We start from the raw sequence: 41,783 nt of genomic DNA on the forward strand, positions 1-41,783 counted from the left end.
ACTATCGTAGAGTAATAATTAGCCTAGCTAATTAATACGAAAAAACCCGAGCTTAGCCTCGGGTTTTTTAATGTCTGCAATTTACTTCATGTGAAGGTGGCGCTCTTACCTTAGGCATCGGTGCTTTGTAGCAACTATCGTAGAGTAATCATTAGTTGTAATGCATTAAGCATTAATAAAACCCGAGCTCAGTCTCGGTTTTTTTATGCCTGAGGTAAAGTGTAATTATTAATGTTATTGCTGTAACAAAGTAGGAGTATGGACTTAATTAGTTAGTAACCAGCATTCTTACGTAATTCATCAAGCATATCTTGGTTACCCATCATTTCGTCAAGCGTTGCCCTGACTGTATTGTCAGAGCTGTTGTCATAAACTGAAAGTAGATGTTGCGCCATTTGCTTCGTATAACCACCTTGTTTATTTTGAGCTTGGTAGTATTGCGCCATCAACCCTTGTGCAGCTAAGCGACGGATATAATCATTCGAGTCTTGCTCTAACAAGTTTGTAAATTGCTCTGCAAGGCGGTAATCAAGTACCGGTGTTTGAGTTGATAACTCAACAGCTTGAATTTTAAATTTTTCGTCACTACTGTTGTTCGCTAAATTTAAAATGTTACCCACTACTTCATAGTCATACTCAGGCATAGTAGATTTATTTAGAATATACATATTCATTTGCAGTTGGCTCAGTGCAGCTAACCTATTTAAATCAGAGATGCTTGGATCTAAAGTTTGCTCTCTTAATTGAGAGTTTATTTGTTTAGCATAATCAGGTTCTGATTTGATCCTTAAATCATAGTCTTCTGGTAAATCTGCATAAAAGCTATAAAGAGGATTTTACTCACGTCGTTTTTCATCTTCTTGCTGCTGTTTTTCCTCTAGTACGTCAAGAACAAGCTCCTTAAATTCGTCGGTATCTTGTTCTTGATAAGAGTCATTAGCGTGCAGTTTTAAGTTTGCTATTTTGCGTTGTAGCGAACTTACTTTCTTGCTTAGTTCGTCAATTAGGGCTTCATTTGATTGCTGGTATTCTGCAGGAGTACTAATAGAAACTGTGGAGCTTAGCTGTTGCTGGTTGGGTTTATTAAGCGAACTGGCCTGATCTTTAAAAAATGTTCCGTAGCATGAAATTACCAAGGCAAGTGTTGCTATAGCAATCGCAATAGTTCCTTTGTTTATAGTCATAAAATAATCTGCCTCTAAAATGGGTAATTTATCTGTTTTCGAAATATAAGTCTGTTAAAAAGTGTGTTAAATGAGGGTTAAATATACAGGTTAATTAAGAATGCGGGGCGTGAGTGGCGAAATACGGTGTTTAAAGTGGCTATAAGCGCTAGACCTAAGCCTAGCGCGTAAAGCTTAATGAGATTTTGCGTATTGCTCAGCTTGCTTCCACACTCTTAGCGTATTGCCGCTTAAAATCTTTTTAATATCGCTATCGCTGTAGCCTCTATCCACTAAGCCTTGTACAAGGTTTGGGTAGCTAGACACATCTTTTAAGCCGATAGGCAGTGAGTCACCTACACCGTCGTAATCAGAGCCAATACCAACATGCTCTATACCAATTAACTTCACAACGTGATCAATATGATCAAGCACTTGCTCTAAGCTTGCAAATGGGTAAGGGTTTTTAGCGCGGTACATCGCATCAAAATCTTTACTTAACTTAGTACCATCTTTTTTTACCGCTTCTTTTTTACTTTTTAACTGTTTGCCCCACGTACCTGCTTTAGCAGTAACAAAGCTTGAACCAAAGTTAATTTGAATAACACCACCGTTCTTTTTAAGAGCTAATAACATGTCGTCATTCATATTACGCTCAAAACCTGGTGTGTATTTACGTAGTGATGAGTGTGATGCAATCACAGGGGTGTTAGACAGTTCCATCACTTGATAAAACGCATCGTCCGAGATATGAGACACATCAATCAGCATGCCGATGTTATTCATCTCTTTTACTAGTTCTTTACCAAATGGGCTTAGGCCTTTCCACTTGCGACGAATATCGTATGATGAGTCAGAAATATGGTTGCTTTGCGAGTGAGCAAGGGTGATATAGCGCACACCACGGTCAAAAAAATGCTGTAGGTTGTTTAAATCGCCTTCAATGGGTGAGCCGTTTTCCATGCCCATAGCAATCGACATTTTACCTTGCTTAAATTGTGCTTCGATATCGCTTGTTGAGCTGGCAATGGCAAACTTGTCAGGTGCACGTTGTGCAATTGCTTCCATACCATCAATAAGTTGATTCGCTAATTGAAGGCTTTTGCCTTTGCCTTCAAACTCTAAATGAGCAGGAATATAAATCGACATAAATGGCGCGTTTAAACCGCCTTTTACTGCACGAGGGTAATCAAAATCGCCGCCATCAGTAGCTTTAGTTACATCAGCCCATTTTGCGTGAATACGGTAAGGTACATCAATGTGGGTATCGATTAAAATGGTATCGTGTGCAAGCTTAATTACTTTATCTGAGGGAGTAATTTCTGCGTGTACTGCACCTGTTAATGCAATCGACATTGCAATAACTATTGAGCTTAGTTTTATCATTTATAATGGCTCTTTAAGTTAAAAAAGCCATTGTCTATTTTTACGCCGTGTCTGACAAGTTTACTCGTCGAATTGCGCTTCACTTTGTAGTGCTTTGAATTCACTTTTAGAAATTATGGTGACCGACTCATGTAGCTCAGAGAAAAACACCATAGCTTCGCCGCTTTTTAATTGCTGATTTACTTGCGCTACTTTACTTTCAATACTGAACTCTTGTTCGCCATAGTCAGTGCCTTCGCGCAAAACGTAGCTTTCAATTAGGTTGTACAGTGTGTCTTTATCAAGTTGTTCAAAAGGAATAATCATAGCCACTCTTTATCGGTGTTATTAAATACACATTGCTTAAAATAATCAGGCACCACTTGCTCTAACCAAAACACGGGTTTAAATGGGTTGTTACCGCTAATAAAACCTACGTGGCCGCCCCTCTCTGAGATGCGCAGCGTAACATGCTCACTTACATCCTGACTACTTGGAACTGCTTTAATCGACAGCATAGGGTCGTCTTTGGCATGAATAATTAGTGTGGGTGTCGCAATATCTTTTAAATACGGCATGGCACTGGCTTTTTTGTAGTAGTCGTGCGCATTTTCAAAGCCATGTAGCGGTGCTGTAAGCTGGTTATCGAACTCTAATAAATCATCAATTTCCATTAACTGATCAGTGGTGATCGGTATCTGCTGTTTAATTTGTGGGAGTTTGCGTTGCATCGACTTTTTCATCCGATCGAGCAAATATTTTTGATAAATTTTACCTAAGCTTTTACGAATAACATCACTAGATGATGACAAATCATAGGGCGCAGATATCACGGCGGCTGCACTAAGCGGGCAGTGAATGTGTTCTTCCCCTAAATATTTAGCCAGCACATTACCACCCAATGAAAAGCCAACCGCCACAATCGGGCGCTTTGGAAATTGCTGTTTTAAATGGTTTATAAAAAAAGCTAAATCGGCAGTGTCGCCACTATGGTAGGCTCTTGGCAGGCGATTAACTTCGGTTGAGCAGTTTCTAAAGTGCATTAGCACCACTGCAAACCCTTGCTTTTTTAATGCTTTCATCATGCCTTTGGCATAAAAACTATTTATGTTGCCTTCAAGTCCATGAAGTACTACTGCGAGCGGCGCCGTTTCGTTATGCGGGAGTGACCAAGCAAGCTCAATAAAGTCACCATCGGGTGTATCAAGTTGCGCAAGTTCGTAGCGAGTATGGTGAAAAGGACGAAAAAAACGCGGCATTATGGTTTGAACGTGTCGGTTGGTCATCCACCATGCGGGTTTGAACTTAGGGATCATGTCTGTACTACGCACTTTGCAATAAACGAAGCGCTAGTGTAGCAAATTTTTTATATTTAAAAATAAAAAGCGCCTAATCAGTAAACTAATAAGGCGCTTTGTGCGTCGTGCTTAATGCTGTTCTTTAATATCTGCATCGTGTACTTTTTTCATGAAAAAATACACAAAGAAGAGGCATAAACTAATAACGACGCCTAAAAATCCAAATGATAAAAATAGTACTGGGTCGCTAAAAAAATCTCTAAAGAATACGTCCATAATGGCCTCCTGATGTCTATGGGTTAATCATAGGCTGGCTTGGCAGGGCTTGATATGATCCAGATCAAGCTATTTAACAGATTATAAAATGGGCAATGCAGATGTTGATTTTGATCAATAAAGTTAAGTCGATTTTGCACTTTTTAGTAAATTATCTGCGATTTTTTAATCACTTTTTATAATAAAGATGGTCAGCAAAGTTCAGCTTTGAATAACCGTTGCTTTGTTTTAGGTTAAATAAAATAAACCTAGTGTTAAATATATTTGACATGGCTAAAGAGTGAACTTATAGTTTTAAAGTCAAAAATATTTTACTTGGGGTTAGCTTTATATGACTCGTTCAGAGCACTTTAAAGAATTTTTACAAAGCATAAGTTTTAGAGAACTGACACTGAGTATCGATTTACTAGTAAGCGTGTATATATCTTACTTTTATGTAAACAGCCTAATGAATGCGAGTACGCAGCAGCTTAGTTCTGTTTCTTGGTTATCTGGTTTATTGCTACAGGTGTTAATTTATTCTGTGATACTTATAGTATTGAGCTATTTATTACTTTCATTTATCAGTGATAATGAATTAAATCAGCCACCTGATGTGAGAGAAAAGCAAATAAATTTAGTGGGTTATAAATACAAGGCCATAATATTACAGACGGGAATTTGTGTTGCTATTGTTCAATATCAAATTGAAGCTAATAACTGGGGCCCAGCTATCGAATATAATATTCCATACTTACCAATGCACGTCATGGTAGGTGCTTTTTTGATTGCCGAAATAGTCAACTATATAGCGCAGCTTTATAAAGGTAGAACGGGTGATATTTATGAGTGAGTATGTAATAACTAACTCTATTCGAACATTACGCTTTTTACGCGATGAAATGACGCAAAAGCAATTAGCAGATGCTATTGGTGTAACTCGGCAAACGGTAATGGCAATTGAGGCAAATAAATATTCACCCTCTCTAGAAGTGGCTTTTAAAATTTCTATAGTTTTTAACTTGCCATTAGAAGAGGTGTTTCAATACAAAGCCAAAGATATGCAGCTTGGTTTATAAAACAAACTAAAGTAACCACGTATATAACGAGCTAATATTCATAATATAAGTGATCTGATGAAAATAATGGTGAAAAATTATGCCAAATATTTATCGCTGTTATTGGGCGTTGAACAGGCTGTTAAATCCATACTATTAACTACATCAATCAATATTATTTGTTGCTGCTTTTCTAACTTCAACTCGGCGCCGAGAAGTGCTTTTCGAATTGCGGCGTAATCGGTAATCTCGGTTTGATTTGTTTTTAAATAGGCGCGGGTAGTACGTAGAGGCTTTAATGCTTGCTGATCAAACTCACTAATTGATTGTTCAAGCTTGCTCAGCTGTGTTTGGTTAATAGCTAGATTGAGAGAATCTAAGTAATACAGCAACAAGCATAGGTTGACGTTTTTACCTTGCAGGTTTTGGTAATCTAACAGGCGCGCTTGCATGCCATCTTCGCTATAAAGCTGACATGCAAACTGCCAAAAATCGTTGCTGTTAAGCAAGTTCATCGGCGAATGCCTGTTCTTTTTGTTCCATCTCTTCAAGGGCCATTAATAACTCTTCTTCAACATTATTAAGCTTAGGCGTAAGTGTGGCTTGTTTAGTAATTAACTCTTTAAGCTTGCCTTTATTTTCATCGTTATAAAGTGTGTTATCGCCGAGCGCCTCTTCAACGTCAGCTAATTCTGCAGCAAACTTATCTAATTGCTTTTCAAGTTTTTCAATTTGCTTTTTCAGCGGCTGAATCGCTTTTCTAAACTCGGCTTCTAAGCGCTTTTGCTCTTTACGGTTAACTTGTGAATGGGCTTTTGGCTCTTCGTCGGTGTCGTTTTTAGCGGCTCCTTTATTAGCATTAAGCAGCCACTGATAATATGCATCTAGGTCGTAGCCAAATTGGGTGACCTCGCCATTATCAACTAAATAAAATTCATCGGCGGTATTTTTAAGCATATGACGGTCATGCGATACCGTGACCATAGCGCCTTCAAAGCCTTGTAATGCCATAACTAAAGCGTGGCGCATTTCTAAATCAAGGTGGTTGGTTGGCTCATCGAGTAGTAGTAAATTTGGTTTTTGATAAACCAACATAGCCAGTACTAAACGGGCTTTTTCACCGCCTGAAAACGGTGCTACAGGGTCGAGTGCTTTATCGCCTACAAAGGCAAAACCGCCTAAAAAGTCACGCAGTGATTGTTCGCTGGCTTTAGGGTTTAAGCGTTGCAGATGAGTGACGGCACTGGCTTTTAAATCAAGTGATTCCAATTGATGCTGCGCAAAGTAGCCAATGTTTAACCCCTGATGCTGAAACACTTCACCTGCTTGAGGTTGTAAGTCACCAGAGAGCAGCTTAATCAGTGTTGATTTACCTGCGCCATTTCTACCCAGTAGTGCAATACGGCTGCCTGGTACTAAGTTCAGCTTAATACTGTTTAAAATGGTGACATCGCCATAACCGGCTTTGGCTTTGTCGAGTGTCATTAGCGGGTTAGGCAGAGCGGTTGGCTCAGCAAATTCAAAATCAAATGGCGAGTCAACATGTGCTGGGGCAAGTTTTTCCATGCGCTCTAGCGCTTTAACACGGCTTTGTGCCTGTTTGGCTTTACTGGCTTTGGCTTTAAAGCGGGTAATGAACTGCTCTAAGTGGGCAATTTGTTCTTGTTGTTTTTCAAACATGGCTTGCTGCTGTAATAAACGCTCAGCTTTTTGGCGTTCAAACTGCGAGTAGTTACCTTTGTACACATTAATAAGTTGTTTATCTATATGCCAAATTTGATCGACCACAGCGTCTAAAAACTCTCGGTCATGAGATATCAGTACCAATGTACCAGTGTAGGCACGTAAAAAACGCTCAAGCCAATACACAGCATCTAAATCAAGGTGGTTTGTAGGCTCATCCAGTAACAGCAAGTCGGCATCGCGAATAAGCGCTTGGGCTAAGTTTAAACGCATACGCCAACCACCCGAAAATGCACTTACTGGGTTTTCTATTTGGTTATTAGCAAAGCCTAAGCCATGTAATAGCTCTCCTGCCTTGGCTTCTATGCTATAGCCTTTAATATTTTCAAGCTGAATATGCACTTTAGCTTGAGTGTCGCCATCATTGGTTTGCTCAGCCTCACGTAAAGCAATTCGTAGCGCATAATATTCAGGGTGGCCTTGCAGTACGTAATCTATAGCGCTTATTTCAAGGGCGGGGGTTTCTTGTTTTACTGAGGCCAGTGACCAATCTTTAGGAATACTGCAATTACCGCCATCTAACGAAAGCTCAGACTTTAATAAACTAAATAGCGTTGACTTACCACAGCCATTAGCACCAACAAGGCCTACTTTGTGCTCTGGAAATAATGTAGCCGATGCATTTTTTAATAAAGCTTTGCCACCGCGAAGCAGTTCTATTTCTGAGATTTGGATCATAAATACGTTACTTTACTGTGCCTTGATTGAATTGCGGCCATTATAACACGGATCTTATTAGCTATATCAATCGTATCAAGTAGGCAAATATTGCGATAAAATAACGTCAGTCAAAATGGTAGGAAAAACGAAGTGAAACATAAAAAACGATTTATTGCTGGAGCAACGTGTCCTGAGTGTAAAACCATGGATATGTTAATGCTCTACAAAGAGCATGACGTAGAAAAAGTTGAATGTATGCAGTGTGGTCATAAAATGGCTCAACCAGAGCAGGCTGTGCAGGCATCAACACGCCAATTTGAACAGATCATTGGCGTGTTTAACCCAGGCGACTAAACCTAAACAGTTTAGTAATGCGGTGGCGGAGGCTCCGGCATATTCGACATCATAGGTTGCGATGCTTGCGACTCTTTAAGTTTTTCAGCCAGCAACTCGGTTTGGCGCTTTATTTTTGCCAACTGTTGCTGGTGAACTTTTATTTCATCATTCAAAATTTCAATTGTTTCGTCTTGAAAAGCCACTTTAGCCTCAAGTTCCATTAGCCGATGTTCAATTGTGTTCATTTGGTTCTCGTATAATAAAGCGCTCAGCGATTCCGCTTGAGCTTTCAGTTAACAATGATTTACCGTTATCTGTAAATGCCACATCAAGTACCACTGCCGATTTGGGCTTACTGCCTTCTCGCGGAGTGACTTGCCATGTTTGAATTTTTTCACCGCTGGTTAGCTGCCATAAATCAACCCGTTTATTGGGTGAACCGGTTGCTAATAAAGTGCCTTGATCGTTAAAGCGCACTGCGGTAAAAATTTTCTGACGCGCAATATACTTTAGTTTACTAACAAGGTCACCTGTAGTCAGCTTCCATACATTTGCTTGTGCCATACTGTCGGCGGTAAAAGCATAGCGCCCTTGAGGATCTAAAGCGACCTGCGTTACTCGGGTTGGGTGATTAAAGCGATGAACTACTTGCCCACTTTGAGTATCCCATAAGTAGGCAACATAATCGTTAGAGCCGCTCAATGCATAGCGCCCATTAGGTGATAGGTCTACGGTGTTTACTTTTTCTTGATGGCCTAAAAATTCAATGCGTCTGCCAGTGTTAAGGTTTATAAATACCACAACGCCATCGCTGCGCCCGTAAACAACACTTTGGCCTTGGTTGCTAATGGCAATATCGCGAATGCTGGCTTTTTGTATTTTATAAAAACCTTTATTTTTGCCAGTGGCAATATCCCAGACCGCAAAGGTGGTTTTTTCGGCGGTAACAGCCACGCTATTATCAAAAGCAATGGCTACGGCATAAACTAAGCTATCTTCAGCCTGCTGTTGAAACCATTGGTATTTAAGCGCTTGCTGTTGATTATCCCAAAGGGCGACCCCATGATGGATAGAAGACACTAAGCTGTATTGACCATCGTGCGATAACGCAGATGAAAAGGCGCCCTGTGCAGTGTGCTCAAAACTGGCCACTGCTTGTTGTTTTTCATCACTACATGCAATTGTTAATAAACAGCAAGTGGCGACTAAAAAAGTACGAAATAACGACATATTACAGGTATTTCCTCTTAACTCTTAGTGACTGAGAGGTTAGACTAGGTTGCGAAAAACGCCTAGGTTGTTTGTCTAATCACTGGATATGTTTTTAGTTTAGCTATTAAACAAGCAGCCTACCATGTAGGCCGTTAATCTTTAACTAGTAATATTACAATAAATGGCAACTGCAAAGTGTGTCGGAGATTTAAAATGAGAAAGACGATTAAATTGTCATTGATTGCAGCGTCAGTTTTAGCGCTTACAGCTTGTAATCAAGAAGCAAAAAAAGAGCAAGCAGACGTTAAGCTAGATACTGTAGCACAGCAACAAGCGTACGGTATTGGTGCATCTGTGGGTAACTTTTTAAATAAAGACCTAGCGGATAAAAAAGAAATTGGTATTGAATTAGACCAAGCTTTATTAATGCGAGGCTTTGAAGATGCACTTGCGGGTAATGCAAAAATTGACGAAGAGAAAATTCGTGAAGTTTTAACAGCATTAGATGAGTCAGTGCGTACTAAACAAGAAGAAAAAGCAAAAGTAGAGTCTGAAAAAAGCAAAGCTGAAGGTGAAAAATACCTAGCTGATAACGCTAAAAAAGAAGGCGTGATGGTTACTGAGTCTGGTTTACAGTACGAAGTAATGAGCGAAGGCGAAGGCGCAAAACCAGTAGCAACTGATGTGGTTAAAGTACATTATAAAGGCACATTGTTAGACGGTACTGAGTTCGATAGCTCTTACTCACGTAACGAGCCGACAACGTTCCCACTAAACCGTGTAATTCCTGGTTGGACTGAAGGTTTACAACTTATGCCTGTAGGGTCTAAGTACAAATTTACTATTCCTTCAGACCTTGCTTACGGCGATCGTGACTTAGGTAAAATTCCTGCTAATTCAACACTTATTTTTGAAGTTGAATTATTAGAAATTCAAAATGATGCAGAAGCTGCCGCTGCAGAATAAGCGTTATAGATAATAAAAAAGGGACCTTAGGTCCCTTTTTTATTACGTTGAATAACTAATTAGTCAGTGTGATTAGAAAATAAGTTATCAATCAGCTCATCTTCAAGTGCAAAGCGCGCTTCGAGTGCTTCACCCATTACTGAAAGATCATTATCAAAGCCTTCTAGTAAATCTTCAGCGTCTACCTCAGCGTACTTATCGTTGAAATCCAGAGCGATGTCAGTGGTATCTGAAATACGTGGGTATATCGTATTAGCGAGTTGCTGGCTTTCTAGGCCTTTCTTTTCGCAGGCTTTAGCAATATCGTCGTACACTTCAAAGTGGCCGGCCGATAAATAATCCATTAAAATTTGGCAAAATGCCTGAATTTGTGATGGTTCAGGCAAAGACTGATCTTTTTTCTCATAAGGTGAAAAGCCTGCAATTTTACAGTAAAGCACAATCAGCTCTTGGCGTTCGTTTAACCAATTATCGATGACCGTATGGCTACCCCCCCACTTTTGTTGAGCTTTTTCTACACGCTTCAGCATAATTTTTCTCCTAAGCTGGGTTGGATTTTTTAAATTAAAAATAAAACTTATGTTATCCAAGATATATTTAATTGGCGTGTATATCAACAAGTAAAATAGATGTAATACCAGAGGGAATTTTGTTTAAGGGTATAAGTTGTAAGTAATTTATTCCAGGCAAGAAAAAACCACCTATTACGGTGGTTTAATTTCTTTATTAGACTTGTTTAAACAAGCATTCTTATTTTTATTAGAGATTTTTATTATTTTTATATTAACAATTTTTGTTATTGTTTTGTTAACGCGGGAGATACAATATCAAGCTTTTTTAGATGTTGCAAATAGTTTAATGAAAAGTTTTTATTATTAACGTTTGTTTGGTTGTTTTATGTACAAAGCAACATGAAAATTAAAAATTACTTGATCTAGCGCTACTCTGTAGCGATTTAATCGCTTAGCGATAGAGGGGGCGTGAATATGGTGGTACAATCTTGCACAATTTCTAAAAGCCCTAGGACTCTATACGCTATGAGCGAATTAAAAAACGACCGTTATTTACGTGCCCTTGCCAAGCAACCTGTTGATGTCACGCCGGTATGGATGATGCGTCAAGCAGGACGTTATTTACCTGAATACCGTGCTACACGTGCACAAGCGGGCGATTTTATGAGCCTGTGTAGAAATGCTGAGTTAGCCTGTGAAGTAACATTACAGCCTTTGCGCCGTTACCCATTAGATGCAGCTATTTTGTTTAGTGATATTTTAACTATTCCCGATGCAATGGGATTAGGCTTGTACTTCGAAACCGGCGAAGGCCCTAAGTTTGAACGCCCAATTTCGTCACTAGCTGATGTTAAAAAAATTCCTAAACTTGATCCTACCGATGAGCTTGGCTATGTAATGAACGCAGTGAGCACTATTCGTCGTGAACTTAAAGGCGAAGTGCCATTAATTGGTTTTTCTGGTTCGCCTTGGACACTTGCAACTTACATGGTTGAAGGTGGTAGCAGTAAAGTATTTGGTAAAATCAAAAAAATGGCGTTTGCTGAGCCGCAAACACTGCATTTATTACTCGATAAACTAGCTGATTCGGTGATAGATTACTTAAACGCGCAAGTTAAAGCGGGTGCGCAATCGCTAATGGTATTTGACTCATGGGGTGGTGTACTAAGCCCGCGTGATTACAATGAATTTTCATTGCAATACATGCATAAAATTGTTGATGGCTTAATTCGTGAATACGATGGCCGTAAAGTACCGGTTACTTTATTTACCAAAAACGGTGGTCAGTGGATTGAAGCGATTGCCGCAACGGGCTGTGACGCAGTAGGTTTAGATTGGACTATTAACATTGGCGATGCTAAACGCCGTGTCGGCGATAAAGTTGCACTGCAAGGTAATATGGACCCATCAATGCTTCATGGTACGCCAGATCGTATTCGCCAAGAAGTCGGCACTATTTTAGAAGACTTTGGCACTGGCAATGGTCATGTATTTAATTTAGGCCACGGTATTACACCAGATGTTGACCCAGAAAATGCCGGTGTATTCATTAACGCCGTGCATGAATTAAGTGCGCAATATCATAAATAGTTTCTAAATAACGATGAGTTATTAAAAAAGCCCGCTTGATTCAAGCGGGCTTTTTGTTACCTAGTGCTTAATATTACTTAAACAAGCGGTTTAAGCCATTTAATGCCGCAACTCGATAAGCTTCTGCCATTGTTGGGTAGTTAAACGTAGTATTTACAAAGTAGTCGATGGTATTGCCACCATTTTTTTGTTCCATAATAGCTTGGCCAATGTGAACAATCTCAGAAGCACGCTCACCAAAGCAATGCACGCCAAGTACTTCTTTGGTTTCTGTATGGAACAATATTTTTAAACTACCCACATCGGTACCTGCAATTTGCGCACGGGCTAAGTGTTTAAATTGCGCACGCCCCACTTCATACGGTACTTTTGCGGCAGTTAATTGCTGCTCTGTTTTACCAACAGAACTCATTTCAGGAATAGTATAAATACCGGCTGGAATATCAATAATCAGCTTTTCATCGCAGTTACCAGAAGCAATGGCATCTGCGGCAATTCGACCTTGGTCAAATGCAGCACTAGCAAGGCTTGGGTAGCCAATAACATCGCCTACTGCGTATACATTGTCTACTTCTGTTTGGTAGGTTTCGTTTACTTTTATCTGTCCGCGGCTATCTGCTTTTAAGCCAATGGCTTCTAAATTAAGGGTATCAGTGTTACCGGTTCGTCCATTGGCAAATAAAATACAGTCAGCTTTAACACGTTTGCCCGATTTTAAATGCATAACAACGCAGTCATCACGGGTTTCAATGCGATCAAACTCTTCGTTATGACGAATTACAATACCGCTATTCCAAAAGTGATAGCTTAATGCATCAGATATTTCAGCATCCATGAACGCCAATAAGCGATCGCGAGTATTCACTAAGTCGACTTTGGCACCTAGCCCTTTAAAGATAGACGCATATTCACAACCAATTACACCCGCGCCGTATATAAGTACGCGATGCGGGTCGTGTTCAAGGCCTAAAATAGTGTCACTTTCGTAAATTCGTGAGTGGGTGAAATCAACCCCTGGTGGGCGATAAGGTCGTGAGCCGGTAGCAATGACAATCGTTTGTGCAGTAAGGCGCTCAGTAGAACCGTCATTACGTCTAATTTCAATAGTGTGCTTATCAACAAAGCTAGCGTCGCCTTGAAACATATGAATGCGGTTACGATCGTAAAAACTGCTGCGTAAGTTTGACTGCTTTGAAATTACCGAACTGGCATGGCGTAAAATATCAGGAAAGGTAAGTCTTACCGGACGCTCGCCTACGTTAAATAAAGGATTTGCTTTGTATTCAATGTAGCGACTAACAGAATGACGAAGTGCCTTTGAAGGAATGGTACCCCAATGTACACAGCCACCACCCACGGCTGTTTGGCGTTCAATAACTGCTACTTTTTTGTTACTTTTAGAGAGGTTCATAGCGGTCCCTTCACCGCCAGGACCCGTGCCAATAATGATTGCATCATATTGGTAGCTCACGGGTACTTTTTTCTTTTCTGGTTGTTTGGCCACAGCCACTCCTATTTTAACTAAAAGAGGCTTTTAATAACCTCGCATTAAGTGCTAGCCATGCCTGTTTTTGTGTTTCCCAGGCGGCTTCAAGCTCGTGATATTGTGCCATTAATGCCGACTTTTCACACTGCTTTGCCATATTATTTTTTTTAGCTTCCAACACTTGTTTTTGTAATGAGCAATAATTTTGCAGTTTTTTAAGCAACAAATCGTACTCTTGTTGTAATAATGTAAGCTTATCTTGCGCTAAAGGCAATTTTGCGAGTCGACCTTGCGTTTTGCTCATCAAGGTTTCTGCTTTAGCTTTTTCTATGCGCTCAACCGGTGTGCGCTTTAATTTACTCGCTAAACCAAGTGCAGCTAACGAGCGGATCATCCATTTAGTTGGGTCGTAATGAAACCATTTAATGCCATTGCGGTAATCGCTCGCAAAAATATGATGAAAGTTATGATAACCCTCACCGTAGGTAAATAGTGCTAAAAAGCCATTGTCTCTCGCGGTATTTTTTTCAGTGTAAGGGCGTGAACCCCAAATGTGTGCTACTGAGTTAATAAAAAAGGTAAAGTGCTGACTCAATACTAAACGAAGTAATCCCGCTAGTAATAACATGCCCCACACATCACCTAACATTAAACCTAATACCAGTGGTAAACCAACATTCATGGCTACTACCAGCTTTAAATAATGTTTATGTTGCCACATCACAATTTTATTGCGTTGTAGGTCGCGGCAATTGCTGTAATCACCGTAGCTATCGCCTTGGTAGTCGCGCAGCATCCAGCCAATGTGACTATACCAAAAGCCGTTGGTAGCGGCATAAGGGTCTTTTACAGGGTCATCAACTTGACCGTGGTGAATACGATGATCGCTGCTCCAATGCAGTGCACTGTTTTGCAAAGCAAACGCGCCGCCTAAGGCAAAAATAAATTCAACGACCGGGTGTGCATTGTAAGTTTTGTGCGCCCATAAACGATGGTAACCCGCAGTGATCGATAATCCCGCGAAAAACATGCAAGCTACAAAAGCAGCCCATTGTGTGCCTGTAAAGCCATAGTTAAACCCATACCAAGGTACAAGTGTAACAGCAGCCAAAAACGTCAGGCTAAAGAAAAGGACGTTGGTCCATATAAGTGGTGGTTTTTTCATCTTTCTCATTTCTCAGCGTACAACTGTACGCTAAAATAATATTTCAATCTGCTGCCGTCAAGTATTAGACTGTACTATTAGCTATTTTTTAATTAAAAATTTATTACAAATTCATTCAGGGAGCTGTTGATGTCGGGCGTTAGAGCACAACAGAAACAAAAAACACGACAAGCATTAATTGAAGCTGCTTTTAATCAGCTTAGTGCTGATCATAGCTTTTCAAATTTGAGCTTGCGTGAAGTAGCGCGCGAAGCCGGTATTGCGCCCACCTCTTTTTATCGTCACTTTAAAGATATGAACGAGCTAGGTTTAACCATGGTTGATGAAGCGGGTTTAACGCTGCGTCAGCTGATGCGTCAAGCTCGTAGGCGAATAGCCAGTGGCGGCAGTGTAATAAATACGTCTGTGGTTACTTTTATGGAGTTTATTGATAACTCTAGTAATCAATTTAGGTTATTGCTGCGTGAGCGCTCGGGTACCTCAAAAGCATTTAGAGCGGCAGTAGCACGTGAAGTGAAACACTTTATTTTAGAACTTGCTCATTATTTAGAAAGTGAAACGCCCTGTGATGCGATTCATGCGTATATTCAGGCAGAGGCTATGGTTACGTTGGTATTTAATGCTGGCGCCGAAGCGCTAGATATTGAAGGTCAGCAGCGCGATGAATTAATTGAGCGAGTTATTTGGCAGTTACGCTATATTACTCGTGGTGCGTCAAATTACGTACGCGCAGAAAAGAAAGAGTAAATATTAAAAAAAGTTAAAATAAGCACTGTACTTTACGGTGCTTGTTAATTTAAACGCCACGCCCTCTGAGGTTAAATTTTTTATCCATTTTTTATCTATTTGTTGAATTTTAAATCCTTTAAAAGTCTTGTGTAATTATTTTTATGGCATTTTTATGCTTGCGCCTACTGCGCTGCAATGATAAAAATAAGCCTCATTGGACACACACAAGAAAACAAATGCAAACTAATCGTTTAATTACACTAAAACTAAACCTCTTACTGCTGTGGCAAGTGAGCGGGGATTAGTGTGTTTGCATTGAGCTAAACAACAAAACCCCGCAATTGCGGGGTTTTTTTTATCTCGCTGCAGGGATAAATCGAAATTTGGGTAACACAGGAATGAGGGGCAGTTATGCAAGAGCAAGATAAAGTATGGATTTTTGATACCACCTTACGTGATGGCGAACAGGCACTTAAAGCAAGCCTGACTGAAGATGATAAAATTCAACTAGCGCATACCATTAGCCGCTTAAATGTGGATGTCATGGAAGTGGGCTTTCCGGTTTCGAGCCCCGCTGACTTTCGCTCAGTGCAGCGAATTGCCACTGAAGTAAAAGGCCCTATTATTTGTGGCTTAGCACGCTCGGTTGCCAAAGATATTGAGGCCTGTGGCGAGGCGCTTCGCAGTGCACAGCAAAGCCGTATTCATACTTTTATTGCAACCAGCCCGCTTCATCTTGAACACAAGTTGCGAATGAGCCTTGATGATGCCACTGCAATGGCGGTTAAATCAATCAAGCTTGCCCGTAATTACACTGATGATGTGGAATTTTCATGTGAAGACGCAGGACGTACACCACATTGGGATTTATGCAAAATAGTTGAGCAAGCTATTAATGCCGGTGCATCCACGATTAACTTGCCAGATACCGTCGGTTTTGTAACGCCAGATGAATACGCAGCAATGATCCGTCATTTAATGAACAACGTGCCAAATATTGATAAAGCCCGTTTAAGTGTGCATTGCCATAACGACTTAGGCTTAGCCGTTGCTAACTCTGTTGCTGCCGTTCAAGCAGGTGCTCGCCAAATCGAATGTACGATTAATGGTATAGGGGAGCGCGCGGGTAATTGTTCACTTGAAGAGGTGGCGATGATCATGAAAATGCGCAAAGACCATTTAAACGTATATACCGATATAAAAAGCGAAGAAATTTATCGCGCCTCTCGCCAAGTAGCCAAAATTTGTAATATGCCGGTACAGCCAAATAAAGCGATTGTTGGCGAAAATGCGTTTGCCCACAGTTCAGGTATTCACCAAGATGGTGTCTTAAAAGCGCAAAATACCTATGAAATTATGTCACCTGAAAGTGTGGGTGTGCCAAGTAATCAATTAAATATGACCTCGCGTTCAGGGCGTCATGTTATAGAGCATCGCTTAGAAGAGTTAGGTTATCAAAAATCTGATTACGACATGGATAGCTTATACCAAAGTTTCGTTGCGTTAGCTGACCAAAAAGGCACAGTATATGACTACGACCTAGAAGCAATGATTTACTTTAATCAAATCAGCGACAAAGATGAAAAATATCAATTAGAGTTTGTTCACTCTACGTCGAACTCTCAATCGGTAGCCAGCTCAACGATAGGTTTGTTGATTGATGGCGAAGCAAAACAAGAAGCGGCCACAGGTAACGGCCCGGTAGAAGCCTCATTTGCAGCCATTGAGCGCTTAACTGGTATGAGCGTTGAAATGATTGAATACAATTTAGAGGCCACCGGCCAAGGTGCAAGCTCATTAGGACAAGTGAATATTATTGCTAAATATGATGGCCGTCCTTATCACGGTGCCGGTATTGCGGCCGATGTGGTCGAAGCCTCAGTACGCGCTATGGTTCGGGTTTATAACTTAATTTATCGAGCACAAAAAGTGTCTGATTTAAAACAACAAAGGAAAGCAGGATGAGTAAAACACATTACAGCGTTGCCGTATTAGCGGGCGACGGTATTGGCCCAGAAGTTATGGCAGCTGCAGAGCAAGTACTTGACGCAGTCAGTGATAAATTTGGTTTTACTCTGAACCGTGAGCACCACGCGATTGGCGGCGCAGCCATTGATGAGTTTGGCAAAGCCCTTCCTGATACCACTTTAAAAGCTTGTGAAAACGCCGATGCTATTTTATTTGGTTCAGTAGGTGGTCCTAAGTGGGAACATTTACCACCTAATGACCAACCGGAGCGCGCGTCACTGTTACCACTGCGCAAGCACTTTGGTTTGTTTTGTAACTTACGCCCTGCTCAGTTGTTACCCGCATTAAGCGCTGCATCACCACTACGTGCTGATATTAGCGAAAAAGGCTTTGATATTTTATGTGTGCGCGAGCTAACGGGTGGTATTTATTTTGGTGAGAAAGGTCGCAGTGGCGAAGGGGCAGAAGAAACTGCATTTGATACGCAAACTTATTCACGTAAAGAGATAGAGCGTATTGCACGTTTTGCTTTTGAGGCCGCTAAATTGCGCAGCAATCATGTAACCTCGGTCGATAAAGCCAATGTTTTAGCATCAAGCGTTTTATGGCGCGAAGTGGTAACCGAAGTGAGTAAAGACTTTCCAGAAGTGAGCTTAGATTATATTTATGTAGATAATGCAGCGATGCAGCTAGTTAAACAGCCTAGCCAGTTTGATGTATTACTGTGCGATAACTTATTTGGCGACATTTTATCGGACGAGTGCGCGATGATCACCGGTTCAATGGGGTTATTACCCTCCGCTAGCTTAAATCAATCAGGCTTTGGCTTGTATGAACCCGCGGGTGGTTCAGCGCCTGATATCGCCGGAAAAGGGGTGGCAAACCCAATCGCACAAATTTTAAGTGCCGCCTTAATGCTACGTTACTCATTAGGCCAAGACGAAGCGGCTCGTACGATTGAAAAAGCAGTCGCAGAGGCGGTTGAAGCCGGTGTGGGAACGCCGGATATTTATCCGCAGGGCGGCTATACCACCACCGATGTAGCAGCGGCCATCGTTTCACGCATTTAATTATTAAAGCCACAGCACCGTCAGGCTGTGGCTCAATCAGATCAGGGAGTTAGCAAGTGGCCCAAACCTTATACAATAAAATTTGGCAAGCACATACCGTTGCCAGCATTAATGAGCAAACCGATTTACTTTATATTGACCGTCATTTAGTACACGAAGTGACGTCACCACAAGCATTTGCCGGCTTACGTGAAAAAAATCGTAAAGTGCGCTGTCCAGAAAAAACCATTGCGACCATGGATCATAATGTTTCAACTAAAAGTCGTTCACTGGATGCAGCCAGCGAAGTCTCTAAAAATCAACTAATGGCACTGGATGCAAACTGCAAAGAGTTTGGTATTTTGCTGTACGACCTAAATTCAGTAAATCAAGGTATAGTACATGTGATTGGCCCAGAGCAAGGGATCACTTTGCCAGGCACCACCATAGTATGCGGCGATAGTCATACCTCAACCCACGGCGCGTTTGGAGCGCTTGCCCATGGTATTGGAACCTCAGAAGTTGAGCACGTATTAGCTACGCAAACGCTACAGCAAAAAAAGGCGAAGTCGTTAAAAATTCAAATTAACGGTGTGTTACGCCCAACAGTAACTGCTAAAGATTTAATTTTGGCGGTTATAGGTAAACTAGGCACTGCTGGTGGTACGGGTTATGTGGCTGAATTTTGTGGCGAAGGCATAGAGGCGCTTTCGATGGAAGCGCGCATGACGTTGTGTAACATGAGTATTGAAATGGGTGCCAAGGCAGGTTTAATTGCCCCAGATAAAATCACTTACGAGTACTTAAAAGGGCGCCCATTTGCACCCAAAGGTGCTGATTTTGATGCCGCTGTTGCCTACTGGGAAACTTTAAAAACGGATGATGGTGCTCATTTTGATTTAGAAGTAGAGTTAGATGCAGGTAGTATCCAACCGCAAGTTACTTGGGGGACTAACCCAGAGCAAGTGATTGGCGTTGATGAATGTATTCCAGATCCAGACAAAGAAACCGATTTAATTAAAGCCGATGCCATTCGTAGTGCACTTAAATACATGGGTTTAAAAGCGGGCGATAAGTTATCAACTGCCAAAGTAGATACAGTATTTATTGGCTCATGTACCAACAGCCGCATTGAAGATTTACGCGCCGCTGCAAAAATTGTTGAAGGCAAGCAAGTGGTTGCTGGCGTTGAGGCATTAATTGTTCCGGGCTCAGGTTTGGTTAAACAGCAAGCAGAAGATGAAGGCCTTGCCGACATATTTAAAGCTGCAGGGTTTGAATGGCGTGAGCCGGGTTGTTCTATGTGTTTAGCAATGAATGACGATCGCTTAGGCGCAGGTAAACGCTGTGCATCTACATCTAACCGTAATTTTGAAGGTCGCCAAGGGCGAGGTGGGCGTACACACTTAGTGAGCCCTGCAATGGCGGCAGCGGCTGCAATACATGGTCACTTTGTTGATATTAGAGGAGAAGCTTAATGAGCATCTATTTTAGCGGCTTAATGGCCCCACTTGATAAAAACAACGTCGATACCGACCAAATTATTCCTAAGCAGTTTTTAACCTCAACCAGCCGTGATGGTTTTGATGCAGCACTGTTTTACGATTGGCGTTATTTAGATAATGGCGAGCCAAACCCTGAATTTATTTTAAATCGTCCTTGTTACCAAGGTGCGCAAATATTATTAACCCGCGATAATTTTGGCTGTGGCTCATCACGCGAGCACGCACCATGGGCACTAAAGCAATATGGGTTTGAAGTGATTTTAGCTGAAAGCTTTGCTGATATTTTCTTTAATAACTGTGGTAACAATCAAATGCTTGCTATTGCATTGCCAGCGCAAATATTAGAAGACTTATTTGTGTTAAGTGAGCAGCATGACGATATTCACATTGATGTGGATTTAGAAAACCAGCAATTGCGCAGCAATAAATTTGCGCCAATCAGCTTTGATATTCGCAAAGACGTGAAAGAGCGTTTATTAAGTGGCTTAGACTTTATCGGTGTAACCGAGACCCTGAACCCACAAATTGATGCGTTTGAAAAGCAGTTAGCCGCAGAGAGACCGTGGCAGTAACCTTTTACATATGAAACTGGAGCGCAACTTAGGTTGCGCTTTTTTAATCGCTTATATTAAAAAACCACGCAATAAGCTTGCTAATGTAATCATTGCCATTAGTAATAAATTGAGAGTTTTAAATTTCTGGTAGCGGACTACCTTTGGGTCGTTGATAGTCGAAAAAAAACCATCTTTAAATGACTCAGCAAGATTGGCATAGGGTGTCCCATCTAATGAATTTTGTGATAATTTTTTCCATTGTTCTGGGTGCTGCTCAGCAAGGTGTTGATATATGTGCAGAGTGTAGCGATTTTGAATAATTAATAGTAATACGATGATTATTAAGCCGATATATTTTTCCATTTAAATATGTGCTCCGCGCTAAAACTGGCTTTACGTTTATACCAATCCGCAATAATACTCAATCATTTTGCGGGGCTAAACGTGTCGCTATCTGTGTTAAAAAACTCTAATTTCGAACAACTAAATAGCGAATTTTTTGCCTAGCTATCACCCCGTTTTTCCTGCCTCAAAATAGACCGCTTAATTAAGCGAATTGGTATTAGTTATTTCCCCTTTATCAAACAACAATATTTAATTTCTTATTTTCTTTCAAGCGATATTTTTTACTAATTAATTAAAGTAAAACCCTATTGTTCTGTTAATTTTTATTGCTGTTCATCGTGATTATTTTCTTTGTGTTTGCTTAAACGCTAAGCTGATTTTTTACATGTTTAGGGACACATTATGAAATTATTAACAGCTGCAGCGTTTATGCTGGCATCCACTGCTGCATTAGCACGTCCAGCGCCTTTAGTATCAATTCCAAGTCATGATAGCTTTTTCAATAGTATTGCTGCTCACTGCGGTAAAGCTTTCGAGGGTAAAGTAACGGTTGATAATGCAACAGGGCCGAGTTCATTTGCCGATAAAAAGTTAATTATGCATGTGCGTAAGTGTAATGACCGTGAGTTACAGGTGCCGTTTCATGTCGGTGATGATGCTTCACGTACGTGGATCATTACTAAAACAGGTAGTGGTTTGAGCCTAAAGCACGATCATCGCCATAAAGATGGCAGCGATGATGTGTCTACTATGTATGGCGGTCATACTGTGGATGCGGGTTTTGCTAATATGCAGTCATTCCCTGCAGATCAGTATTCAAAAGAGTTATTTGTTAGCCAAGGCATACCGCAATCGGTAGGCAATACATGGCAAATGTATATTTACCCTGAACAGTTCACTTATCGACTTATTCGCCAAGGTCGCGAATTCCGTGTTGATTTTGATTTAACTAAACCTATCACACCACCGGCTGCGCCGTGGGGATATGGCGTTAACTAACTTAGTTCAGGTTAACTACAGTAAAACCACAGGCTATTTTAATACTCAGTGGTTTTACTGAAAATAACGAGGTGTTATTTTTTTGAGGTTTTTTCTGCAGGCATTTCACACTGCACAAATACACTGAGCGGTGGCTGATAAGCACGCGGTTTAGTTGGAAAGCGTTGGTACTCCTGTACGCCCTCAATCACTTTTAACATAAAAGGATTATCGTGACATAAACGATTTGCGTGGCGCAACAAAAACACACTTTGGTTTCTAAAATGTGGGTAGTCGTCAGACTGTATTTCTAAGTGGTAATTGTTAGTGTCTATTTGAGTTTGCTTATAATGCACCTTTTCATCAAAATCATAAAGTCGCTGCATTTCACTTTGCTCTGCCGACACACTCAAACACCCCGTTAATAAACACCAGCTAATAATTCCATGTATGTAATGATTGGCTTTTATACTCATAAACCTTTAACTCCATCTTAATTTTGGGTAGTGTGATCAGCATATCTATTAAACCCGTTATAATATAAGTCTAACACCCAAAAAGGGGAAATGTGATGTTCAAGCAAATTAAACAGCTTTTTTCGAGTATTGATCAGCAAGATTATGATATTGAACAACATGATTTAAAAACAGCGGTTGCCGCATTATTAATTGAGGTAATGCGAGCGGATAACGATTTACAGGCTGATGAGCAACATACGCTAAGTCTAACATTAAAAAAATATTTTGATTTAACGGATGAAGCAGTAGATGAGTTAACCGAGCAAGCAAGTGCAAGCTTAGATGACGCCATTGATTATTTTCAATTTTCTAAGCAAATTAACAATCAATGTAGTGCACAGCAACGCATTGATATAGTTGAATTACTTTGGCGTTTAGCGTACTCCGATGGAGAACTTGATCCACAAGAAGAATACGTTATTCGTCGTGTTGCTAATTTATTGTATGTTACCCATGAAGACTTTATTGCTGCAAAGCTTGCAGCAACAAAGTTATAGTGGCTGCTTATTTAAGCTTACTTGCTACGCTAACTAACTGCTGTGCAAGACCAGCCACTTTTTCAGCGGTAGCGGGGTCGCTAATTCGACCGTTGTCATCTAATAAAGTATGAATAGCCGGTACTGCCAGTTGGTTCGCTAATACTAAGCTGCCAATGCCTGATAATATATCACGCACATGATTTAAGCCCCGTAAACCGCCCAACCCACCTGGTGAGGCTGCATATAAGGCGGTTACTTTATTTGCAAATGCAGGCTCTGCGCCTTGTTCGGTACGCGATGCCCAATCAATAGCATTTTTTAACACGGCGGTAATAGAGCCATTATATTCTGGGCTGGCCAGCAAAATGCCATCGGCTGCGCGAAGTTTGTCTTTAAGTTGTTGTACACCGGCTGGTGTGCCTTGTGCCTCGAGATCTTCATCAAACATAGGAATGGCTAAGTCTGCGAGTTTAATCACTTCTACTTCAGCGCCACTTTCTAAAGCAAAGCGTGCCGCTTCGTTAATGAGTTTTTGATGAAAGCTATCTTTACGTAAGCTACCTGCTAGGGCAATAATTTTTGGTGTTGTCATGAGCTGCTCCTGATAATGAGTTTGTATAATGTGACTTTAACAAATAATCACTTGCAGAAAACCCGAATAAACGCAACACTTATGTGCGTATATGCACAGATTAAAGAGTAGTTATCATGGCAATTCAATTTAATGATTGGCAAGATCTGAAGGTTGCTTACGAGGTAGCGCGCTTAGGTACTTTAACTGCCGCGGCCGAAGTGTTAGATGTTCACCATAGTACGGTGCTCAGGCGAATAAATAACTTAGAAAAAAGCTTAAATGCGCGACTATTTCATCGCCATGCTCGCGGCTACAAAGTCACAGAAATTGGCGCTAAGTTATTTACCACAGCACAAGCGATTAATGGTGAACTAGAGCGCCTACATAATGACATTATTGCTGCAGATAGCACCTTGCAAGGTAGCTTGTTACTCACCACAGTTAGTGGCTTTATTGATGTATTAAGTGAGGTGTGTGAGCAGTTTCAAACCTTGCATCCGCAAGTGCAATTACAAGTGATTATGGATCAAAAACGCTTACGTTTAGATCATGGCCAAGCACATATCGCAGTAAGAGCTGGACCCAGACCGGATGAGGGTGATTATATTGCTCAGCATTTAGCGGCGCTCTCGTCAGGATTTTATGCATCAAAGCATTACATTAGCCGTTATGGGTTGCCACAAACATTAGCGCAACTATCGCTGCATAGCTTTGTGTCAGGTGTAGCAGGGTATAATGCCAAAGTGCCTTACTTTGCATGGGTTGATGAAAATATTCCCCCGTCGCAAGTTAAGCTAAGAGTGTCAGAAACCTCAGAGGCCACTCGCGCCATCGTTAAGGGGCTAGGGATTGGCGGATTACAGCATGATGTTGCAGCGCAATACCCCGATTTAGTCCCTGTACTGCCTAATGAACTGAGTTGGCCAACCGATTTGTGGCTGGTTACGCATCATTTAGTGCATCGAACGGCAAAAGTTCAAGCGTTTAGTCAGCTATTAAAAAATTATTTTAGGCAGCGAAAGTTAAGTTAAAAAGGCTACAACGATTTTTTTATTGAAACACCTAAGCGCTTGGCTAGCCGCGTTAAGTTAGCGCGGTCGACCTGCAAACTACGGGCTGTGCTTGCCCAGTTATAATTATGTTGTTTAAGTTGCTGTATTATAAGTTGCTGAGTATAGGTATCTATGGCTTGCTTTAACGAAATGTTGTTTGCTAAAGGTGGGATTACAAGCTGGTTTGAGTGTTCAAGAGCTAAGGTGTTAACAGCGCTTAAATTTAGCTCACAATGCGCAGGTTCAATAGTAATAATTGGTTGCTGCCACTGATGTTGTTTAGCCTTTAATGCAGCCCGATTAATCACATGCTCAAGCTCCCTCACATTGCCTGGCCAGTCATATTTTTTAAGCAGCAGTTGCGTTTCAATACTGAGTTTTAGCTGTTTAATAGCGAGCTTGCGGGCTGTTTTTTCTGCAAAATAACCGGCTAATAAAATAACATCTTCATCACGGGCTTTCAATGGAGCGACTGTGAGTGGATAAACACTTAATCGATGGTACAAATCGGCGCGAAACCGTCCTTGTGTTACTTCGTGTTTTAGGTCGCGATTGGTTGCTGCAATCACTCTAACATCGACATATTTAAGTTCATCTTCGCCAACGGTTTGTACTTCGCCACTTTGCAGTACGCGCAATAATTTACTTTGCATAGCCAGAGGCAGCTCGCCGATTTCATCTAAAAATAAGGTGCCGCCATCGGCTAACTGAAATTTACCTTGGCGGGCATTTTGGGCGCCGGTAAAAGCGCCTTTTGCATGGCCAAAAAATTCACTTTCTGCGAGGTTTTCAGGCAGTGATGCACAATTTAAATGAATTAATGGCTGATCTTTACGTGCGGAGTGTAAGTGAATATTACGTGCCACCAACTCTTTGCCAACCCCAGTATCACCTAAAACTAATACACTAAAGTTTGATGCCGCAACCAGCTTTATTTCGTTTTTAAGGGTTTGAATTACTGGGCTTTGGCCAATAATTTCACCACCATCACGTTTAAGTGCCTCACGGTTTAACGCTTGTACTAATTCACTTGAGTGCTGGGCATGTTGTTTGTAATGGGCAAGCTCTAGGGCGGTTTTAAAGTGCGCACTGCACAAGGTTTGTAAGGTGTTGAGTGTATCAGCGGTAATGCCGTCAAACGCATCAGCGTTTAGGCTATCAAAGGTCAGAATACCAAGCAGCGAATCTTTATCGTAAAGCGGTAAACCTAAGCAGGCATGCACTGGAATATCACCGGTTTTAGCTAGTAGTAAGCCGTCATATGGGTCTGGAAGCGGGCAGTCATGTGCAAATTGCAGTGCCAAGCGGTGATTACAAATAGCATCAAGACGAGGATGCTCTGCAATATTAAAACGCCTGCCTAAGCTATCAGGCATTAAACCTTTAATCGCTAAAGGCTTTAATTGCTCGCCTTGGCGAATTAACAAGGCGCTAGCATCACTTGGAATAACACGTTCAACCGTGGCTAAAAGTTGCTCGAAACTGTGCGCATGTAAGGTGCTTTGTGCAAGCTCCAAGGCAACTTGAGTCAGGTTGAGTTGTTGGTTCATGTCAAAATGACCTATTAGTGTATTTTATTGGTTTTTATAGTAGGTCATAAAGACTCTTTTTGTAAAGTGAAATTAAATAATGCATTGAATTTAAAGTGTTTATTTAATTGGCATGGTCTGTGTAATGACAAAATAACGAAAGCAGTTATTGGGGTTGTTATGGGCAGTACTTTCTTAGAGCAGGTTAATTATTCAGTGGAGTCTAATTCTCTGTATTACCGTTTGCTATCTCATGCAAATAAGGTGCTATGTATTAGCGTATTTGGGGTGTTGATTACGCTGTTAATAAGTTATCCCTATGCAGGCTATTTTTCGATACCGGTACAAATTTTTGCACACATTAGCACGATTGTCCTCGCGGCTATTGTCAAAGTGAGTTACGTACTGCGCTGTGTGGCGCAGCATGGCATGGGGAAGGAAGTTCGTTAATGCGACCTATTAATTTATCTCAGCCAGTACCGGCTAATATTCGCTTTTACCAAATAACGCAGTGGCCAGTATGGATGCTGCCATTTAGACCCTATTTTTTAGCCGCAGGCTTGTTGGCTTTTAGTTCAATAGGCTACTGGTTATTAATTTTAACGGGTAGTGCAACTTGGCAGTTAACAATCCCCGCTACATTATGGCATGCCCACGAAATGTTATTTGGTTTTGCAGGTGTTGTTGCAGTGGGTTTTTTACTTACCGCCGCGCAAACTTGGACTGGAGTACCTAGCATTAGTAGCAAAAAGTTAATGCTATTAACGCTGTTATGGCTTGGGGCGCGAGGCGCATTTTTTGTGTCTTTGCCTGCTTTTGCACAATTTAATTTATATGCGGTGTTAGTGTTACAGCTTGCATGGTGGCTAGGTGTTATTGCAGCATTAGCTAATATGTTATTAACCGCTAAAAGCAAAAATAACTATCAATTTTTAGTGCTATTAGCGGCGCTGTGTACGTTAAATATTGTTTACTTGGTCCTGCTGATTGAACAAAACATGCAGTTTGCGCTCGCCATTGTTGATACAGCAGTATTACTGATGACCTTATTAATTGGCATAGTAGCAGGGCGTGTATTGCCATTTTTTACCAGTAAAGGCCTTGGTTTAACAGCACAGGTACGTACAGCTAACGTTGACTCAGTATTACTGTATATGAGCGTTTTTAGTATTGCGGTGTTTTTTCTTAGTCAGTTATTTTTTAATCAGCTAAACCCAGGCTGGGCACTTGCTGTTGTTGCTGTGCTGCATTTAATTCGTAGTTTTTATTGGTGGGATAAAAACGTACTTAAAGTTCCTTTGTTATGGTCTTTGCATTTTTCGTACTTGGCACTAGGTGTAGGTTTAATGCTGGTAGCCGTGAGTTTTTACAGCAGTGTTATTTTATTTAAAGATGCACTACACCTCATTACCATAAGTACCATAGGGATGATGATTTTAGCCATGATGACACGCGTATCTCATGGGCATACCGGGCGCTCTTTGACTATTCCACATTATATGGCGGTTGCTTTTGCTTTAGTGTTAGTGGCTGGGATTACTCGTTCTTTACTGCCTTTTGTTATTGGGCCACACCTAGCTTGGCAGCTAAGTGCTGGGCTGTGGCTAATTGCCTTTTTATTATTTTTAATTCACTGCACACCTATTTTAACACAGCGTCGTGTTGATGGGCGTCGTGGTTAACCTATACCTATTTTATTAATTGGGTATTATTCACACGTAGGAAAACCTAGATGTTATCTGATAAAACTATTGAAATTGTTAAAAGTACTGTTCCTTTATTAGCAGAGGCAGGTACGGTTGTTACTGATCATTTTTACAAGCGTTTATTTAGTCATAATCCTGAGCTTAAAAATATTTTTAATATGAGCAACCAAGATACCGGCCGTCAACAATTTGCATTATTTAATGCATTGGCTGCGTACGCGCAAAATATTGATAATTTAGCTGTGTTAAAAGAGGCGCTAGCGCGAATTAATCATAAGCATACCAGCTTAAATATTTTACCCGAGCATTATCCTATTGTGGGCGCACATTTAATCGGTACGTTAAAAGAGCTTATTCCTGAGCAGTTTACTGCCGATGTTGAATATGCGTGGCGCGAAGCCTACGGTGTACTTGCTGATATTTGTATTACCGAAGAAGCGGCATTGTATGCGCACAGTAAAAACAACCATGGTGGCTGGGTAGGCACGCGCCAGTTTGAAATTACTGATAAACATGTTGAATCTGAATTCGTAACTAGTTTTACGCTGACACCTGTGGATGGTAAAGCAGTTATTACCTACAAGCCAGGACAGTACATTGGCATTAAAGTTAAGCCTGAGGGCGCAGAATATGAAGAGATCCGCCAGTATTCTATTTCGCAAAAGAGCAATGCTAAAAACTATCGTATTAGCGTTAAAAAAGAGTGCCAACCAAAGCCTGGCGTGGTGTCTAATTTTTTACACTCACTAGAGCAAGGCGCACGAGTAGAGTTATACCCGCCAGCGGGAGATTTTATTTTAAAAAATGAGGCAACTCCAGTGGTACTTATTTCAGCAGGCGTTGGCCAAACCCCGATGATGGCGATGCTGCAAACGCTACTTAGTGGTGATAAAAGTCAAGCGATTAGTTATTTGCACGCGTGTGAAAATAGCCGCGAATTTTCATTTAAAGGGTATTTAGCGCAGCAAACGGCAATGCATCCACAGCTAAAAACATTTACTTGGTTTAATCAAGGTGGCGAGGAGTGTGATTTCACTGGGCTAATGGATTTAACGGTGCTTGAGGCATCATTACCTATTAGCGAAGGGGCATTTTATTTGTGTGGACCAGCATCATTTATGGCTTACGTAAAAGGCCAGTTACTTGATTTAGGTGTGCAAAGCTCAAACATTCACTACGAAATATTTGGACCACACCAAGCGTTATAGGTTAATTAAAAGCGTGTGTTACACGCTTTTAATTTAAACTTACAGCTTTTTACTATTTGTGTTAGCAGCATAAGCTTGTTGTTGCCAAGCATTAAATAGCTTTTGTTGTTTAGCTGAAATTTTTAAACCATACGTTTTTTGCATGTAAGCGTACGCATCGGCAATGCGTTTACGTGCATGAACAGGCGGTTCAACAACACGTTGTTTAAAATTAACTTTAACCTCACAGCGACCATATTGCGTCGCGTTTTGGGCTAACATACCAAAGCGGTAGTTTGAGCGATCGGCATTAATTTCACCGATTGCAGGGGCTAAATTGTTTATATCGGCTTCCATCAAGCGAAACTTAGCGCTAACTTTGCGGCAATTATTACGCCCACCATCTTGCCAGCATTGTAACTGGTGACCAAATTCCCATGCAGGGACAATATGTTCCCATTCAATTCGCAATGCACGTTGATTTACTTTGCCTGAGCGGGTTAGTGTGTTGCGAGGCACGTAGCCACAATGGGTAGGGTCGGGTACTAACTTTTTGCCTTGTTTTTTTATATCGCAACCACAATAAATACTTTTAGCGTTTTCGGGAAGGGTATTAATTAAGTGCTTTTTGGCACTCGAAAACCGCGTAAATTGTTCGCCAATTGCTGAAAAACAAGCACAGCAAGCCAACAAAGCTAAAATAAACCGAATCATATCCATCACATACGTGAACTACAGGAGCGGCTAGTTTAAGGCCTAGAATAAAAAAGTAAACTGTCGCCGGCATGCTTTAATTTTAATTTGCGTATTTTGTGTAGGGCGTTTTTTAGGAGTAAATAGTGGGTAATATTCAGAGGCTAACGCTAAAAACGCGTTAATGCAGTGATTCTTGCGTTGTTGATTTGGTATAACGGTAAAACTGCGTTAAAGTTTGCAATGAAATTAATAGAGGGTAAAAACGAGATAATGTCGGAAATTCAATTTTTAAATGTAGATCTAGAGCTTGAGTCAAAGCAAGATATTAGCGTATTAGTTGCTGATTTAAAAAAGGTCGCAACTATTTTACATTATGATAAAGACGAATACCGTCAACTTGCTCGCATTGAGGTTGCAGGTGAAATAACCACGCCAGATAAAGCGATTAATCACTTGTGCGAGTTAATCGAGTCGTGTTCACGCAATGCATTAAAGCAATGGTTGAGTTGTTCACGCAGAACATTCGATATGGGTTTTGAGTCTGGCACTTCGCCAAAATGCTTTAACCAAGCTTTACATGCAGATACCTTGTTACGTATATCTGCAATTGGTGCAGGCGTGGAAATTACTATTTACCCTCTCGAAAAGTAATTTAACCTCAACCTTGGTTAACAGATTTACTAGCCTTTTCGCTCTACTACGGCTGCGGTCATACGTGATACGCAGCAAAGCTCATTGCGGCTATTGGTTATTTTAATATCCCAAACCGAGCTGCGTTTGCCGATATGATAAGCTCTCGCTGTGGCCGTTAATGTGCCATTGCGTGATGCCTTTAAATGACTTGCACTGATCTCTTGGCCAACACAATAAAACCGATTGAAATCAACCACAAAATTAGCGGCATAACTTGCTACTGTTTCAGCAAGTACCACATTTGCACCACCATGAACGATACCCATAGGGTTATGATGCTCTGGAATTGCCGGCATAGTTGCCACTAAGTAGTCATCACCAATTTCACTGATCTCTATTCCCATGGTTTTCATGAGTGTCCCTTGGCCTGTAATACCTTGATCTAATTGCTTACAAAACTCTAATGTAATCGGTTGATGCCAAATACTCATGCTAGCTCCTTGGATAAGTAATCGAGAATTAAAATTTATTAATATGATAATGCGTTGCTAATAATTACATTTATTACCCTGCTTTTAAAGTAGGTTATTGTTTGATGATAACGGCATATAAGGCATTAATTTATATTTGCGATTTTTAAATAACTGTATATACTCACAGTTAATTGTACTGTATGGAAAACCAGTTGTATGCGACCATTAACGAAACGCCAAGCGCAAATACTCGAACTCATTAAAGTGTTTATTAAAGACACTGGTATGCCTCCTACACGTGCCGAAATTGCACAAACACTGGGTTTTAAAAGTGCAAATGCTGCAGAAGAACACTTAAAAGCATTGGCCAAAAAAGGTGTTATTAAAATGAAGCCAGGCGCGAGTCGCGGAATTCAGCTTGTTGAAGAAGAGGAGCCAGAGCAGTTAGGCTTACCTTTAATTGGCAGGGTGGCTGCCGGTGAGCCAATATTGGCGCAACAGCATGTAGAAAGCCACTGTAAAATTGACCCTTTAATGTTTAAACCTGCGGCCGATTTTTTATTGCGTGTTAACGGTATGAGTATGAAAGACATTGGTATTATGGATGGTGATTTACTTGCTGTGCATAAAACCCAAGTTGCCGAAAATGGACAAGTTATTGTTGCCCGTGTTGACGACGATGTAACCGTGAAGCGTTTAGAAAAAGCGGGCAGAAAAGTACTCTTACATGCTGAAAATGATGAGTTTTCAGCTATTGAGGTTGATTTAGAAAATGAGTCGTTCAATATTGAAGGCTTAGCGGTAGGTGTTATTCGTAACGCTGACTGGATGTAGTATTAAAGCATAATTTAGCGCTTAATGGTGATTAGGCGCTGGGTTTGTTAGTAGCACAATGTCTAACTTATCAAATGTATGACTATATGATGTTAAGTGCTCCCCCTATCATAAATAAAATCACTAAATACTTTATAAATAAACAAATTTACTCTGCTTTTTTAAGTTAACAATTTTTTTATATTTCTATCCTGTAATTTCAATACACCCCTTACTAAACCTGACTCTTAGATTAATTGCCTGACTGGTTGCTATTTTTTAACTGCGCATTTTAAAAAATTCACCTTGTCTATTTTTCATACTTACCTTGCTTATTGTTTATTTTTTAACTAGTTATTAAAGAGCTGGAATAAAAATAACTCACAGCTTAGTCGTTTTGAGAACACACATTTACTAAATCCAGCACCCTTATAAAAAATAAAAATAACGAATAGGCGTTTAAGCCGTATGCCTCTTCGCTTTGCGTCAGCAATAGCATCAAAGGAGCCGTCACATGGGTAAGCTGAGTTCTTCCTTGTGGCTTATATTGTTTGTTTTTTCGCAGAATGTGCTTGCTAATAGCCAATATAATATGCGTAAAGGCGTAACCGATATAAGTAATAATGTATACCAACTGCACATGACTATTTTTTTAATATGTTGTGTGATTGGGGTGATCGTGTTTGCCATTATGTTTTGGGCACTCATTCATCATCGCAAATCTAAAGGGGCTGTCCCTGCCCAATTCCATGAAAGCACCAAAGTAGAAATACTGTGGACTGCGATCCCTTTTGTCATATTAATTGTTATGGCCATTCCTGCGACTAAAACCTTAATTGCCATGGAGGATGCCAGCAAAGCTGATCTCACCATTAAAATTACAGGCTCACAGTGGAAGTGGCATTACGAGTATATGGGGGAGGACGTTGAGTTTTATTCCATGCTAGCTACCCCTCAAAATGAAATAACCAACCTTGCTGATAAAAACCCGAATTATTTACTCGAGGTCGATAAACCGCTGGTACTACCAATTAATCAAAAAGTACGTTTTTTAATGACTTCAGATGATGTTATTCACTCATGGTGGGTGCCTGACTTTGCCGTTAAAAAAGATGCAAACCCTGGGTTTATTAACGAAACATGGACCAATATTAATGAGGTTGGTACTTACCGTGGGCAGTGTGCAGAGCTTTGCGGTAAAGATCATGGTTTTATGCCTGTTGTGGTAGAAGCTAAAACAGAAGAAGACTTCAAAACGTGGTTAGCAGAGGCTAAACAAGCCAAGCAAAAAGCAGCTGAAGCAGACGCTGCGTTATTAGACCAAGTTGTACCAAAAGAAGAGCTGATGGCGCTTGGTGAGCAGGTTTATATGGCGAGCTGCGCGGCGTGCCATCAGCCAACAGGATTAGGCTTGCCGGGTGTTTTTCCGGCTCTTAAAGGCAGCCCAATAGTCATAGGTGATATCAAAGGGCATATAGATATTTTGCTCCATGGTAAACCAGGTACGGCTATGCAGTCTTTCGCAAAGCAATTATCAATCAAGCAAATAGCAGCTGTTATTACCTATAAACGCAACGCGTGGGGCAATGACACTGGTGATGTAATTCAACCGAGCGAGATACAAGCGGCACTGGATGCTGATGGGGAGGCTAAATAATGAGTAGCATTGCAGAACAACCTAATACCAATGAGGCTCATCATGCCCATCAACCTGCCACAGGCTTTAAGCGCTGGTTATTTACAACCAACCATAAAGATATAGGTAGCTTATATTTAATTTTTTCACTCACCATGTTTTTAATTGGTGGGGCAATGGCGATGGTTATTCGAGCTGAGTTATTTCAGCCGGGTTTACAACTGGTTGATCCTCACTTTTTTAATCAAATGACCACAGTGCATGGTTTAATAATGGTGTTTGGTGCGGTTATGCCAGCCTTTACCGGCTTGGCAAACTGGATGATCCCGCTAATGATTGGTGCGCCAGATATGGCCTTACCGAGAATGAATAACTGGAGCTTTTGGATTTTACCGTTTGCGTTTTTAATCCTATTAGCTTCATTATTTATGCCTGGTGGTGGCCCTGCATTTGGTTGGACCTTTTACGCGCCGCTTTCCACCACTTATAGTAACGACAACACAGCAATGTTTGTATTTGCTGTGCATATTATGGGTATTAGTTCGATTATGGGGGCCATTAATGTGGTGGTCACCATAGTAAATATGCGTGCTCCGGGTATGACGTGGATGAAGCTGCCGTTATTTGTGTGGACATGGTTGATCACGGCGTTTTTACTTATTGCAGTTATGCCGGTACTTGCTGGTGCAGTTACTATGGTGCTCACCGATAAATACTTCGCGACCAGTTTCTTTGATGCCGCTGGTGGTGGCGATCCGGTGATGTTCCAACATATTTTTTGGTTTTTTGGTCACCCTGAAGTTTATATTATGATTTTGCCTGCCTTTGGCATTATTTCTACGATTGTTCCCACCTTTTCACGTAAAAAACTATTTGGTTATGCCTCTATGGTGTATGCCACCTCCTCCATTGCCTTGTTGAGCTTTATTGTGTGGGCGCATCATATGTTTACCACTGGTATGCCCGTGGCGGGTGAGTTGTTTTTTATGTACGCGACTATGCTGATATCGGTACCTACCGGCGTAAAAGTATTTAACTGGGTAGCGACTATGTGGCGCGGGTCTATTAGCTTTGAAGTGCCAATGCTGTTTAGTATCGCATTTATTGTGTTGTTTACTTTAGGTGGTTTTTCGGGATTGATGCTAGCGATTACACCTGCCGATTTCCAATATCATGATACCTATTTTGTGGTTGCACACTTTCATTATGTACTCGTAACGGGCGCGGTGTTTTCTATTATGGCGGGGGCTTATTATTGGCTGCCAAAATGGACCGGAAACATGTTCAATATTACCTTAGCAAAATGGCATTTTTGGTTGTCGTTAATAAGTGTAAATGTGCTGTTTTTCCCAATGCATTTTGTGGGGTTAGCCGGTATGCCACGCCGTATTCCAGATTATGCGCTACAGTTTGCTGATTTTAACGCCATTATTAGTATAGGTGGGTTTGCCTTTGGTTTATCGCAATTATTATTTGTGGTGGTTGTGTATAAATGTGCAAAAGGGGGCGACAAAGTGCCTGCAAAAGTTTGGGATGGAGCTGAGGGGCTTGAATGGGAAGTTGATTCACCTGCGCCTTATCATACGTTCTCAACGCCGCCGGACATTAAATAATGACTCACTTGCCGTTATTAAAAAAGTTGGTGGTGATTTGCATTGCAATGTTTGCATTTGCATTTGCCATGGTCCCTTTGTATGACGTGTTTTGCGATATAACGGGGCTTAATGGTAAGCCCTCGTTAGAGCAGGCACAGCAAAGTACCTTGGTCACTGAAAATAGAGAGGTCAGCGTTAGTTTCACTACGCATGCGCAAAGTGGTGCGCCTTTTGAAGTTAAATCTAAAGAGTACAGTGTAGATGTAAAGCCTGGGGCCATGCGTGAAGTTAAGTTTAGCGCTAAAAATAATAGCAATGAAGATAAAGTAATGCAGGCTATACCGTCGGTAGCACCAGGAAAAGCGGCCAAGTATTTACACAAAATAGCGTGTTTTTGCTTTGATCAGCAACCGTTAAAGGCAGGTGAAGAGCTGGAGTTTACATTATTGTTTTATGTAGATACTGAATTACCCAGTGATGTAGAAGAGTTAACCCTGTCTTATACCGTATTTGATATTAGCGAGCGGCTAGTAGCCAGTAATAACTAGCTTATAAAACTAGTGAAAAACTAGGAGCAAATAAAATGAATCAAAAATATGAACATTATTATGTACCAGAGCAAAGTCCATGGCCCATTATAGGGGCGGTTGCGTTGTTTTTTATCGCGGTAGGCGCAGCCTTAACCGTAATGGATATGGGCAAAGAGGGTGGTAATGGCGTTTACTTGTTATACGTAGGTATAGCTGTACTACTTTACATGCTGTTTAGCTGGTTTAAAAATGTCATACACGAGTCTGATCAAGGGCTTTATTCTGCACAAATGGACCGTTCTTTTAGGCAAGGTATGAGCTGGTTTATTTTTTCAGAAGTGATGTTCTTCATGGCATTTTTTGGGGCGCTTTTTTATGCTCGCATGTTTTCTGTGCCTTGGCTTGGAGGTGCGGATAACAACGCCATGACAAATGAAGTATTGTGGCCGACGTTTGAAGCCATGTGGCCATTGCTAAATACCCCAGGAGGCACCACGACCCAAGCAATGGGCTGGCAAGGGTTGCCGCTTATCAACACCCTTATTTTGCTTGCCTCGTCGGTAACTTTACATTTTGCCCATGTGGCGATGGAAAATAATAAACGTACCCCACTCAAAGTATGCTTGGGAGCGACCATTTTACTCGGAGTGTGCTTTTTAGGGCTGCAGGTAGAAGAGTATATATATGCTTATAACGATCTTAACTTAACCCTTGATGCGGGCATTTATGGCAATACCTTCTTTTTGTTAACCGGCTTTCACGGCATGCACGTCACCTTAGGAACAATTATTTTATTGGTGGTGTTTTTACGCATTATGAAAGGACATTTCACTAAAGATAAGCACTTTGCCTTTCAAGCTGCAGCTTGGTACTGGCATTTTGTTGATGTTGTTTGGCTGTGTTTGTTTGTATTTGTGTATGTGCTTTAGTGATTAAGGGGGACTGATTTGCCGTAATAAAACCAAGTTTTAGTGCGGCAATCACCATCACTAATACCACAACAGAAAATAACACCCGACGCCCTAAAAGGTGAGACATAGGGCGTCCATTGGTTTTCCCTGACACCATAATTAATAAAGCACGAAATAAATTAAATAATATAAATAATAACAGTAGAACAATAATAATTTTAATAATCACTGGATTTTACCCTTATGCAGTTAGTTGTATTTAACAAACAAAAGCTTAGCTCAATAATAACAATTTGCTTGGTTGTTATTGTGGTATTGGTTTGTGTGCGACTAGGGTTTTGGCAATTACAGCGAGCAGAACAAAAGCAACAGCAGCTTAGTGCCATTGAAAATATACAACAACATGGCGTAATGAGCTGGGCAGAGTTACAACAGCTGCCAAAAGAGTGGAACAAAACCGGTGTATTGGTTTCGTTAAATGGTTATTTTGACACTAATAATTATTGGTTGCTTGATAACCAAATCTATAATGGTCAGGTTGGTTACGACTTACTGGCATTATTAAAACTGTCTGATGAATCACGCTTTTTGTTAGTGAACTTAGGCTGGGTAAAAGCAGAACGTTCAAGAGAAATCCTACCAAACGTAACAATACCTAGTGGTAAATTTACGTTAACGGCACAAATTAAAGAAGATAATTTAAGTGGCTTTACCTTAGCCAATAACAATACTCAGTCGGATTTAGCCAAACGAATTCAAATCATTGATTTACAAGCATTGAGTAGCCAATCTAATCGCCCTTTAGTGAATTTTATGGCTTACCGCCAAGGTCAAGCTGATGAAATTGCTGCCCCTCATTATGAAGCCGTTGTTATGAGTCCAGAAAAACATTATGCCTACTCAGTACAGTGGTTTTTAATTGCGGTTGCCTGTGTGGTGGTCGCTATTTTTGCAAGCAGGAAGAGGATAGATAATGAAAAATAAACCCCTGTTACTCTTTGCTGTGTGCTGCGCTATTCCCTTAGTGCTGGCTTACAGCGCGTTAAAACTTGATTGGCTACCTACAGCAATCACTAACCATGGTGAATTTTTAGAGCGTGAAATTAAGCTAGACAATTGGGCGCAGCATAACCCTAAGCAATGGACCATCGCTTTAAATTATTCAGCACAATGCAAAGCGTCTTGCACAGAGCAATTAGCCGCTTTAGACAATTTATATATTGCCCTTGGCAAAAACCAACACAAAGTTGATATGGCTATTATGGGACAGCCTGAGCTAGTTACAACGCGTTGGCATGTTATTGATGAGCAACAGCAGTTAAAGCCTGCTAGTTTGTATTTAATCGATCATATGGGGCTAATTGTACTGGAGTATCCATTTAGTTCTCAACCACAAGAAAACCGTTTGATCCAAAAAGGGTTATTAAAAGATCTAAAAAAATTACTCAATTACTCTCGTTCGAGCTAAGTAGAGGATGCTATGTATAAAAACTATAAAAATTTGGTATTAGCAACGAGTTTATTCGCATTAATTGTGGTGGCTCTGGGCGCATACACGCGTTTAAGTGACGCAGGGCTTGGTTGTCCCGATTGGCCTGGTTGTTATGGCTTTTTAACCGTGCCGAAACACGAAGCAGAGATTGCACAAGCGATTCAAAGTTATCCCGATATGATATTTGAAAAAGCAAAAGCATGGAAAGAAATGATCCATCGCTACTTTGCCGGCACGCTCGGGGTATTAATTTTAGTGTTGTTTTTTTTGGCTTTTGTAAAACGCCAGTATCCAACTACGCCTGTAAAATTACCGATGCTACTGCTTTTGCTTGTTATTTTTCAGGCCGCGCTTGGCATGTGGACGGTGACTATGAACCTGCAGCCGCTTATTGTGATGGGGCATTTACTCGGAGGATTTAGTATTTTAGCGTTATTAACGCTATTGTATTTGCGTCTGACCAGCCAACCTATTACGGGTGGTGATGCGGGCGCAAAACCTCACTTTAAATTAAGCCTCGTGGCATTAACGGTACTGATTTTACAAATCGCCCTTGGTGGTTGGCTAGCTGCTAATTATGCGGCTCCACATTGTAATGGCTTACCGCTGTGTAGTTACGCTCAGCCTTTTTCATTCAGTAGTGTCTTTCAGCTCCCCCTTGAGCACAGTAATTATGAATTTGGTGTGTTGTCGCAACAGGCGCGTATGTCTATTCATTTACTGCATCGAATATGGGCCTTAGTTACTTGCATTGTTTTAGCCTTGGTGATGTGGCGTATATACAGTCATGCCTATTCGCAAAAAATTAAAAGCTGTACGGTGAGTGTGTTAGTGGCGTTATTCTGCCAGATAGCTTTAGGGTTAGCCGTGGTGCATTTTCATTTTCCGTTAGGCGTGGCACTGGCGCATAACTTAATGGCTGCCATACTGTTATTAACTATGGTTAGGTTATGTTATTACCTAAAAGTACGTATTTAGAGGGGAATGATTATGGCACTTACAATTAATAAAAAAGCAATGCAGCCCGTTTACAGCGCATCGTTATTGACTAAAAGTTACCACTTAATCCAAGATTATTTGGCAATAAGTAAATTTAAAGTAGTGGCTATGCTAGTGTTAACAGCATGGGTTGGCTTAGCGCTAGCCCCTGATGTTGGCAGAGGTGTTGGGGTTCAGTTCATCAGTTTATTAGGGATTGGATTACTCTCTGCGGCCGCCGCAGTCATTAATCATGTGGTTGATAGTGAAATTGATAGCAAAATGGCACGCACCCGCCATCGCCCTGTTGCTAAAGGGCGTTTAAGTAAATTACATGCACTGAGCTTTGCCACTGTGATTGGGGTTGCTGGGTTTATTATGCTGATGTTGTGGGCAAATACGCTCACAGCCATACTGACCTTATTTGCACTTGTTGGTTATGCGTTTATTTATACGTCATTTTTAAAACGTGCCACACCACAAAATATAGTTATAGGGGGATTAGCCGGTGCAATGCCTCCATTACTCGGTTGGGTGTCTGAAACAAATCAAATGGCGGCAGCCCCTTGGTTGCTGGTGATGATTATATTTACCTGGACCCCACCTCATTTTTGGGCGCTAGCCATCGCGCGTAAAAGTGATTATGAGCGGGCTAAAATCCCCATGTTACCGGTCACCCATGGTATCGATTTTTGTAAAACATGCGTGCTTGCATATTCGGTATTACTCGCCATTGTATGTGTGTTTCCTTATTTGATTGGCATGTCAGGGCTTATTTATCTAAGCGGGGCATGTCTTCTCAATATTGTATTTATATACAAAGCAATTAACTTAAAGTTTGCCGCCAAAGAAGACACTGCGATGGATTTATTTCGTTTTTCGATTATTCATTTGATGATACTATTTATCATCTTATTTATAGATAAATGGCTAGTTATATGAAGCAGTTATGGTGTGGTTTAGTTGTTTTTTCAGTACTCTTTTTATCAGCCTGTAGTGATAAAAATAATTTACAAGATCTTGATGCGTTAGTTTATGAAACCGCAAAGCCGTTATCTGATTTCTCGTTGAATGATCAACAAGGGAATTCAGTAACCAAACAGCAGTTTTTAGGTCAATGGAATTTAGTCTTTTTAGGTTACACAAGTTGCCCTGATATTTGCCCAATGACGCTAGCTAAGCTCAACAATGTCTATAAAAATTTGCAGGCTGAGCACCCACTACAAGTATGGTTTATATCTGTTGATCCTAAACGTGATATTGCCCAAAAACGTAAAGAGTACATAGATTACTTTAATCCAGATTTTTTAGCTGTGTCAGGTGAGCATAAAGACTTATTTCCATTTGTCCGCGAGCTTGGATTAATTTACGCAATTAGTGATAGTAATGAATCAGACTATGCGGTGGATCATAGTGCATCTGTTGCCCTTGTTGATGGCAGTGGCGCACTAAGAGCTATTTTTAAGCCTGAATTTAAACAAGGTGATGTGCCTTTGGTTAATACTACAAAATTAACCGCAGAATTTATTGAAATAGCCGAACACTACAAAAACTAGCTTTTAAAGGTTTTACGATTTTAAAGGGGCTTTATGCCCCTTTTCGCGTTTTTTATTAACGGTTTTTAATTAATTAGTTGTTTTTTAGTCGTTTTTATGGCGTTTTCATTATCTCGCTCTAAGCTTTTGTTATGGATTGAGTTGATAAGGAAAAGCTTAAAAAATGCTTAAACTACCAAACGAACTTTCAATTGTTCATGTTGAAGTTTTACATCAAGATAAAAAGTCGAATGAAATAACAGCGTTACCAACACTTCTAGAGTTACTTGAGATAAAAGGGTGCTTAGTCACAATTGACGCCATGGGGTGTCAAAAATCAATTGCAGAAAAAATAGTGAGCAAAGAAGCTGATTACCTTCTTGCAGTGAAGGCAAATCATAAAGGACTCTTGTCGCAAATAGAGGGGGCTTTAATACCGGAGATAATACGAAAACGTCTAAAGGGGTTTTGTTTAATGAAGCAGATTATCAAAAAACAGAGAGGAGTTTAGGTGTTGTGCAGTGCGCCATGACGTAAGTAATTTATCAGAAACGATACACTGGGAAGGGGCAAAAACAGTGGGTGTTATTGTTTCCTACAGAAAGGAAAAAGGTAAAATAAGCAATGAGTTATCTTATAGATATTATATCAGTTCAGCACATTTAACGGCGGAAGAATTGGCAAGGTCAGCGCGGCAACATTGGCAGATAGAGAACGGATTACATTGGCGTTTAGACGTAGGGTTTAAAGAAGATGAGTGCCGAATTAGGCGCGAAGGTGCAGCGTCTGTATTTGCAGGGCTGAGGCATATCGCCTTTAATCAATTAAAGGCAGAAACCAGTTTTAGTAAAGGTATGCCAGCAATGCAGAAGAAAGCGATGCGCAGTATAGCTTATCTTGAAAAGGTATTGAATTTATAGTGTTTTTTCATGCTCTTGTGGCCCCCGAACGTTGGGTTGGTTACTTGGAGCGCGCGTCTGATTCTTTGAAAGTTACTCAATTGTCCTCATATGGCATCCGTGTTTCACAGGGGGCTTCTGCGAAAATTACAGTGAATGGCATAAAAGACATTAGAGATGATTTCAGCACTATCATTTCAGATAAGCGGTATTTGGTTGATAGCGTGAAATTTAAGGCTGAGTTTGGCAGTTTGGAGTTATTATGTGAGTTGACTAGGCTGGGTGTTTGTCGCTTAAAGTCTGCTAATGTCAACTTTGTGCTCGACAAGCTCAGAGAGGCTTTAGAAGGGGTATAAATTAGTCAGAAATCGCAGTGGCACAACAAAATAACAAGAGGGCAAGTTAAGCCCCTCTCCCTCATCCGAATAGAAAGTTCATGATTTCCAATTCACGAAAATTGCGGAATTTTTCAATTCTAACTTTTGAAATATGCACTTCGGGTATCCTAAGCATCTGGGTTGCTAGATCGCCAAAGGTTTATCTGATAAAAGTAAATAGACACCATATCCCTAGACTTAGGACAATCCAGTAATTAACCTGAGCTTCGGAT

48 protein-coding genes are annotated in these 41,783 nt (G+C 40.8%); 29 read left to right on the forward strand and 19 right to left on the reverse strand.

The annotated features are described in order from the left end of the window. Nucleotides 1-272 precede the first annotated feature (272 nt). The 5 genes from CWC14_RS19570 to CWC14_RS00425 form a co-directional block, all read right to left on the reverse strand. Nucleotides 273-674 carry a hypothetical protein gene (locus tag CWC14_RS19570; protein WP_249928662.1) on the reverse strand — a complete coding sequence of 134 codons (402 nt, stop codon included), beginning with the start codon at nucleotides 672-674 and terminating at the stop codon, nucleotides 273-275. A gap of 162 nt (nucleotides 675-836) precedes the next feature. Continuing rightward, entirely contained in the window at nucleotides 837-1,184 is a 348-nt protein-coding gene (locus tag CWC14_RS19575; RefSeq protein ID WP_249928663.1) for a hypothetical protein, read from the reverse strand. Nucleotides 1,185-1,358: 174 nt separating this feature from the next. Beyond that, the gene (locus CWC14_RS00415; RefSeq protein WP_138560673.1) at nucleotides 1,359-2,549 is read right to left on the reverse strand and encodes a dipeptidase; all 1,191 of its coding nucleotides are present in this window, start codon (nucleotides 2,547-2,549) and stop codon (nucleotides 1,359-1,361) included. A gap of 60 nt (nucleotides 2,550-2,609) precedes the next feature. After that, nucleotides 2,610-2,855, reverse strand: a complete 246-nt coding sequence (locus CWC14_RS00420; RefSeq protein WP_008114225.1) for a YheU family protein — start codon at nucleotides 2,853-2,855, stop codon at nucleotides 2,610-2,612. Then, nucleotides 2,852-3,844, reverse strand: a complete 993-nt coding sequence (locus CWC14_RS00425; protein ID WP_090495166.1) for a hydrolase — start codon at nucleotides 3,842-3,844, stop codon at nucleotides 2,852-2,854. The genes CWC14_RS00420 and CWC14_RS00425 overlap by 4 nt, the downstream gene beginning before the upstream one ends. Nucleotides 3,845-4,433: 589 nt before the next feature. Between CWC14_RS00425 and CWC14_RS00430 the strand changes: the two genes are divergently transcribed. Both CWC14_RS00430 and CWC14_RS00435 read left to right on the forward strand, forming a co-directional pair. Continuing rightward, the gene (locus CWC14_RS00430; RefSeq protein ID WP_138560675.1) at nucleotides 4,434-4,934 is read left to right on the forward strand and encodes a hypothetical protein; all 501 of its coding nucleotides are present in this window, start codon (nucleotides 4,434-4,436) and stop codon (nucleotides 4,932-4,934) included. Further along, complete coding sequence (locus CWC14_RS00435) at nucleotides 4,927-5,160, forward strand: helix-turn-helix transcriptional regulator (protein ID WP_013466171.1); 234 nt, start codon at nucleotides 4,927-4,929, stop codon at nucleotides 5,158-5,160. The genes CWC14_RS00430 and CWC14_RS00435 overlap by 8 nt, the downstream gene beginning before the upstream one ends. Nucleotides 5,161-5,237: 77 nt before the next feature. Here the strand turns inward: CWC14_RS00435 and CWC14_RS00440 are convergent, their stop codons facing one another. Both CWC14_RS00440 and CWC14_RS00445 read right to left on the reverse strand, forming a co-directional pair. Next, the gene (locus tag CWC14_RS00440; RefSeq protein WP_076922623.1) at nucleotides 5,238-5,654 is read right to left on the reverse strand and encodes a TIGR02444 family protein; all 417 of its coding nucleotides are present in this window, start codon (nucleotides 5,652-5,654) and stop codon (nucleotides 5,238-5,240) included. Next, nucleotides 5,641-7,560, reverse strand: a complete 1,920-nt coding sequence (locus CWC14_RS00445; RefSeq protein ID WP_076922624.1) for an ATP-binding cassette domain-containing protein — start codon at nucleotides 7,558-7,560, stop codon at nucleotides 5,641-5,643. The genes CWC14_RS00440 and CWC14_RS00445 overlap by 14 nt, the downstream gene beginning before the upstream one ends. A gap of 132 nt (nucleotides 7,561-7,692) precedes the next feature. Here CWC14_RS00445 and CWC14_RS00450 point away from each other — a divergent pair, with 132 nt between their 5' ends. Then, entirely contained in the window at nucleotides 7,693-7,896 is a 204-nt protein-coding gene (locus CWC14_RS00450) for a YheV family putative zinc ribbon protein (protein ID WP_008114218.1), read from the forward strand. 11 nt (nucleotides 7,897-7,907) lie between these two features. Here the strand turns inward: CWC14_RS00450 and CWC14_RS00455 are convergent, their stop codons facing one another. Together CWC14_RS00455 and CWC14_RS00460 are read right to left on the reverse strand one after the other, a co-directional pair. Then, nucleotides 7,908-8,123: a SlyX family protein gene (locus CWC14_RS00455; RefSeq protein ID WP_013466167.1), complete on the reverse strand. Its 216-nt coding sequence runs from the start codon at nucleotides 8,121-8,123 to the stop codon at nucleotides 7,908-7,910. After that, nucleotides 8,110-9,108 carry a WD40 repeat domain-containing protein gene (locus tag CWC14_RS00460; RefSeq protein ID WP_013466166.1) on the reverse strand — a complete coding sequence of 333 codons (999 nt, stop codon included), beginning with the start codon at nucleotides 9,106-9,108 and terminating at the stop codon, nucleotides 8,110-8,112. Before CWC14_RS00460 ends, CWC14_RS00455 begins: the two co-directional genes overlap by 14 nt. A 195-nt stretch (nucleotides 9,109-9,303) precedes the next feature. On the opposite strand from CWC14_RS00460, the gene fkpA reads away from it, so the two are divergent. After that, on the forward strand, nucleotides 9,304-10,056 hold the full coding sequence (gene fkpA, locus CWC14_RS00465; RefSeq protein ID WP_028834821.1) for an FKBP-type peptidyl-prolyl cis-trans isomerase: 753 nt from the start codon (nucleotides 9,304-9,306) through the stop codon (nucleotides 10,054-10,056). 59 nt (nucleotides 10,057-10,115) lie between these two features. On the opposite strand, the gene CWC14_RS00470 is transcribed toward fkpA, so the two are convergent. Continuing rightward, nucleotides 10,116-10,586 (reverse strand): Rsd/AlgQ family anti-sigma factor, encoded by a 471-nt coding sequence (locus tag CWC14_RS00470; RefSeq protein WP_013466164.1) that lies wholly within the window; start codon nucleotides 10,584-10,586, stop codon nucleotides 10,116-10,118. Between the two features lie 507 nt (nucleotides 10,587-11,093). Between CWC14_RS00470 and hemE the strand changes: the two genes are divergently transcribed. After that, entirely contained in the window at nucleotides 11,094-12,158 is a 1,065-nt protein-coding gene (hemE, locus tag CWC14_RS00475) for a uroporphyrinogen decarboxylase (RefSeq protein WP_013466162.1), read from the forward strand. 73 nt (nucleotides 12,159-12,231) lie between these two features. Here the strand turns inward: hemE and sthA are convergent, their stop codons facing one another. Together sthA and CWC14_RS00485 are read right to left on the reverse strand one after the other, a co-directional pair. Next, on the reverse strand, nucleotides 12,232-13,662 hold the full coding sequence (gene sthA, locus CWC14_RS00480) for a Si-specific NAD(P)(+) transhydrogenase (RefSeq protein WP_171036809.1): 1,431 nt from the start codon (nucleotides 13,660-13,662) through the stop codon (nucleotides 12,232-12,234). 13 nt (nucleotides 13,663-13,675) lie between these two features. Beyond that, a complete protein-coding gene (locus tag CWC14_RS00485; protein ID WP_024602170.1) occupies nucleotides 13,676-14,809 on the reverse strand; it encodes an acyl-CoA desaturase in 1,134 nt (377 codons plus the stop codon). A 129-nt stretch (nucleotides 14,810-14,938) separates the two neighbouring features. Here CWC14_RS00485 and fabR point away from each other — a divergent pair, with 129 nt between their 5' ends. The 5 genes from fabR to leuD all read left to right on the forward strand — a co-directional run bounded on the left by fabR (nucleotide 14,939) and on the right by leuD (nucleotide 20,632). Further along, on the forward strand, nucleotides 14,939-15,556 hold the full coding sequence (gene fabR / locus CWC14_RS00490) for an HTH-type transcriptional repressor FabR (protein ID WP_013466159.1): 618 nt from the start codon (nucleotides 14,939-14,941) through the stop codon (nucleotides 15,554-15,556). A 393-nt stretch (nucleotides 15,557-15,949) separates the two neighbouring features. Next, entirely contained in the window at nucleotides 15,950-17,503 is a 1,554-nt protein-coding gene (gene leuA / locus CWC14_RS00495) for a 2-isopropylmalate synthase (RefSeq protein ID WP_013466157.1), read from the forward strand. Next, nucleotides 17,500-18,576 carry a 3-isopropylmalate dehydrogenase gene (gene leuB, locus CWC14_RS00500; protein ID WP_013466156.1) on the forward strand — a complete coding sequence of 359 codons (1,077 nt, stop codon included), beginning with the start codon at nucleotides 17,500-17,502 and terminating at the stop codon, nucleotides 18,574-18,576. Before leuA ends, leuB begins: the two co-directional genes overlap by 4 nt. 56 nt (nucleotides 18,577-18,632) lie before the next feature. Continuing rightward, nucleotides 18,633-20,033: a 3-isopropylmalate dehydratase large subunit gene (leuC, locus tag CWC14_RS00505; RefSeq protein WP_138560677.1), complete on the forward strand. Its 1,401-nt coding sequence runs from the start codon at nucleotides 18,633-18,635 to the stop codon at nucleotides 20,031-20,033. Then, entirely contained in the window at nucleotides 20,033-20,632 is a 600-nt protein-coding gene (leuD, locus tag CWC14_RS00510) for a 3-isopropylmalate dehydratase small subunit (RefSeq protein WP_138560679.1), read from the forward strand. Before leuC ends, leuD begins: the two co-directional genes overlap by 1 nt. A gap of 51 nt (nucleotides 20,633-20,683) precedes the next feature. Here leuD and CWC14_RS00515 read toward each other — a convergent pair whose 3' ends face one another. After that, nucleotides 20,684-20,977, reverse strand: a complete 294-nt coding sequence (locus CWC14_RS00515; RefSeq protein ID WP_013466154.1) for a hypothetical protein — start codon at nucleotides 20,975-20,977, stop codon at nucleotides 20,684-20,686. Between the two features lie 384 nt (nucleotides 20,978-21,361). On the opposite strand from CWC14_RS00515, the gene CWC14_RS00520 reads away from it, so the two are divergent. Next, complete coding sequence (locus CWC14_RS00520) at nucleotides 21,362-21,958, forward strand: hypothetical protein (protein WP_028834823.1); 597 nt, start codon at nucleotides 21,362-21,364, stop codon at nucleotides 21,956-21,958. 74 nt (nucleotides 21,959-22,032) lie between these two features. Here CWC14_RS00520 and CWC14_RS00525 read toward each other — a convergent pair whose 3' ends face one another. Next, entirely contained in the window at nucleotides 22,033-22,413 is a 381-nt protein-coding gene (locus CWC14_RS00525) for a hypothetical protein (protein WP_138560681.1), read from the reverse strand. Nucleotides 22,414-22,508: 95 nt separating this feature from the next. Between CWC14_RS00525 and CWC14_RS00530 the strand changes: the two genes are divergently transcribed. Then, nucleotides 22,509-22,952, forward strand: a complete 444-nt coding sequence (locus tag CWC14_RS00530; RefSeq protein WP_013466151.1) for a tellurite resistance TerB family protein — start codon at nucleotides 22,509-22,511, stop codon at nucleotides 22,950-22,952. Nucleotides 22,953-22,959: 7 nt separating this feature from the next. On the opposite strand, the gene CWC14_RS00535 is transcribed toward CWC14_RS00530, so the two are convergent. Further along, on the reverse strand, nucleotides 22,960-23,526 hold the full coding sequence (locus CWC14_RS00535; protein WP_013466150.1) for an NADPH-dependent FMN reductase: 567 nt from the start codon (nucleotides 23,524-23,526) through the stop codon (nucleotides 22,960-22,962). A 116-nt stretch (nucleotides 23,527-23,642) separates the two neighbouring features. Here CWC14_RS00535 and CWC14_RS00540 point away from each other — a divergent pair, with 116 nt between their 5' ends. Next, the gene (locus CWC14_RS00540) at nucleotides 23,643-24,539 is read left to right on the forward strand and encodes a LysR family transcriptional regulator (RefSeq protein ID WP_138560683.1); all 897 of its coding nucleotides are present in this window, start codon (nucleotides 23,643-23,645) and stop codon (nucleotides 24,537-24,539) included. A gap of 5 nt (nucleotides 24,540-24,544) precedes the next feature. Here the strand turns inward: CWC14_RS00540 and norR are convergent, their stop codons facing one another. Continuing rightward, nucleotides 24,545-26,110 carry a nitric oxide reductase transcriptional regulator NorR gene (norR, locus tag CWC14_RS00545; protein ID WP_138560685.1) on the reverse strand — a complete coding sequence of 522 codons (1,566 nt, stop codon included), beginning with the start codon at nucleotides 26,108-26,110 and terminating at the stop codon, nucleotides 24,545-24,547. A gap of 66 nt (nucleotides 26,111-26,176) precedes the next feature. Between norR and CWC14_RS19365 the strand changes: the two genes are divergently transcribed. The 3 genes from CWC14_RS19365 to hmpA are packed head-to-tail and all read left to right on the forward strand — an operon-like array spanning nucleotide 26,177 to nucleotide 29,003. Next, entirely contained in the window at nucleotides 26,177-26,539 is a 363-nt protein-coding gene (locus CWC14_RS19365) for a hypothetical protein (RefSeq protein WP_138560687.1), read from the forward strand. Continuing rightward, on the forward strand, nucleotides 26,539-27,771 hold the full coding sequence (locus CWC14_RS00555) for an NnrS family protein (RefSeq protein WP_138560689.1): 1,233 nt from the start codon (nucleotides 26,539-26,541) through the stop codon (nucleotides 27,769-27,771). The genes CWC14_RS19365 and CWC14_RS00555 overlap by 1 nt, the downstream gene beginning before the upstream one ends. Before the next feature lie 50 nt (nucleotides 27,772-27,821). After that, entirely contained in the window at nucleotides 27,822-29,003 is a 1,182-nt protein-coding gene (gene hmpA / locus CWC14_RS00560) for an NO-inducible flavohemoprotein (protein ID WP_138560691.1), read from the forward strand. Nucleotides 29,004-29,042: 39 nt separating this feature from the next. Here hmpA and CWC14_RS00565 read toward each other — a convergent pair whose 3' ends face one another. Continuing rightward, on the reverse strand, nucleotides 29,043-29,696 hold the full coding sequence (locus tag CWC14_RS00565) for an endonuclease (protein ID WP_138560693.1): 654 nt from the start codon (nucleotides 29,694-29,696) through the stop codon (nucleotides 29,043-29,045). A gap of 252 nt (nucleotides 29,697-29,948) precedes the next feature. On the opposite strand from CWC14_RS00565, the gene CWC14_RS00570 reads away from it, so the two are divergent. Then, complete coding sequence (locus CWC14_RS00570; RefSeq protein WP_036983336.1) at nucleotides 29,949-30,329, forward strand: hypothetical protein; 381 nt, start codon at nucleotides 29,949-29,951, stop codon at nucleotides 30,327-30,329. A gap of 29 nt (nucleotides 30,330-30,358) precedes the next feature. Here the strand turns inward: CWC14_RS00570 and CWC14_RS00575 are convergent, their stop codons facing one another. After that, nucleotides 30,359-30,802, reverse strand: a complete 444-nt coding sequence (locus tag CWC14_RS00575; RefSeq protein WP_013466144.1) for a PaaI family thioesterase — start codon at nucleotides 30,800-30,802, stop codon at nucleotides 30,359-30,361. A gap of 198 nt (nucleotides 30,803-31,000) precedes the next feature. Between CWC14_RS00575 and lexA the strand changes: the two genes are divergently transcribed. The 5 genes from lexA to CWC14_RS00600 all read left to right on the forward strand — a co-directional run bounded on the left by lexA (nucleotide 31,001) and on the right by CWC14_RS00600 (nucleotide 36,287). Continuing rightward, nucleotides 31,001-31,618, forward strand: coding sequence for a transcriptional repressor LexA (gene lexA / locus CWC14_RS00580; protein ID WP_008114166.1), 618 nt, complete (start codon nucleotides 31,001-31,003; stop codon nucleotides 31,616-31,618). A 493-nt stretch (nucleotides 31,619-32,111) separates the two neighbouring features. Continuing rightward, nucleotides 32,112-33,254, forward strand: a complete 1,143-nt coding sequence (coxB, locus tag CWC14_RS00585; protein ID WP_036980527.1) for a cytochrome c oxidase subunit II — start codon at nucleotides 32,112-32,114, stop codon at nucleotides 33,252-33,254. Continuing rightward, nucleotides 33,254-34,846, forward strand: a complete 1,593-nt coding sequence (ctaD, locus tag CWC14_RS00590) for a cytochrome c oxidase subunit I (protein WP_028834828.1) — start codon at nucleotides 33,254-33,256, stop codon at nucleotides 34,844-34,846. Before coxB ends, ctaD begins: the two co-directional genes overlap by 1 nt. After that, the gene (locus CWC14_RS00595; protein ID WP_013466139.1) at nucleotides 34,846-35,376 is read left to right on the forward strand and encodes a cytochrome c oxidase assembly protein; all 531 of its coding nucleotides are present in this window, start codon (nucleotides 34,846-34,848) and stop codon (nucleotides 35,374-35,376) included. Before ctaD ends, CWC14_RS00595 begins: the two co-directional genes overlap by 1 nt. 35 nt (nucleotides 35,377-35,411) lie before the next feature. Next, on the forward strand, nucleotides 35,412-36,287 hold the full coding sequence (locus tag CWC14_RS00600) for a cytochrome c oxidase subunit 3 (protein WP_138560695.1): 876 nt from the start codon (nucleotides 35,412-35,414) through the stop codon (nucleotides 36,285-36,287). Here CWC14_RS00600 and CWC14_RS00605 read toward each other — a convergent pair. After that, on the reverse strand, nucleotides 36,190-36,498 hold the full coding sequence (locus CWC14_RS00605; RefSeq protein WP_138560697.1) for a DUF2909 family protein: 309 nt from the start codon (nucleotides 36,496-36,498) through the stop codon (nucleotides 36,190-36,192). The genes CWC14_RS00600 and CWC14_RS00605 overlap by 98 nt on opposite strands. Before the next feature lie 14 nt (nucleotides 36,499-36,512). On the opposite strand from CWC14_RS00605, the gene CWC14_RS00610 reads away from it, so the two are divergent. The 7 genes from CWC14_RS00610 to CWC14_RS19905 all read left to right on the forward strand — a co-directional run bounded on the left by CWC14_RS00610 (nucleotide 36,513) and on the right by CWC14_RS19905 (nucleotide 41,194). Then, nucleotides 36,513-37,253, forward strand: coding sequence for an SURF1 family protein (locus CWC14_RS00610; protein WP_013466137.1), 741 nt, complete (start codon nucleotides 36,513-36,515; stop codon nucleotides 37,251-37,253). Next, the gene (locus CWC14_RS00615) at nucleotides 37,243-37,737 is read left to right on the forward strand and encodes a transmembrane cytochrome oxidase associated protein (protein ID WP_069438574.1); all 495 of its coding nucleotides are present in this window, start codon (nucleotides 37,243-37,245) and stop codon (nucleotides 37,735-37,737) included. The genes CWC14_RS00610 and CWC14_RS00615 overlap by 11 nt, the downstream gene beginning before the upstream one ends. Nucleotides 37,738-37,749: 12 nt before the next feature. After that, nucleotides 37,750-38,739, forward strand: coding sequence for a COX15/CtaA family protein (locus CWC14_RS00620; RefSeq protein WP_138560699.1), 990 nt, complete (start codon nucleotides 37,750-37,752; stop codon nucleotides 38,737-38,739). 12 nt (nucleotides 38,740-38,751) lie between these two features. Next, on the forward strand, nucleotides 38,752-39,681 hold the full coding sequence (gene cyoE, locus CWC14_RS00625) for a heme o synthase (RefSeq protein WP_024602182.1): 930 nt from the start codon (nucleotides 38,752-38,754) through the stop codon (nucleotides 39,679-39,681). Then, nucleotides 39,678-40,295: an SCO family protein gene (locus tag CWC14_RS00630; protein ID WP_138560701.1), complete on the forward strand. Its 618-nt coding sequence runs from the start codon at nucleotides 39,678-39,680 to the stop codon at nucleotides 40,293-40,295. Before cyoE ends, CWC14_RS00630 begins: the two co-directional genes overlap by 4 nt. 163 nt (nucleotides 40,296-40,458) lie before the next feature. After that, on the forward strand, nucleotides 40,459-40,785 hold the full coding sequence (locus CWC14_RS19900; protein WP_283957442.1) for an ISAs1 family transposase: 327 nt from the start codon (nucleotides 40,459-40,461) through the stop codon (nucleotides 40,783-40,785). A 10-nt stretch (nucleotides 40,786-40,795) separates the two neighbouring features. Continuing rightward, nucleotides 40,796-41,194 carry an ISAs1 family transposase gene (locus tag CWC14_RS19905; RefSeq protein ID WP_138560703.1) on the forward strand — a complete coding sequence of 133 codons (399 nt, stop codon included), beginning with the start codon at nucleotides 40,796-40,798 and terminating at the stop codon, nucleotides 41,192-41,194. Nucleotides 41,195-41,783: the final 589 nt, after the last annotated feature.

This window comes from Pseudoalteromonas sp. S3260 (assembly GCF_005886925.1).
In the GTDB taxonomy this organism is placed as follows: domain Bacteria; phylum Pseudomonadota; class Gammaproteobacteria; order Enterobacterales; family Alteromonadaceae; genus Pseudoalteromonas; species Pseudoalteromonas tetraodonis.

Excerpts from the sequence above, each read along its gene's own strand:
- CWC14_RS00610 (WP_013466137.1), top strand. The coding sequence starts at position 36,513 with ATGCAGTTAGTTGTATTTAACAAACAAAAGCTTAGCTCAATAATAACA.
- CWC14_RS00430 (WP_138560675.1), top strand. The coding sequence starts at position 4,434 with ATGACTCGTTCAGAGCACTTTAAAGAATTTTTACAAAGCATAAGTTTT.
- CWC14_RS00420 (WP_008114225.1), bottom strand. The coding sequence starts at position 2,855 with ATGATTATTCCTTTTGAACAACTTGATAAAGACACACTGTACAACCTA.
- CWC14_RS00535 (WP_013466150.1), bottom strand. The coding sequence starts at position 23,526 with ATGACAACACCAAAAATTATTGCCCTAGCAGGTAGCTTACGTAAAGAT.
- CWC14_RS19900 (WP_283957442.1), top strand. The coding sequence starts at position 40,459 with ATGCTTAAACTACCAAACGAACTTTCAATTGTTCATGTTGAAGTTTTA.
- leuD (WP_138560679.1), top strand. The coding sequence starts at position 20,033 with ATGAGCATCTATTTTAGCGGCTTAATGGCCCCACTTGATAAAAACAAC.
- CWC14_RS19575 (WP_249928663.1), bottom strand. The coding sequence starts at position 1,184 with ATGACTATAAACAAAGGAACTATTGCGATTGCTATAGCAACACTTGCC.
- CWC14_RS00565 (WP_138560693.1), bottom strand. The coding sequence starts at position 29,696 with ATGATTCGGTTTATTTTAGCTTTGTTGGCTTGCTGTGCTTGTTTTTCA.
- norR (WP_138560685.1), bottom strand. The coding sequence starts at position 26,110 with ATGAACCAACAACTCAACCTGACTCAAGTTGCCTTGGAGCTTGCACAA.
- CWC14_RS00440 (WP_076922623.1), bottom strand. The coding sequence starts at position 5,654 with ATGAACTTGCTTAACAGCAACGATTTTTGGCAGTTTGCATGTCAGCTT.
- CWC14_RS00525 (WP_138560681.1), bottom strand. The coding sequence starts at position 22,413 with ATGAGTATAAAAGCCAATCATTACATACATGGAATTATTAGCTGGTGT.
- fkpA (WP_028834821.1), top strand. The coding sequence starts at position 9,304 with ATGAGAAAGACGATTAAATTGTCATTGATTGCAGCGTCAGTTTTAGCG.
- CWC14_RS00515 (WP_013466154.1), bottom strand. The coding sequence starts at position 20,977 with ATGGAAAAATATATCGGCTTAATAATCATCGTATTACTATTAATTATT.
- CWC14_RS00455 (WP_013466167.1), bottom strand. The coding sequence starts at position 8,123 with ATGAACACAATTGAACATCGGCTAATGGAACTTGAGGCTAAAGTGGCT.
- CWC14_RS00415 (WP_138560673.1), bottom strand. The coding sequence starts at position 2,549 with ATGATAAAACTAAGCTCAATAGTTATTGCAATGTCGATTGCATTAACA.
- CWC14_RS00570 (WP_036983336.1), top strand. The coding sequence starts at position 29,949 with ATGTCGGAAATTCAATTTTTAAATGTAGATCTAGAGCTTGAGTCAAAG.
- CWC14_RS00555 (WP_138560689.1), top strand. The coding sequence starts at position 26,539 with ATGCGACCTATTAATTTATCTCAGCCAGTACCGGCTAATATTCGCTTT.
- CWC14_RS00575 (WP_013466144.1), bottom strand. The coding sequence starts at position 30,802 with ATGAGTATTTGGCATCAACCGATTACATTAGAGTTTTGTAAGCAATTA.
- CWC14_RS19570 (WP_249928662.1), bottom strand. The coding sequence starts at position 674 with ATGAATATGTATATTCTAAATAAATCTACTATGCCTGAGTATGACTAT.
- CWC14_RS00435 (WP_013466171.1), top strand. The coding sequence starts at position 4,927 with ATGAGTGAGTATGTAATAACTAACTCTATTCGAACATTACGCTTTTTA.
- leuA (WP_013466157.1), top strand. The coding sequence starts at position 15,950 with ATGCAAGAGCAAGATAAAGTATGGATTTTTGATACCACCTTACGTGAT.
- CWC14_RS00425 (WP_090495166.1), bottom strand. The coding sequence starts at position 3,844 with ATGATCCCTAAGTTCAAACCCGCATGGTGGATGACCAACCGACACGTT.
- CWC14_RS00460 (WP_013466166.1), bottom strand. The coding sequence starts at position 9,108 with ATGTCGTTATTTCGTACTTTTTTAGTCGCCACTTGCTGTTTATTAACA.
- cyoE (WP_024602182.1), top strand. The coding sequence starts at position 38,752 with ATGGCACTTACAATTAATAAAAAAGCAATGCAGCCCGTTTACAGCGCA.
- leuB (WP_013466156.1), top strand. The coding sequence starts at position 17,500 with ATGAGTAAAACACATTACAGCGTTGCCGTATTAGCGGGCGACGGTATT.
- CWC14_RS00470 (WP_013466164.1), bottom strand. The coding sequence starts at position 10,586 with ATGCTGAAGCGTGTAGAAAAAGCTCAACAAAAGTGGGGGGGTAGCCAT.
- CWC14_RS00595 (WP_013466139.1), top strand. The coding sequence starts at position 34,846 with ATGACTCACTTGCCGTTATTAAAAAAGTTGGTGGTGATTTGCATTGCA.
- CWC14_RS00620 (WP_138560699.1), top strand. The coding sequence starts at position 37,750 with ATGTATAAAAACTATAAAAATTTGGTATTAGCAACGAGTTTATTCGCA.
- CWC14_RS00445 (WP_076922624.1), bottom strand. The coding sequence starts at position 7,560 with ATGATCCAAATCTCAGAAATAGAACTGCTTCGCGGTGGCAAAGCTTTA.
- CWC14_RS00600 (WP_138560695.1), top strand. The coding sequence starts at position 35,412 with ATGAATCAAAAATATGAACATTATTATGTACCAGAGCAAAGTCCATGG.
- fabR (WP_013466159.1), top strand. The coding sequence starts at position 14,939 with ATGTCGGGCGTTAGAGCACAACAGAAACAAAAAACACGACAAGCATTA.
- ctaD (WP_028834828.1), top strand. The coding sequence starts at position 33,254 with ATGAGTAGCATTGCAGAACAACCTAATACCAATGAGGCTCATCATGCC.
- CWC14_RS00630 (WP_138560701.1), top strand. The coding sequence starts at position 39,678 with ATGAAGCAGTTATGGTGTGGTTTAGTTGTTTTTTCAGTACTCTTTTTA.
- coxB (WP_036980527.1), top strand. The coding sequence starts at position 32,112 with ATGGGTAAGCTGAGTTCTTCCTTGTGGCTTATATTGTTTGTTTTTTCG.
- CWC14_RS00615 (WP_069438574.1), top strand. The coding sequence starts at position 37,243 with ATGAAAAATAAACCCCTGTTACTCTTTGCTGTGTGCTGCGCTATTCCC.
- CWC14_RS00530 (WP_013466151.1), top strand. The coding sequence starts at position 22,509 with ATGTTCAAGCAAATTAAACAGCTTTTTTCGAGTATTGATCAGCAAGAT.
- CWC14_RS00520 (WP_028834823.1), top strand. The coding sequence starts at position 21,362 with ATGAAATTATTAACAGCTGCAGCGTTTATGCTGGCATCCACTGCTGCA.
- hemE (WP_013466162.1), top strand. The coding sequence starts at position 11,094 with ATGAGCGAATTAAAAAACGACCGTTATTTACGTGCCCTTGCCAAGCAA.
- hmpA (WP_138560691.1), top strand. The coding sequence starts at position 27,822 with ATGTTATCTGATAAAACTATTGAAATTGTTAAAAGTACTGTTCCTTTA.
- CWC14_RS00485 (WP_024602170.1), bottom strand. The coding sequence starts at position 14,809 with ATGAAAAAACCACCACTTATATGGACCAACGTCCTTTTCTTTAGCCTG.
- CWC14_RS00540 (WP_138560683.1), top strand. The coding sequence starts at position 23,643 with ATGGCAATTCAATTTAATGATTGGCAAGATCTGAAGGTTGCTTACGAG.
- lexA (WP_008114166.1), top strand. The coding sequence starts at position 31,001 with ATGCGACCATTAACGAAACGCCAAGCGCAAATACTCGAACTCATTAAA.